48 protein-coding genes, 3 tRNA genes, 3 rRNA genes and 1 pseudogene (2 of these 55 only partly in view) are annotated in these 57,671 nt (G+C 49.5%); 41 read left to right on the top strand and 14 right to left on the bottom strand.

What is annotated here, in order from left to right:
* The 3 genes from NYR52_RS10465 to NYR52_RS10455 all read left to right on the top strand — a co-directional run.
* Positions 1 to 823, top strand: partial view of a patatin-like phospholipase family protein gene (locus NYR52_RS10465; protein ID WP_132222144.1) — the 3' portion only. The gene continues 44 nt to the left of window position 1, outside the view; only the last 823 of its 867 coding nucleotides appear in the window; the start codon falls outside the window, past its left edge; the stop codon is at positions 821 to 823.
* 162 nt (positions 824 to 985) lie between these two features.
* Positions 986 to 1,675, top strand: coding sequence for a protein kinase domain-containing protein (locus NYR52_RS10460; RefSeq protein WP_158283335.1), 690 nt, complete (start codon positions 986 to 988; stop codon positions 1,673 to 1,675).
* Between the two features lie 116 nt (positions 1,676 to 1,791).
* The gene (locus NYR52_RS10455; protein ID WP_132222140.1) at positions 1,792 to 3,150 is read left to right on the top strand and encodes an amino acid permease; all 1,359 of its coding nucleotides are present in this window, start codon (positions 1,792 to 1,794) and stop codon (positions 3,148 to 3,150) included.
* An 87-nt stretch (positions 3,151 to 3,237) separates the two neighbouring features.
* Here NYR52_RS10455 and NYR52_RS10450 read toward each other — a convergent pair whose 3' ends face one another.
* Positions 3,238 to 3,942, bottom strand: a complete 705-nt coding sequence (locus NYR52_RS10450; protein WP_259435599.1) for a creatininase family protein — start codon at positions 3,940 to 3,942, stop codon at positions 3,238 to 3,240.
* Positions 3,943 to 4,418: 476 nt separating this feature from the next.
* Between NYR52_RS10450 and hemE the strand changes: the two genes are divergently transcribed.
* From hemE to hemY, 3 genes are read left to right on the top strand one after another with little or no spacing between them, the layout of a single operon-like run.
* The gene (gene hemE / locus NYR52_RS10445) at positions 4,419 to 5,471 is read left to right on the top strand and encodes a uroporphyrinogen decarboxylase (RefSeq protein WP_132222136.1); all 1,053 of its coding nucleotides are present in this window, start codon (positions 4,419 to 4,421) and stop codon (positions 5,469 to 5,471) included.
* Positions 5,468 to 6,409, top strand: coding sequence for a ferrochelatase (hemH, locus tag NYR52_RS10440; RefSeq protein WP_132222134.1), 942 nt, complete (start codon positions 5,468 to 5,470; stop codon positions 6,407 to 6,409). Before hemE ends, hemH begins: the two co-directional genes overlap by 4 nt.
* Before the next feature lie 6 nt (positions 6,410 to 6,415).
* Complete coding sequence (gene hemY, locus NYR52_RS10435; protein ID WP_259435598.1) at positions 6,416 to 7,861, top strand: protoporphyrinogen oxidase; 1,446 nt, start codon at positions 6,416 to 6,418, stop codon at positions 7,859 to 7,861.
* A gap of 109 nt (positions 7,862 to 7,970) precedes the next feature.
* On the opposite strand, the gene treR is transcribed toward hemY, so the two are convergent.
* From treR to NYR52_RS10415, 4 genes are all read right to left on the bottom strand, one after another.
* Positions 7,971 to 8,681, bottom strand: coding sequence for a trehalose operon repressor (gene treR, locus NYR52_RS10430; protein WP_132222131.1), 711 nt, complete (start codon positions 8,679 to 8,681; stop codon positions 7,971 to 7,973).
* Between the two features lie 12 nt (positions 8,682 to 8,693).
* The gene (gene treC / locus NYR52_RS10425) at positions 8,694 to 10,367 is read right to left on the bottom strand and encodes an alpha,alpha-phosphotrehalase (RefSeq protein ID WP_132222129.1); all 1,674 of its coding nucleotides are present in this window, start codon (positions 10,365 to 10,367) and stop codon (positions 8,694 to 8,696) included.
* Between the two features lie 13 nt (positions 10,368 to 10,380).
* Positions 10,381 to 11,967: a PTS transporter subunit EIIC gene (locus NYR52_RS10420; RefSeq protein WP_259435597.1), complete on the bottom strand. Its 1,587-nt coding sequence runs from the start codon at positions 11,965 to 11,967 to the stop codon at positions 10,381 to 10,383.
* Between the two features lie 518 nt (positions 11,968 to 12,485).
* Complete coding sequence (locus tag NYR52_RS10415; protein WP_132222125.1) at positions 12,486 to 12,953, bottom strand: MarR family winged helix-turn-helix transcriptional regulator; 468 nt, start codon at positions 12,951 to 12,953, stop codon at positions 12,486 to 12,488.
* 41 nt (positions 12,954 to 12,994) lie between these two features.
* On the opposite strand from NYR52_RS10415, the gene NYR52_RS10410 reads away from it, so the two are divergent.
* The 3 genes from NYR52_RS10410 to NYR52_RS10400 all read left to right on the top strand — a co-directional run bounded on the left by NYR52_RS10410 (position 12,995) and on the right by NYR52_RS10400 (position 14,318).
* Entirely contained in the window at positions 12,995 to 13,306 is a 312-nt protein-coding gene (locus tag NYR52_RS10410; protein WP_259435596.1) for a hypothetical protein, read from the top strand.
* Positions 13,307 to 13,342: 36 nt separating this feature from the next.
* The gene (locus NYR52_RS10405; protein WP_259435595.1) at positions 13,343 to 13,468 is read left to right on the top strand and encodes a hypothetical protein; all 126 of its coding nucleotides are present in this window, start codon (positions 13,343 to 13,345) and stop codon (positions 13,466 to 13,468) included.
* A 655-nt stretch (positions 13,469 to 14,123) separates the two neighbouring features.
* Positions 14,124 to 14,318 (top strand): hypothetical protein, encoded by a 195-nt coding sequence (locus NYR52_RS10400; protein ID WP_259435594.1) that lies wholly within the window; start codon positions 14,124 to 14,126, stop codon positions 14,316 to 14,318.
* A 111-nt stretch (positions 14,319 to 14,429) separates the two neighbouring features.
* Here NYR52_RS10400 and NYR52_RS10395 read toward each other — a convergent pair whose 3' ends face one another.
* The gene (locus NYR52_RS10395; RefSeq protein WP_259435593.1) at positions 14,430 to 14,993 is read right to left on the bottom strand and encodes a YkoP family protein; all 564 of its coding nucleotides are present in this window, start codon (positions 14,991 to 14,993) and stop codon (positions 14,430 to 14,432) included.
* A gap of 329 nt (positions 14,994 to 15,322) precedes the next feature.
* On the opposite strand from NYR52_RS10395, the gene NYR52_RS10390 reads away from it, so the two are divergent.
* Entirely contained in the window at positions 15,323 to 15,931 is a 609-nt protein-coding gene (locus tag NYR52_RS10390; RefSeq protein WP_259436753.1) for a trimeric intracellular cation channel family protein, read from the top strand.
* 350 nt (positions 15,932 to 16,281) lie between these two features.
* Positions 16,282 to 17,289, top strand: coding sequence for a hypothetical protein (locus NYR52_RS10385; RefSeq protein WP_259435592.1), 1,008 nt, complete (start codon positions 16,282 to 16,284; stop codon positions 17,287 to 17,289).
* 134 nt (positions 17,290 to 17,423) lie between these two features.
* Here the strand turns inward: NYR52_RS10385 and NYR52_RS10380 are convergent, their stop codons facing one another.
* On the bottom strand, positions 17,424 to 18,362 hold the full coding sequence (locus tag NYR52_RS10380; protein WP_132222115.1) for a TolB family protein: 939 nt from the start codon (positions 18,360 to 18,362) through the stop codon (positions 17,424 to 17,426).
* 253 nt (positions 18,363 to 18,615) lie between these two features.
* Here NYR52_RS10380 and NYR52_RS10375 point away from each other — a divergent pair, with 253 nt between their 5' ends.
* On the top strand, positions 18,616 to 20,133 hold the full coding sequence (locus NYR52_RS10375; protein WP_375163145.1) for a coproporphyrinogen III oxidase: 1,518 nt from the start codon (positions 18,616 to 18,618) through the stop codon (positions 20,131 to 20,133).
* 48 nt (positions 20,134 to 20,181) lie between these two features.
* Here the strand turns inward: NYR52_RS10375 and NYR52_RS10370 are convergent, their stop codons facing one another.
* From NYR52_RS10370 to NYR52_RS10355, 4 genes are all read right to left on the bottom strand, one after another.
* Positions 20,182 to 24,249: a WIAG-tail domain gene (locus NYR52_RS10370; protein WP_259435591.1), complete on the bottom strand. Its 4,068-nt coding sequence runs from the start codon at positions 24,247 to 24,249 to the stop codon at positions 20,182 to 20,184.
* A gap of 158 nt (positions 24,250 to 24,407) precedes the next feature.
* Positions 24,408 to 24,620 carry a hypothetical protein gene (locus NYR52_RS10365; RefSeq protein WP_132222111.1) on the bottom strand — a complete coding sequence of 71 codons (213 nt, stop codon included), beginning with the start codon at positions 24,618 to 24,620 and terminating at the stop codon, positions 24,408 to 24,410.
* 78 nt (positions 24,621 to 24,698) lie between these two features.
* Complete coding sequence (locus NYR52_RS10360) at positions 24,699 to 24,914, bottom strand: hypothetical protein (protein ID WP_054095706.1); 216 nt, start codon at positions 24,912 to 24,914, stop codon at positions 24,699 to 24,701.
* Positions 24,915 to 24,934: 20 nt separating this feature from the next.
* Positions 24,935 to 25,321, bottom strand: coding sequence for a hypothetical protein (locus tag NYR52_RS10355; RefSeq protein WP_259435590.1), 387 nt, complete (start codon positions 25,319 to 25,321; stop codon positions 24,935 to 24,937).
* 122 nt (positions 25,322 to 25,443) lie between these two features.
* Here NYR52_RS10355 and NYR52_RS10350 point away from each other — a divergent pair, with 122 nt between their 5' ends.
* Positions 25,444 to 25,578, top strand: a complete 135-nt coding sequence (locus NYR52_RS10350) for a hypothetical protein (protein ID WP_259435589.1) — start codon at positions 25,444 to 25,446, stop codon at positions 25,576 to 25,578.
* Positions 25,579 to 25,680: 102 nt separating this feature from the next.
* On the opposite strand, the gene NYR52_RS10345 is transcribed toward NYR52_RS10350, so the two are convergent.
* Entirely contained in the window at positions 25,681 to 25,905 is a 225-nt protein-coding gene (locus NYR52_RS10345) for a hypothetical protein (RefSeq protein WP_259435588.1), read from the bottom strand.
* Positions 25,906 to 26,128: 223 nt separating this feature from the next.
* Here NYR52_RS10345 and NYR52_RS10340 point away from each other — a divergent pair, with 223 nt between their 5' ends.
* Positions 26,129 to 27,676: a long-chain-fatty-acid--CoA ligase gene (locus tag NYR52_RS10340; protein WP_132222103.1), complete on the top strand. Its 1,548-nt coding sequence runs from the start codon at positions 26,129 to 26,131 to the stop codon at positions 27,674 to 27,676.
* A 202-nt stretch (positions 27,677 to 27,878) separates the two neighbouring features.
* Here the strand turns inward: NYR52_RS10340 and NYR52_RS10335 are convergent, their stop codons facing one another.
* Positions 27,879 to 28,301, bottom strand: coding sequence for a hypothetical protein (locus NYR52_RS10335; RefSeq protein ID WP_132222101.1), 423 nt, complete (start codon positions 28,299 to 28,301; stop codon positions 27,879 to 27,881).
* 307 nt (positions 28,302 to 28,608) lie between these two features.
* Between NYR52_RS10335 and NYR52_RS10330 the strand changes: the two genes are divergently transcribed.
* Positions 28,609 to 29,553, top strand: a complete 945-nt coding sequence (locus NYR52_RS10330) for a tyrosinase family protein (RefSeq protein WP_132222099.1) — start codon at positions 28,609 to 28,611, stop codon at positions 29,551 to 29,553.
* Positions 29,554 to 29,609: 56 nt separating this feature from the next.
* Here the strand turns inward: NYR52_RS10330 and NYR52_RS10325 are convergent, their stop codons facing one another.
* Positions 29,610 to 30,080, bottom strand: a complete 471-nt coding sequence (locus NYR52_RS10325; protein WP_259435587.1) for a cupredoxin domain-containing protein — start codon at positions 30,078 to 30,080, stop codon at positions 29,610 to 29,612.
* Positions 30,081 to 30,317: 237 nt separating this feature from the next.
* Between NYR52_RS10325 and NYR52_RS10320 the strand changes: the two genes are divergently transcribed.
* From NYR52_RS10320 to NYR52_RS10195, 26 genes and pseudogenes are all read left to right on the top strand, one after another.
* Complete coding sequence (locus tag NYR52_RS10320; protein WP_259435586.1) at positions 30,318 to 30,449, top strand: hypothetical protein; 132 nt, start codon at positions 30,318 to 30,320, stop codon at positions 30,447 to 30,449.
* A 251-nt stretch (positions 30,450 to 30,700) separates the two neighbouring features.
* Positions 30,701 to 31,861, top strand: a complete 1,161-nt coding sequence (sucC, locus tag NYR52_RS10315; protein WP_102993850.1) for an ADP-forming succinate--CoA ligase subunit beta — start codon at positions 30,701 to 30,703, stop codon at positions 31,859 to 31,861.
* A gap of 38 nt (positions 31,862 to 31,899) precedes the next feature.
* A complete protein-coding gene (gene sucD / locus NYR52_RS10310) occupies positions 31,900 to 32,805 on the top strand; it encodes a succinate--CoA ligase subunit alpha (protein WP_022736271.1) in 906 nt (301 codons plus the stop codon).
* A gap of 64 nt (positions 32,806 to 32,869) precedes the next feature.
* Entirely contained in the window at positions 32,870 to 33,961 is a 1,092-nt protein-coding gene (gene dprA / locus NYR52_RS10305; protein ID WP_132222095.1) for a DNA-processing protein DprA, read from the top strand.
* Positions 33,962 to 34,086: 125 nt separating this feature from the next.
* Positions 34,087 to 36,162, top strand: a complete 2,076-nt coding sequence (gene topA / locus NYR52_RS10300; RefSeq protein WP_132222093.1) for a type I DNA topoisomerase — start codon at positions 34,087 to 34,089, stop codon at positions 36,160 to 36,162.
* Positions 36,163 to 36,177: 15 nt separating this feature from the next.
* Positions 36,178 to 37,494: an FADH(2)-oxidizing methylenetetrahydrofolate--tRNA-(uracil(54)-C(5))-methyltransferase TrmFO gene (gene trmFO, locus NYR52_RS10295; RefSeq protein WP_132222091.1), complete on the top strand. Its 1,317-nt coding sequence runs from the start codon at positions 36,178 to 36,180 to the stop codon at positions 37,492 to 37,494.
* Between the two features lie 313 nt (positions 37,495 to 37,807).
* Positions 37,808 to 38,347 carry an ATP-dependent protease subunit HslV gene (gene hslV, locus NYR52_RS10290; RefSeq protein ID WP_132222089.1) on the top strand — a complete coding sequence of 180 codons (540 nt, stop codon included), beginning with the start codon at positions 37,808 to 37,810 and terminating at the stop codon, positions 38,345 to 38,347.
* Between the two features lies 1 nt (position 38,348).
* Positions 38,349 to 39,755, top strand: a complete 1,407-nt coding sequence (gene hslU, locus NYR52_RS10285) for an ATP-dependent protease ATPase subunit HslU (protein ID WP_211341922.1) — start codon at positions 38,349 to 38,351, stop codon at positions 39,753 to 39,755.
* A gap of 17 nt (positions 39,756 to 39,772) precedes the next feature.
* Positions 39,773 to 40,540, top strand: coding sequence for a GTP-sensing pleiotropic transcriptional regulator CodY (gene codY, locus NYR52_RS10280; protein ID WP_259435585.1), 768 nt, complete (start codon positions 39,773 to 39,775; stop codon positions 40,538 to 40,540).
* Between the two features lie 167 nt (positions 40,541 to 40,707).
* A complete protein-coding gene (rpsB, locus tag NYR52_RS10275; protein WP_022736264.1) occupies positions 40,708 to 41,415 on the top strand; it encodes a 30S ribosomal protein S2 in 708 nt (235 codons plus the stop codon).
* Positions 41,416 to 41,496: 81 nt separating this feature from the next.
* The gene (gene tsf / locus NYR52_RS10270; RefSeq protein ID WP_132222085.1) at positions 41,497 to 42,150 is read left to right on the top strand and encodes a translation elongation factor Ts; all 654 of its coding nucleotides are present in this window, start codon (positions 41,497 to 41,499) and stop codon (positions 42,148 to 42,150) included.
* A gap of 81 nt (positions 42,151 to 42,231) precedes the next feature.
* Positions 42,232 to 42,957, top strand: a complete 726-nt coding sequence (pyrH, locus tag NYR52_RS10265) for a UMP kinase (RefSeq protein WP_022736262.1) — start codon at positions 42,232 to 42,234, stop codon at positions 42,955 to 42,957.
* A gap of 2 nt (positions 42,958 to 42,959) precedes the next feature.
* Positions 42,960 to 43,514 (top strand): ribosome recycling factor, encoded by a 555-nt coding sequence (frr, locus tag NYR52_RS10260; RefSeq protein ID WP_022736261.1) that lies wholly within the window; start codon positions 42,960 to 42,962, stop codon positions 43,512 to 43,514.
* Between the two features lie 168 nt (positions 43,515 to 43,682).
* Positions 43,683 to 44,474, top strand: a complete 792-nt coding sequence (gene uppS / locus NYR52_RS10255; protein WP_132222081.1) for an undecaprenyl pyrophosphate synthase — start codon at positions 43,683 to 43,685, stop codon at positions 44,472 to 44,474.
* A gap of 18 nt (positions 44,475 to 44,492) precedes the next feature.
* On the top strand, positions 44,493 to 45,290 hold the full coding sequence (locus NYR52_RS10250) for a phosphatidate cytidylyltransferase (RefSeq protein ID WP_132222079.1): 798 nt from the start codon (positions 44,493 to 44,495) through the stop codon (positions 45,288 to 45,290).
* Positions 45,291 to 45,305: 15 nt separating this feature from the next.
* A complete protein-coding gene (locus NYR52_RS10245) occupies positions 45,306 to 46,463 on the top strand; it encodes a 1-deoxy-D-xylulose-5-phosphate reductoisomerase (protein ID WP_132222077.1) in 1,158 nt (385 codons plus the stop codon).
* A gap of 41 nt (positions 46,464 to 46,504) precedes the next feature.
* Positions 46,505 to 47,764: an RIP metalloprotease RseP gene (gene rseP, locus NYR52_RS10240; RefSeq protein ID WP_132222075.1), complete on the top strand. Its 1,260-nt coding sequence runs from the start codon at positions 46,505 to 46,507 to the stop codon at positions 47,762 to 47,764.
* A gap of 238 nt (positions 47,765 to 48,002) precedes the next feature.
* Positions 48,003 to 49,715, top strand: coding sequence for a proline--tRNA ligase (locus NYR52_RS10235; protein ID WP_259435584.1), 1,713 nt, complete (start codon positions 48,003 to 48,005; stop codon positions 49,713 to 49,715).
* An 864-nt stretch (positions 49,716 to 50,579) separates the two neighbouring features.
* Positions 50,580 to 53,617, top strand: a 23S ribosomal RNA gene (locus NYR52_RS10230).
* Between the two features lie 102 nt (positions 53,618 to 53,719).
* Positions 53,720 to 53,796: transfer RNA gene (locus NYR52_RS10225), tRNA-Arg, on the top strand.
* 6 nt (positions 53,797 to 53,802) lie between these two features.
* Positions 53,803 to 53,917: ribosomal RNA gene (gene rrf, locus NYR52_RS10220) — 5S ribosomal RNA — on the top strand.
* A 25-nt stretch (positions 53,918 to 53,942) separates the two neighbouring features.
* A tRNA-Met gene (locus NYR52_RS10215) sits at positions 53,943 to 54,019 on the top strand.
* A 5-nt stretch (positions 54,020 to 54,024) separates the two neighbouring features.
* Positions 54,025 to 54,098, top strand: a tRNA-Met gene (locus NYR52_RS10210).
* Positions 54,099 to 54,217: 119 nt separating this feature from the next.
* Positions 54,218 to 55,567, top strand: a pseudogene (locus NYR52_RS10205) (IS1182 family transposase); the annotation flags it as partial.
* A gap of 555 nt (positions 55,568 to 56,122) precedes the next feature.
* Positions 56,123 to 56,743 carry a DUF998 domain-containing protein gene (locus NYR52_RS10200; protein WP_158283431.1) on the top strand — a complete coding sequence of 207 codons (621 nt, stop codon included), beginning with the start codon at positions 56,123 to 56,125 and terminating at the stop codon, positions 56,741 to 56,743.
* Positions 56,744 to 57,476: 733 nt separating this feature from the next.
* Positions 57,477 to 57,671, top strand: a 16S ribosomal RNA gene (locus tag NYR52_RS10195); it runs 1,309 nt beyond the window's last position.

Raw genomic sequence — 57,671 nt, 5'->3', positions numbered from 1 at the left:
TTGTGCTCATGTCGGGGTGTTGAAAGCGTTGGAGGAGCATGGCATCCAAATTCATGCCTTGGCCGGGACGAGTTCGGGGGCGATGGTTGCAGCTTTGTATGGTTACGGATTGTCGGTGGATGAACTGACAGCCTTCGTGCCTGCCTTTACGCGCGATGTGCTCGACGTAGATTACAAATCGCTTATATTCAAACTGTTGCGTGGCGACTTTTCCCTCCCGGGTCTGTTTAAAGGGGAACGGCTTCACCAATTGATCGCCCACAAAACGAATCACGCGCATATGCGGGAGATGCGATTGCCAGTTGCCCTGGTGGCAGCCGATTTAAAATCAGGCAAAAAGGTGATCTTCACCTCTCACACCATGCGGCCACCTTGCCCTGATTCAGAAGTGGTGACGGACATTCCCATTGCTGTAGCTGTCCAGGCCAGTTGCTCCATCCCTTTGCTGTTTAAGCCAGTCGAATACGGCAACCGGGTGTTTATTGATGGAGGCGTGATTGACAACTGTCCGGTCTCAGCCTTGCATGCGATGGGAGCAGAGCGGGTTATCGCGATCAATATGGTCTCGGCCGCAGCGGTTGACACCCCTTTCCCGTCCTGCATATCGGTATTGAAGCGGGCAGTGAGCATCGGGTTGGCCCATCAAATCAAGCATGTGACCGGGCAAGCGGATCTGGTGTTGCAACCAGAAGCTAACGCTGTGGGCATGTTTGATTTTGACAAGGCGTTTCACTGTCTGCAATTGGGTTATGAGCATGCTTTGCGGCAAATGGGCCAGATCAAGCAGATATTGCAACCGCGCCTAGTGGACGATCCAGTGTGAAGAAAAGGCCTAACGGCTGCCAAGTGGCGGTGGAAGAGACTTGATTTCTGGTGCAATTACGTGAACGATTTGTTACATCACATCACAATGCGTTTCTCTCGTAAGTAGGCAGGGAAAGCGTACCATGGAGATAAAATGCGCAAGCTTGAAAGGGGACCCAAGATGGACCGACACGCGTTATCGATTGATCCAGCCGTTGTTGAACATCTCGGCGCAATGATTATGGCAGGGAACATGGACCAGCACCACCGCTTGTTGGGAGAAGGATTGAGCGGCAAGGTGTATGAATTTGAACAGTATGCGGTCAAAGTGTTCAAGACCGATCCCAGCGAGAAGGGGGATGCGGTGTTATTGGCTGAGCTACAAGAGCATCCCGCTTTTCCCACGCTCTACTATAAAGAGGATCAGTTTATGATTGTGGACAAGGTGAGTGGATATACATTGGGACAAGCCCTGAAAGCGGGCGAAAAATTGACCGAGCGGCAGTTTAGCCAGATTGAAGCAGCGATTGAACGGTGTTACGGCCAAGGGATCATAGCAGATGACTTGCACTTGAATAACATCATGATCGATCAGGATGGGCAAGTCAAAATCGTGGATGTGGGCCGTTTCTTCCACACCGATCACCCCGCCGCTCACAAAGGGGAATTGGCTGAAGACTTGGAAGCTCTAAAATATCACTGTGGATTGTTTGGATTTTTCTCATCATCGAATTGGAAACGGAAGCGCCGATACTATTCTTCTTCCGACTATCGTCGTCACCGACATCATCACAGCTACTCATCCTCACATCGTCGCCATTACTCTTCCTCCGACTGGCATATTCGGCGCCGCAAAAGGTATTCGTCCTAAGTTTGTGCTCCCACAAGGGGGCTTTTTTTATTGAGTGAGGAATTATTGTAAGTTAAAATGTTTGTTTAACGGCACGTTGTCCAAGGTGCCGAAAAAGAGAGAATAGGGTGGTTTAGTTGAGTGGGAGCAGAGTTCAGGCTGGCCGGAACGAGGATATTCTCAGACGGGAATTGACAGGCCGGCAATTGATGATGATCGGGTTGGGAAGCGCTATCGGCACGGGTTTGTTCATGGGATCGAGTTTGTCGATTCATTATGCGGGGCCGGCAGTGATTCTCAGCTATCTGGGCACCGCGTTGATCGTGGTGATGATGGTTTATTGTCTGGCGAACATGTCCATGGTTCACCCCACCGCAGGTTCGTTCGGAGTTCACGCTGAGCTGGTGTTGGGGCCATGGTTTGGCTATCTTGTTCGATATACGTATTGGGCAGCCAACGCCATCACCATCGGCGGGGAAGCTACCGCCGTAGGCCTTTATATGAAGATGTGGTTTCCTGGCGTGCCGACATGGATTTGGGTTGTAGTCTTTGCACTTATCATATTCATGGTCAACGCCATGTCTGTGAAAAGCTTCGGCTTGTTCGAATATTGGTTTTCCACTATTAAGGTGTTGGCGATCATTGGCTTTATCATTCTCGGGGGCAGTCTCATTTTGGGCGACCCGACACAGAGCTTGAGCCATTTGCGGGCACAGGGAGGCTTTATGCCTCATGGATGGTCCGGAGTCTGGATGGGGATCGTGATGGCTACGTTCAGTTTCATGGGAACGGAGATTGTGGCCGTAACTGCGGGTGAGGCCAAACATCCCAAACAAGTGTTGAAGCAATCGATGAAATGGATGGTCATTCGCCTCATTCTCTTCTATGTTTTGGCAATGGCGGTGATGTTGGCAGTGGTGCCATGGAATCAAGTGGGAGGGGATGCGGTCGATCAGAGTCCGTTTGTCAAGGTGCTCGCCCTTTTGGAGATTCCGTATGCGGCGGGGATAATGAATTTCATCATCCTGACGGCAGCGTTGTCCACCATGAACGCCAATCTTTACGCTTGTTCGCGTATGATGTTTTCCTTAGCGCAAAGCGGCTTTGCGCCGCGCGCATGGGGGAAGGTCACTAAGCGAGGGGTTCCCCTGCAAGCGTTGCTCGTCTCTTCGTTTGGTTTGGGAATTGCGGTGTTACTCAATATGCTGACGCCAACCGCGTACAGCACGATGTTTGGTATTTCGATTTTTGGTGGCATTTTCACGTGGCTCATCATCTTTGTAACTTATTTTTGCTACCGGCGGCAGGCGGAAGACAAGCTGTCATTGATCTCTTTGTTTGGGGCGGGCGCGCTGGTGTCCATCTTGCTGACCATGTTGTTAGATGAGATGTGGATGTACGCGATTATCACCGGTTTGGTGTGGGTGACTTTGTTGAGTGTAGCCTATGGATTGATGAACATCAGAAAAAGGAAACAGGAACAAGCGCCTTCTTAAAGGAGGCGCTTGTTTGTATGTTTCGGGGTTGGCTAGAGTGTGTCTGAAACCTTCTGCATCGCACTTATGTAGATGCTAGCCTTCTTGTCAGCTCAAGGACATGAACTCTTCCACGGTATGGGAAATTTCGCGCACCAAAGCGTCCAGAAGTGCTTTGCCCTTTGTCGAGGTGGCCCGGGAAGGGAATCCGATTGTTCCCGTTGGGGTAAACGCCTTCATCCCTACTACTTCTAATAACGGTCGCCGAGGCCTATCCACGTCGATCAATTTGTCCGTTTTGACCACGCCGTTGGCAAACAAGTGCATAAGCAGGGATGTTTCTGCCTCGCCAGCGTGCATGTCTTGGCTCAGGCTGACAGAGATGCCTGCCTGTTGGTAAGAGCGCTCCCAATGTAAGCGCGTGGGGGCTAGCATGACCCGATGACCGTGCGCATTCAATTCCTGCGCGATATTGTGGAGGAGGGCATTGCCGCCGTGTCCATTGACTATCACGCAGCGCGGGATACCGGACTGTTCCAGTGAGTGAATGACATCCTGCACAATCGCGGTGATGGTGGTCACCCGCAGGGAAACCGAGCCGGGAAACCCGCTGTGTTCAAATGAGGCTGAATAAGGGAGGGCTGGTACCACATAAGCGGGGGCGAACCGTTCCGCCAACCGTTGTGCAACGATGGCGGCGATAATCGTATCGGTGTGAATCGGTAGATGGGTGCCGTGCTGTTCTGTGGAACCGATTGGAAAAAAAGCCAGCTCCATATTGACACATTCATCCCAAGAAGGGAACGGATTCATATGATCACCTGCGCTCTCACAAGATTTGTACTTGCATTGTATCACACTCGGGAAAAGCAGGTGGCTGTAGGTGTAAGCCTTTTCTTTCGTCCTGCCATCGTTGCCTGTTGCCGTATAGGAAGAGAATTTGTCACGGAATTGAGATATTGACATCTCCTATCAGGAACTATACATTTGATTTAAACGCATGTTTAGTAATAATGTGTCATAAGCCGCATTGAAACGGCATTCCAATCACATTCCTCAACTTCACGGGAGGGCTGGCCGGACTCTTGTCTGTGCAGAGTACTTGTTGTGCATCAGGGTTTCGTATGCACAAACAAAGCATTTGGAGTATGTTATGTGAAATTTATCACATGTGACTGGGCGTAACTGTAAAATAAACCCCTTTTATGACAAGATCTGGTTTTACCATTGGAACTGCTGTGGCAAACTGTTTACCAACGAAGGATGAGAAGAGAAAAGAGGTTTATCCAATGAAATCTTCATTCAATGATACGTTTTTGCGGGCTTGCCGCAAGGAACCGACCCCGTATGTTCCGGTCTGGTATATGAGGCAGGCGGGGCGTTATCAGCCGGAGTATCGGAAAATCAGGGAGAAATACAGCTTTTTTGAAATGAATTACATACCTGAAGTGTGCGCGGAAGTAACGAAGTTGCCCGTTGATCAATTGGGCGTGGATGCAGCCATTTTGTTTGCTGACATTGTCACCCCGTTGAAACCGATTGGTGTTGATGTTGAGATCCGATCCGGTATCGGTCCGGTCATTGCCAATCCGATTCGCAACACAGCCGACGTTCGCCGCTTGGGAGAATTGGATCCGGTTTCAGACATTCCTTTTATCACGGATGCTGTGAAAATCCTGGCCAATGAGCTTAACGTCCCCCTGATCGGATTTGCGGGAGCGCCGTTTACCCTGGCCAGTTACATGATTGAAGGCGGCCCATCAAAGAACTATTACAAAACGAAAGCGATGATGTTCACCGCGCCAGAGACATGGGCGTTGCTGATGGAGAAGTTGGCCGATATGACCATCACATACCTGCGTGCGCAAATTGCGGCAGGAGCCAAAGCGGTTCAGGTATTTGACTCCTGGGTCGGGGCTGTGAGCGAAGCCGACTACCGCGAATTCATTTTCCCGACGATGCACCGGATATTCTCCAGCCTCAAAGATACTGGCGTGCCGCTTATCTACTTTGGCGTGGGCACCGGTCATTTGTTGCGAGTGTTTAATGAGTTGCCGGTAGATGTGCTTGGCTTGGACTGGCGCGTCACCATCACTCAGGCGCGAACCGAATACGGAGTGGACAAGGCACTGCAAGGGAATCTGGAGCCGGCCTTGCTTTTGGCTCCATGGGAGACACTGGAGAAAAAGGCCAAACAAGTGTTGGACGAAGGCACGGAACAGCCCGGTTACATCTTTAACCTGGGGCATGGCATCTTCCCGCAATGCAGTGTGGAAACGATGCAGAAATTGACGGCATTGGTGCACAGCTATTCACGCAAAAACGGGGAGATGATCGTGTGAAACGGAAAAAAATCGGAGTGCTCCTGATGGCTTATGGCACACCGCGGAGCAAGTCGGAGATTGAACCGTACTATACGCATATCCGCAGGGGAAAAAAGCCACCTCAAGCCTTGTTGGATGAACTGACTGAGCGGTATGAAGCGGTTGGCGAGATCAATCAATTCGCCAAAATCACTGAAGCGCAAGTGGAGAAAGTCGTCGCTGATCTAAACCAGCGTTTTCCGGAAGTGGAGTTTCACGGTTATCTGGGTCTGAAACACATTTCTCCGTTTATTGAAGAGGCGGTGGAGCAGATGGCCCACGACGGGATTGAAGAAGCCATCAGCTTGGTGTTGGCGCCGCATTATTCCACCTACAGTGTGAAAAGCTACAACAGTCGGGCCGCAGACAAGGCAGAAGCGCTTGGAATCAAGCTTCATAGCATTGACAGTTGGCATGATGATCCCGCATACGTGGAGTACTGGGCAGATCAGTTGCGGGAGCTGTTCGCTTCGATGCCGGCAGAAGAAAAAGAACGTTCTGTGGTGATTTTTTCGGCACATAGTTTGCCGGAGAAAATCTTGGCCCTGGGTGATCCATATCCCCGCCAATTGCAGGAAACGGCGAAATTGATCGCTGAGCGGGTGGACATCCCTCACTACCGGATGGGGTGGCAAAGCGCGGGACGTACACCAGAGCCTTGGCTGGGCCCTGATGTGCAGGATTTGACACGCGAGTTGCACGACAAGGAAGGCTTTACTTCCTTCATCTATTGTCCTATCGGATTTGTGGCCGAGCACCTTGAAGTGTTGTATGACAATGACATTGAGTGCAAAGCGGTGACTGACGAGTTGGGAGCGAACTATTACCGGCCGCCGATGCCTAACGCCCGACCGGAATTCATCGCTTGTTTGAGCGGAATTTTGAGCAAGGAACTCATTCGCAAAGGAGCCATCTGAGAAGCCATGAGTCGACCAAAGCATCATGTCGCCATCGTGGGGGGCGGCATCACCGGCTTAACCGTTGCTTATTACTTGCATCGGGAAATAGAAGCGAAGCGGCTGCCAATGAAATTTACGCTGATTGAGTCTAGTTCCCGATTAGGTGGGAAAATTGACACCTTAAGGCGTGACGGCTATGTCATCGAAAAAGGCCCGGACTCCTTTTTGGAGCGGAAACGCCACGCCACCCAGCTGGTCATGGATCTAGGATTGGAAGACGAATTGGTCAACAATGAAACGGGACAGGCTTTTATCTATCATGAACGCGATTTGCACCCCATTCCTGAAGGATCTGTCATGGGGATGCCAACGAAGATCGAGCCATTTCTGCAATCGGGCTTATTGTCCGTGTCAGGCAAGGCGCGGGCCTTGGAAGATTTGCTTCTGCCCCCGGAAGAGATGGCCGGTGACCTGTCTGTCGGCGACTTTTTCCGCCGGCGTTTCGGTGATGAGATGGTGGACCGGGTAATTGAACCTTTGATCTCCGGCGTGTACGGAAATCCGATCGACCATCTCAGTTTGTTGGCTACTTTTCCGCAGTATCATCGGCTCCTGATGGAGCACGGGAGCCTGATTAAAGCGATGCGCAACACCCGTCCGCCCCGCACCTCCAAAAGAAAAAAGGGCATGTTTCAAACGCTCCGGAGCGGGCTTGGTACGCTTGTCGAACGAATTGAGGCCTCCCTGCCGGCTGCTTGTGTGCGAAAGAACACGGAAATCATCCACTTCACTAAGCTGGATGAGGGATATCGGTTGGCATTGAGCGATGGGGGTACCATCGAGGCCAGCCACGTGGTGTTCACTACACCACATCCGGTAACGCGGCGCCTGTTGCGCCCTTATCTTGACTTGCCACCGATTGACATGTCTGAACCTACCTCGGTGGCCACTGTTGCGCTCGCTTTTCCCAAAGAACAAGTGCGCGTCTCTGTTCAAGGCACCGGCTTTATCGTGCCCCGTCAGGCGGACTTGTCCATTACGGCCTGCACTTGGCTTCACCAAAAATGGCCCCATACCACGCCGGAAGGGAAAGCCTTGCTCCGCTGTTTTGTCGGCCGGCCCCAAACCGACGAGATCGTCCAGCGCTCCGATGAGGAAATCATCCAAACGGTGCTTGCTGATTTGCGTCGGATTCGGGCGATGGATATCAGCGGGGAACCGGAGTTTACATTTGTCCACCGCTTTACGGCGTCCCGGCCCCCGTATGAAGTGGGACACCCGTATTGGGTGGAGCGCACCATGGGCCAAGTGCGAGGAGTGTTACCCAATGTCTTGCTGTCTGGTTCTTTCTACAGAGGCGTCGGCTTGCCGGATTGCATTCAGCAAGGAAAAGAGGTTGTCGCTGAGCTCGTCGATGGTATCGTCCCATCGGAAGCGACTGACTGTCAGACATTTATTTCGCTATATTAGATCGGCAGGGAAAGCTTTTGCTTTGCGCTGGCTTTGCCGAAAGAAAGCCTCCTCTTTAAGCGGATCAAAAAACCCCCGCATCCCAATTGTTTTGGGATACGGGGGTTTTTTATGCCCGCCGCGCAAAGTCGACAAAGCGAAATTTGTCGGGGCGGTGGCGGGATTCGGAATACTGGAACAAGGTGTTATCCTCCAAGTGCACATAGTTGCGCACGACGGCGATCATGGGGTATTCCTTGTGATCGAGCCAGGCTTGGTCTTCTTCTGTAATGCTCTCAATGGTGATAAATTTTTTGGCGAAGCTGATGCCCACCGTCAGCGTTTGATCCAGGTATTCATAGATGGAGTCTTCGCAAATCTCCACGGTAAGCGGTGGGATAAAGCTTCGAAAATAGTCTTTGTCGAGGATGATTTTCTCCCCATCGATCTCGCGCACCCGAATCACTTCCCAGACCTCTTCGGTGCGAGAAATGTTTAATTGCGTGGCGATATAAGGGGACGGCCTGCCCCGTTTGAGTGAAATCACTTTGGTTGTTGCTTTTTTCCGCATTCGTTTAGTCAGTTCTTTAAAGCTGACCAGTCCGGAAACGGGGAAATTAAATTTGTTGACATGTAGGACAAAAGAGCCTTTGCCTTTGATTTTATGGATATATCCATGTTGCGAGAGGAGGTGTAGGGCCTTGCGCACCGTTTCCCGCGAGGTGCTGTACTGCACGGCCAACTCGTTTTCTGACGGGAGTTTGCTGTCGGGCGGCAAGGAGCCCTGTTCGATTTGATTGACCAAATCATGATAGATTGAAAGATAAATGTTATCCAACACAGGCTCTTCCTCTCAATTGGCAGTGAGTCGATAAACAATTGATTCATATGGTCGCAAAGGCAATTGTTCACCAAAGGCGGCGGAATCTGGATAGTTGGAGAGCAGAATTTCTCTCTTCCATCCTTGGACAGAAGCGAGCACCTTCTCCGGCACGGTGTAAGAATGGGCTCGCCCGCCGAACAGATTGACCACGAACAGCTTTTCATTATCACCATGGCGCAAGTACGCGTAGACTTCAGGATGGTCGATGTCGACGCATTCATATGTGCCGGTGGTGACAATGTCCAATTCTTTGCGCAAACGAATCAATTTCTTGTAATGATAAAAGATCGAATCGGGGTCTGCAAGCGCCTGTTCGGCATTGATTTCCTGGTAGTTGGGGGCGACCTTGATCCATGGTGTCCCTGTCGTGAAACCAGCATGTTCCGTCGCGTTCCATTGCATGGGCGTGCGGGAATTGTCTCGTGATTTCTGGCGAATGATTTTTAACACTTCCGCTTCGGAATAGCCCCGCTCCCGCAGAATGGAAACCATGTTGTGTGTTTCCACATCGCGATAATCTGTGAAAGAAGTGAAATCAGGATTCGTCATTCCCAATTCCTCCCCCTGGTAGATGAAGGGGGTACCTTGCATCAGATGGAGTGCGGTAGCCAACATTTTGGCTGAGGTTACACGATGGGTTTGATCATCGCCATAACGAGAGACGATACGCGGTTGATCATGGTTACACCAGAACAGGGCGTTCCAACCGCCGCCTTTGGCCATGCTCGTTTGCCAATCCGCTAAAATCCGCTTCAAAGCGAGAAAGTCCATCTCACCAACCGCCCATTTCTCACCACCCGGATAATCTACTTTCAAGTGATGGAAGTTGAAAGTCATATTTAGTTCGCCGTTGTCCGGATGGGTATAACGGATGCAATGGGGGATGGATGTGGAAGACATTTCCCCCACAGTCATCATGTCGTAGTGGGTAAACACTTCCCGGTTCATCTCCGCGAGATACTCGTGAATCCGGGGCCCATCAGTGTAAAAGCGGCGCCCATCACCTGGGGGGACAGAGCCGTCGTCATCCGGGAAACGTTGATCTTTGGACAACAGGTTGATGACGTCAAGCCGAAAGCCGTCCACGCCTTTGTCCAACCACCATTTCATCATTTTGTGGATGCGGCGGCGCAACTCCGGGTTTTCCCAATTGAGGTCAGCCTGCGTCACATCAAACAGGTGCAAATAATATTGCCCAGTTGCATGGTCAAGCTCCCAAGCGGAGCCCCCAAATTTGGATTGCCAATTGTTGGGTTGGTCGCGCCAGATGTAGAAGTCCCGGTAAGGGTTGTCCAATGAAGCACGAGCCTCTTGGAACCATGGATGTGCAGTGGAAGTGTGGTTAACTACCATGTCCAAGATGATTTTCATATCGCGGGCGTGAGCCTCTGCCAACAATGCTTCAAAATCATCCATGGTTCCCAGATCCTCATGGATCTGATAATAATCGCTGATGTCGTAGCCGTTGTCCCGCAAAGGCGAGCGGTAAATAGGATTCAACCATATCACATCGACGCCAAGGTTTTTCAGATAATCTAGCTTTTCCATGACGCCACGCAGGTCGCCCACACCATCGCCAGTGGAGTCTTTGAAACTGCGGGGGTAAATTTGGTAGACAACGGCTTTACGCCACCATTCGTTCATGATATCACCTGTTTCATTGCATGATTTCTTCGATTTCTGCTTTGATGATGGAAGATTTCGTACCGAAGACGGCTTGAATGCCATCGTTCACCTTCAGCACACCCGATGCGCCCAACCGTTTCAACGCTTCCTCGTCCACTTTGGAGAGATCGTGGACACCGACGCGCAACCGGGTGATGCAGGCATCTAATTGACGGATATTCTCTTGTCCACCCAAAGCGGCGAGAATCTGGGAAGCGCGTGAGCTTTCAGCCTCGGCGTTGGGTTGTTCAATATAAGATGCCGTCTGTTGTTTGGCACGATAGTCCTCTTTAGTGTACAGCTTGGTTTCTTCCCCGTCATCTTCCCGACCGGGCGTTTTCAAGTCCCACTTCAGAATGAGCCATTTGAACACAAAGTAATAAATGACTGCAAACACGATACCCAGCCCGATGGTGACCAGCCAAGCGTTAGAGTGATTTGGCAGGCTGTTGAACAGGATAAAGTCGATCAGACCAGAACCGCCCGCAAAGCCAGCGTGCATGCCAAGCGCATTCATGAGGCCGAACGCCAGCGCAGTCAATACGGTGTGTGCGGCATACAGGACGGGTGCGACAAACAGGAAGGTAAATTCCAGCGGTTCGGTGATGCCGGTCAACAGAGCGGTGATGGCAGCCGCAACCAAAAGTGACTTGGCTTTGCCTTTTTTCTCTGTCTTGGAGACATGGTACATGGCCAAGGCTGCTGCAGGCAAACCAAACATGACGGGAATGAATTTACCAGCAATATAAGTACCGCCGGTGATAGGAATGCTACCATCTTTCAATTTGTCGATCACTTGAGCGATGTACACGTTTTGATCCCCAACGACGCGGGCGCCGTCCAAGGTGGTGTAAGCGCCGCCGATGTCCGTGAACAGCAAGGGAGTGTTGTAAATGTGGTGGAGCCCAAATGGAATCAAGAGTTTTTCCAGCCCCCCGTACAGACCGACGACCAACGGATTGGTGTGGTTGGCGATGAAGTCACCTGTTGCCAACACCCCAAGACTGATTTGCGGCCAAGCGAAGAACAAAATGACAGCGGTTACAATTCCGCCGAAAGAAGCAACGATGGGTACCAACCGTTCACCGCTGAAAAGGGAGATGGCGTCAGGCAGTTGCACCTTATGAAAGCGGTTGTATAAATAAGCAGTCAAAAACCCGATTAAGATGCCACCAAACACCCCGGTTTGCAAGGTGGGGATGCCCAATTCGGTGCCCAGCATCCGTTCATTCAGCTTGACGCCTGTGATATCGATCAACGCCCCGATGGTGGTGTGCATGATGAAAAAGGCGATAAGTGCAGAAAAGCCAGCCATGCCGCGATTGGTCCAAGTGATAGCGATGGCAATCGCAAACAGAACGGGCAAATTGTTAAAGACCGCTTGTCCGGCGCGTTGCATCAGTTCTCCGACAACTTGCCAAGCATCGCCTGCCAAGAAGGGGAGAAGTTGTTGCACATTGGGATTGAGGATGACGCCGCCCAGTCCCATCAAGATCGAGACAAGGGGGAGGATAAGCACGACAGCCATCATTGCGCGGCCGATCCGTTGGAAGAAATCAAAAGAAAGTGTGCGCTGCATGCAGGATTCGCCTCCTGTGGTTTAAGATTTTTTACGTGCTTGTCGCATCCTTTCGCATTGGAAAAGGAGGCGAGTTAATTAAGATTGCCCTTTTAGGCGCATGGGGCATGAAAAAGGGTCTTACACCATGGTACGGCAGCGAGAATCTGGAGAACGTTTTGAATAATTGGACGATCGCTCGTTTGCCGGAGGTGTATAGATAGGCTTGGTAAGGTGACAACATGTTCTGGAGCTTTGGCTCCTTCAGAGGTTGCCTCCAAGCTGCAACCTGTATATACAGGTTGATTTCATTTTAGACCTGTATATACAAGCATGTCAATATGAAATAAAAAGGATGACAGCACGATGGGTCGGTTAAGTGACATGATACCCTCTTTGAACGGGTATACAAAGGTAAAGGAACAGGCGGCGGACTCAGTGCTGATCTGTTCCTTCTATACATTGGTGAAAGCCCCCTGCGACGCCTGTGCAGTGGTCGCAGGGAGGGGGTTCCTTCAGCACCAAACTTCGGCACAGGGTTAATCCGTCTCTTGCCGGTGTGCCGCTTGCAGATGGACGACCAGTTCAGCTAACAAGTTGATGAGTTGCTGGCTGTTTTCCTCGCCCATGGTGGAGAGGGCGATGGCGATGGGATTTTGTTCGATATGCTGATGCATGTGCTGAATCAATCGCTGGCCTTTGTCGGTGGTTTCGACATGCTTTTTGCGCCGATCTTGTTTGTCAGGCACCCGTCTTACCAATTGGTGGCGTTCCAATGTGTCTATGATGGGGATGAGAGTGGGAGGCTCGATGGAAAAGACTTCCCCTAAGCGTTTGACGGTGAGCGGTTGCTTGCTGAGCTGTACCAATACGCCAAATTGGCGTGCCGTGATGGGAACATCATGGCGCATCAACTGCCGTTCTAGAAGATCTTTGCTCAGGCGGATAAGAGTGGAAAGATTTGTGCGAAACGATTCTGTCATGGTGACTAGTTTTTCTTTATCCAAACGTTAACACTTCCTTCGTCTGATTTTGGCAGGCGGGATAAATGGCAAAAGGGCAAAAAGGGGTGCCGGCCGTTCGCCTCTTTATTTTAACCGATTCAGGGGAAGAAGGGACGGCTGGCAATGATGTGGAGGCACTGGTGGAAAAAAGATCGGACAAGGGGGAATTTTTGTTACAACGCGCAGGAAACAAAGAGAGATTTTCTGTTTCTTATTTACAGATTTTTTTGTCTTTTGATAAAATGAAATTAATTACTAACGGAGCCAGTTTGCCGCTGGTTGTCCCTGTTTGGGAGAGTCAGCGGTTAAAATCACAAGCAAAAAGGGAAAAGAACTCATTCTATATTATAAAATGACATTGCATCATGCCGGATAAGAAGGGAGGCAGGGGGATGGAGAGAAATTTTTGGGGCAGAGACAACGAGAAATGCCCGCGTTGCGGTTCAAAGATGGTGTCACAAACGGAAAATGACGAATATTTGTGCGATGATTGCGGATACCGCTGGGTAGAGGATTGATGAGTGAACCAAGCTTCTCCTTAGGATTGCGTCGGGAGAAGCTTTTTTTTGTGCATTGAATTTGCATAAATTTTATGCATGTGGGGAACAAGAGTGTGGTATAGTGGAGTGTAGTTTACTTATTTTCTTTTATTAGAAAGTGTGGTCGCTATTAAGAAACAACAAGGTCAAGTCGATTTAGATCGAATCGAGGAAAAAAGTAAGAACCCTATGGTAAAAAAATATGGGATTACTTGGACTTTGTATAAGTGTGAGACATGTAAATTCCTTGAGCCAACTGAAAAAAGCTACCGATGCAACTTCCAACCGGGACGCCATTACCCGACTTGGGATGCTTGTGGGCTATATCGACCACAACCGCAGGAGCCTACCGAATGAGGTGGGCTCCTGCGGAGTTGGCACATCCGGCAATATAAGAGTGAATTTTCTGTATTTAAACAGCGTGTATTTGCGCGATAAACCGATCGCTGACAGCTCACCTAAACGGGAAACCGGAAGGGGATAACAGCATGCTGTAGAAGCCATAAGTTGGTTTGTCACCAAACCACGACTGAATGGGGAGGCAAAATGCTGTGAACGAGGATGAAGGCTAGACTGCTTGAATGACAGCCCGAGCGGGTCATCATCCCCCTGACGCTTAAGGGATGCATTAGTATTGGAAGTGTTTCGTATGCTGTTGGAAGCGATCTATGAGCGGCATTTTTTCGCTTTCTTCCCATGGATTCCGTCACCACGGAAGTTGCCACACCTCACTGCTGCAAATATAAAGAGAGTTTACGAAAGCCGACTGGCTCATCGAGATGACTTTTACTTTAAGATGGATCCGGGGAACCGCACCTATAGCGTTTGAGAGCAAATCGCAGAAGCTGTTTCAAATGCTGTCCGCAATCAGGCTGAGAAAATCATCGTGGAACAACGGGATGATGAATTAAAAAAGCCCCCTGCGCGACGAGGGGGCTTGTCACAAGTGAAAGCGATTAAGTTTTTCTTTGGAGATGTACACGCGTTTGGGGACAAGTTTGGCGTTTCTTTTGAACAGCTCCGAGCAACCGTAGGGGTGGCTCAGCAAAAAAACAACGCGTGCGCTCACCGCTTTGAAGAGGCGATGAATCAGATGCTGAATGTCGGCCACTTCAAATCCCAACCGATGGGCTCCGCGATAGAGGAATGTGGTTCCCAACACCACTTGGATCTGGGCGGCTTTGGGGTGCTGGTTGATGTATCGGGTTAATTGAGGGAGGGATGCACGGACGTTTTTGGTCAGAATAGCGGCCCAGCTCATCGGGTGGCGCGGCGATTGCCTGAGCAGTTGGGCAAGGTAGGCGTTGTGAAAGTGCAGTTGGACGTACCAATCTCCGGCTTTGAGTGTATATCCGTCTGATGTGGTGATTTCCTCGCCCCGGTAGCGTTTGATAACGACACGAAAGATATTACGTTTCCTTTTGTCTACATAATGGAGTCGGGAAGTCAAATAATACACACGGTCCCAGATCATCCATAAAGCAAGGAGGAGTCGATGGAGCATGGGATCACCTGTTTTCGAAAGTGAGAAAGATTTTAACCATCTTCTGGATGAGATATAATGAAGGGCCCATAAAACAAGGCTTTTATTGAGCAAACGTTTTTCCCGCTGGCATACAGCAGGTTAAAATAATGGGTTGGTTGAAACACAATCTTCACCTATTTTAACCCACGGCGGGTGCAAATATTTTTAAACGGGATAACCTTTTCCAGTCTTAATCAGTATTGAGCGTTTTTTTTGCAGAAATATAATGATTCCCTATTCCCACTTTCCCACAGCCAAGCTATAATGAGTGAGGTTTGTTGGAATGGGAAGGAGGATCCATCTTGTCAGTGTCATGGGAGATTTTAAACGTGGTAGGCATTTCCGCTTTTGCGATCAGTGGTGCCATCATCGCAATGGAAGAAAAGTATGACCTATTTGGTGCATATGTCTTAGGTCTGGTTACTGCATTTGGGGGTGGCGTCATCCGCAATGCATTGATTGGTTTGCCGACGGATGTGCTGTGGAAGCAAGAATTGATGATCTATGTGGCGTTGATTGCTATCACGCTGGTATTGTTTTGTCCCGCAAAGTGGTTTCAATACTGCAAAAAATGGCTTAATTTCTTTGACGCGATCGGGTTGGCCGCTTTTTCAGTCCAAGGAGCTTTGTATGCTTCGGATAAAGGATTGCCGTTGGTCGCGGTGATTTTCGCTGCGGTGATGACCGGGATTGGCGGAGGCATGATCCGCGATTTGCTGGCTGGTAGAAAACCGCTCGTTTTACAAAAAGAGATCTACGCGTTATGGTCTGTTATTACCGGGGGCGTCATTGGTCTTCATTGGTTGGAAGATGGTTGGCAATTGTTGGCGTTGTGCGTGTTAGTGGTTGCCTTGCGCATGGTTTCAGCCATTTACGGGTGGCACTTGCCCCGGATTGTCCAAAGAAAAATGGGTTAGTTGGTCGGATGTGCCAACTGACTCATTTTTTGTTTTATCGGGGTTTTGTCCGCTATCCCGTCTCTTTTTATAAGGGCTTGTCCAAGCCGAAGAAAAAGATCGGTTGATTTGGTAGGAATTTCAAATGGTTATGTGTAATTATTCTGAGTATGTGATTGGAAGAATTAATGTAAAAAATTGTAAGTATATGAAAGGGGGTGACGGAAATCGTCAATTGGAGGCGACGAGATGCAAAGGTGGAGCAAACGTGAAACAAGGAATGCTTCTATGTTGATAGAGTCTTGGCGATACATAATGTGAAGTTTTCCCTTCTTAATCGAAGAACCCAGTTTATAAGGAGAGTGGTGAAAGTGATTAAGAACAAAGCCATGGAGTCGGAGAGCAACCAATCATCGCCTGAAGTCAAAGCTTCAAACAACCCTTCGGGCGGTTCCACCATTCAGATTCGCACCGTGGTGAGGCGCATCACGGAAACGATGGCCAAAGAAGCGAAAGCGGAGCGACATCATGATGATACGCTAGTGAAAAGGGTGTCGGGGAAAACGGGGACTGTAGAAACGGTGGAGAGCCAACGCTTGTCGAAACCAGTTCACGCAAAAGAAAAGATTTCGACCGTATCAAAAAAAGGGCAGAGAGAAAGCCGCGTAACAGGTTCTGTGGTAACCCTCCCGCCTGAAACGTATCGGCGGGTTTCTCCCCAAAGGAATGCAAGACCTTTATTGTCATGGAAAGTGGTCGGGCTCGTTGCTGGATGTTTGTTGTTGATTGGTGTTGGCGTGTATGCCGTTCATACGGTCGGAGCGGACTCTGCACCGGTGAAGCCAAAGGATGAGCAAGACACACGGCATTTCTTTGTTACGGGAGACGATTCCTTGTCCAAAGGGAAATGGATCAGCTGGAAATGGAAACAAAATCCCGCATACACAAATCCGGCAAGTGAATTGCCTGCGCCACCCGCGGATAAACAAGTGTCCAGTTTGGCTGTGGCCAATCGCGGCGCGCAATCCGATAGCCCTGTTGTTAATCCGCATGATCGAAGGGTGCAAGATGAAGATTGGATTCAGCGTCCTCAACAACGGCCTCCTGCCCGTGGGTCGGAACCGCAAGCGCCTGATCCTACCCAACCTCATGAGGATAATAAGAAGGTAATCGATTTGCCGCCTGTGCTAAAACCGGAAAATCAGAACAATCAGAGCGACAGAGAAGCGGAACCAAAAGTGCCGCAGCAAAAGGAACAAAAAAAGCCTCCCAAAGAGGGTCGGGATCACGGAGGATTGTTTGATGTCATTGACGGGTTGTTTGACTTCGTGTTCCATATGGGTACGGTATTGGGTGATGGTGTAAAAGCAGATGGTTGATGTGCAAAGTGGCGAAAATTAAATCTAATTGACAGAATAATATGTGTTTTTGGTATGCCTTGGGAGAACCCAAGGCTATTTCATTTGAGAGAAAAACCAAAGAAAAAGCCCTTGTGAACAAGGGCTTAGAGGGATTAGTTCAAAAAGAAATCGGTGATTTTTTGTAATGTCGATGGGGTATCTGCTTTGGTTGATTCTGATACACTTTGCCATGCGGACGGTGTAGCGAAGGGGATCGGAATCCGCATTACCTTGTTGCTATCGCCGCTAAGTGTGGTCATGTAAAAATAACTGTCTTGCCGCTTTTCTTTCTCATTGACCGTATAGAGGATTTTGCGGCCATCTTCAGACCAAATTGCACTGGTTACCGCCTTGTTGTTGTCTACGGTAATGTTTTTGGGTTGGCTGCCGTCCGCATTCATCACATATGCGTCCGATTGCCCTGCTTTGGTTGAACCATACAAAATTTTGCGACCGTCTGGAGAGAAATGAGGACTGTATTCCGAAGTTTCGCTGCCTCCCAATCCGGTCAGTTGCTTCAAATTGCTACCATCGGCATGCATGGAATAGATATGGGTGAAACCGGACTGGTCAGAAGAATGGAAGACGATCTTGGTACCGTCCGGGGACCAATCGGGTTCAGCATGGCGCACTCCTTCAGTGACGTGGGTGAGAGCTTTGACTTTTTTGCTGGCTACGTCCACGAGATACAGGTTGCCATCGCTTTTGGCAAACACGATTTTCTTGCCGTCCGGGGACCAGCGCGGAGATGTGTCATAATTAGGAAAATAGCTGTTAGTCAGACGCACTTGGTTTTTGCCGTCGGCATCAGCGATGTGCAAGCTGTCGTTTTTGACAAATGCCAATTTGGTTCCGTCAGGGGACAAGTCGGCGAAAGTTCCCGACGTCACTTTCCGCATGGAGAGTGAATCAGGGTCATACCGGTATATGGTTTGGCTGTTGAGCGGGCCGCCGTTGAAATAGATGGATTTGGTGGTTTGGGCAGCATGGGCGGGAACAAGCAAGGACGCGGTGACAAGTGCCGCGCTAATCAAGCCGAGCGTTTTTTTCATGAGGATTCCTCCTTTCAGTGAGATGGTTATAGATTCTATTATATCTGATTTGACTGAAATCAACTATTTTCTATTGAAATAGACATATATTTTTCATAGGGGGGATTTACCATGTCACATACTGGATAAACCTTACAATCGGGTCTTTTTTCGTCCTTGACAAACCAACGATTGATTGATTTAAGAAAGCGAATCGGCTAGACTGGACAAAGGAATCGCACACATAAAAGGGGGAACGTGTGTTTCACACGGCATGATGATGAGAACGTTTTGGATTCAAGGGCTCGATAAAGCCTTTTATCGTGATATAGAGTTGATTGCACAGTTATTTTTTGAAGAAGTGTCGTTAGTAGAGAATGAAGCAGATGCACAAATGCAACTGCATTTCACCGTGCATGAAAGCAATCCGGTGCATGCCCGGGCCCTTATGCGGGACGTGGCGAGCGGAGAGACTTGGCAAGCAGAACACCGGCGCGATGTGAACGGGGCCTTGGAGGGGAAGGCGTACCGCAAAAAGGTGAAACAAGCGGTCAACTATGTCTTGTTGCAAGTATTGGAAGAAGCCACAGGAGTGCGGCAACCGTGGGGAATCCTAACAGGCGTAAGGCCCACCAAGCTGTTGCATTCGATGTTGCTTGACGGGTTGAGCGTGGAGCGAGCAGTGAACGTGTTGCAGACCGATTATTTGATCCATCAGGAGAAAACAGACATCTTGACGGAGATCGTTGCCCGTCAGCTGACCGTCTTGCCTGACCTGTATGAATTGGACAAAGAAGTGAGTTTGTATATTGGCATTCCTTTTTGCCCAACCAAATGCGCGTATTGTACGTTCCCGGCTTATGCCATTCAAGGGCGTAACGGTTCGGTAGAAGGATTTTTGCAGGGTTTGCATGAAGAAATTGCGCAAATAGGTGCCTGGCTGGAAAAACGGGGCTTGCCAGTGACGACCATTTACTTCGGTGGTGGAACGCCGACTTCGATCACTGCGAAGCAGATGGATGAATTGTTCATGGCGCTAAAGCGGTCGGTTCCCTCCTTTGACCAGGTTCGAGAACTGACTGTTGAAGCAGGGCGGCCCGACACCCTTAATCCGGAGAAATTGGACTTGATGAAGCGGTGGAATGTGGATCGGATCAGTATTAATCCGCAAAGTTTTAAAGAAGAAACCTTGAAGCTGATCGGCCGCCACCATACAGTAAAAGAAACACTGGAAAAGTACCAGTTGGCGCGTGAGATGGGCTTGACCAACATCAACATGGATTTGATTATCGGTTTGCCCAATGAGGGATTGGACAACTTTCAGGAGACGCTAGATATGATGGCCGAGTTGCGTCCTGAATCGTTGACAGTGCATACCCTCTCGTTTAAACGTGGTTCAGTCATGACCCAAAACAAAGAGAAATATCGTGTCGCCGACCGGGATGAAACAGGGGAAATGGTGCGGATGGCACGAGATTGGGCTGCAGGAATGGGCTATGTTCCTTATTATCTGTACCGGCAAAAAAACATTCTCGGCAATCAGGAGAATGTGGGTTACGCTTTTCCTGGTTTGGAAAGCTTGTACAACATCATTATCATGGAAGAGCGCCAAACCATTATCGGGCTTGGTTGCGGGGCAGTGAGCAAGTTGGTGTCGCCAGGGGATGGTAAAATCAAGCGATTGCCCAACCCTAAGGAGCCCAAAGCCTATATTGACACGTATCAACGCCATATCGAGGAAAAATTGAAACTGTTGGATGAAACATATGGGTTTGCGCTGAATAAAGGATGAAACGACGAAACACCCCGTGTGCAGGTTGGTGCACGGGGTGTTTTGCATTCACTCTCTATCGACATTTGCCGGCTCCTGTGCTTCATCGCCATGAACGAATTCTTCCGTGCTTTTCACTTCAACATAGTCGTTGGATTCATGATTAGCATGGGCGGCTGAGCAGGCGAGCGGCTCCACTGATGCATCCATATCGGTCAAGTTTTCCTCTTTGGATAAGGTTTCTGCTACGGTCAAGGTTTCCGCTTCGGTCAAGGGTTTTGCTTCAGTTAAAACTTCTGCTCCGGCCAAGGTTTCCTCGGTTTCCTCATCGGCTGAGGTCTTCTCCTCGATTGAAATGTCTGCTTCGGCCAAAGGTGTCGGTGCGGTCGGGTGCTCTGTTTCCTGCTGGATATCCGCCTCTGTGGCCGTCTCTTTCTCTATGGGAAGCACGATGTTAACTTCGGCTTCTTGATTCAGTTGCTCGACTTCCGCCTCCTCGGCGCTTTTGATTGGGAATTGCAATGGTGACATGGCTTGATCCAATTGTGAAGCGATCCAGAAGAACGTTCCGCTGATCGCTTGTGGTTCTTCCCTCATCCGTTGGATGCGGATGGTAAACTCCTGCTCATCACAGTGGTGCAGAGAGGCGAAACAGCCGGGATGATTCGTCATCGCGACCACGATGTAGGCGCCCATAGGTTGAGCCACTGAAACGGTGACGAACGTATGATCAGCATGCGCTGGAAGCTGGAAGGCGGCAATTCCGGATGTTTGTACAGGTTGTTGTCCAGCTAGGAGTGGTTGGAAATTCAACTTCTCCAATCCGATGGAGCCATCAGCCAGTTTTTCCCCAGTGATGGCGCGATCCACTATTTTGTCTTCGGTGATGGAGAAGTCCTTGATTTTGTCTTCCGTCACGGCAAAGTCCTTGATTTTATCTTCTGTAATGGTCAAATCCTTGATCTTGTCGGTTGTGACCGCTTGCGAACCGATTTTATCTTCCGTGACCGCTAGATCAACGATTTTGTCAGTAGTAATCGCTTGATCTTGTAACTTTACCGTGGTGATGGCGCCATCTTTGATTTTTTCAGTGGATACTGCTTGATCCTGCAACTTTTCCGTTGTGATTGCCGCATCTTTGATTTTTTCGGTAGCCACCGCTTGATGGCGAATTTTGTCTTCTGTCACTGCGAAATCTCTGATTTTGTCTTCTGTCACTGCCAAATCTCTGATTTTTTCTTTTGTTATGGCTTGGTCTCTGATTTTGTCCTTGGTGATGGTTTGATCTTTGATTTTGTCTTTGGATACAGCCTGGTCTCCAATTTTTTCTTCGGTCACGGCTTTTTCTGCCAAATGTTCGGCGAAGATCAGTCCGGGGACCAGATGGGGGGATTGGATGCTCTGTTTTTGGATGTGCTCGGTGCTAATACTTGCAGCTGTCAGATGCTCGGTTTGGATAGCCTGTTCAGCCAGATGGGCAGAGTGGATTTGCGATGGTGCGATATGGTCGGCCAATACGACCGATTCACCCAGATGTTGGGATTGAATTGCTTGTTGGGACAGATGTTCAGATGCGATACATTCTTTCTGCAGATGATGGCCGTGAATTTGCTCATCAGCCAGATGAGAGGAGTGGATGCATTGTTCTGACAGGTGTTCGGCGTAGATGGCGTTGGGAGAGATTTTGTCGCCGGTTACTGCCCCTTGGCCAAGGTGATCCGTCAACACGGCCCCTTGCGCGAGATGCGCGGCGTGAATTTGTTGTTCTTCGATATGGGGAGACAACACCGATGCCGGCTTGATGTGTTCGCTTTGCACAGCGTGCGGTGCAATTTTCCCTGCTGTGACGGCTTGATCGTGCAAATGCCCGGTTTCGATTTGTTCCTTTTGCAGATGGGACCCATTAATCGCTTCAGGAGTCAAGTGTTCCTCGTAAATGGATTGTGGCGCGATTTTTTCTCCAGTGACGGCTTCATCGTGCAAATGCTCGGTTTCGATCTGCTTCGTTTGAAGATGGGAACCTCTGATTGCTCGAGGAGCAACATGTTCCCCGTAGATGGATTGCGGCGCAATTTTTCTTGCAGTGACCGCTTCATCGCGCAAATGTCCGGTCTCGATCTGATTCGCTTGGAGATGTGTACCGCTGATCGCTTGGGAGGTCAGATGTTCTCCGTGGATGGACTGTGGCGCAATTTTTTTCGCAGTAACTGCTTGCTCGCGCAAATGCTCAGTATCGATCTGATCCGCTTGGAGATGGGAACCACTGATCACTCGAGGAGCCAAATGTTCCTCACGAATGGACTGCGGTGCGATTTTATTTGCAGTAACTGCTTGCTCGCGCAAATGCCCCGTTTCGATCTGGTCCGCTTGGAGATGGGAACCGTTGATTGCTTGGGGAGTTAAATGTTCTCCATAGATGGATTGTGGTGCGATTTTCTCCGCAGTGACGGCGTTGGCCTTAATGTGTTGTTCTCCGATCTGACCGTTTAGGATATGGGAGCTGCGCACGATTTGTTCCGATAGATGTTCTGACCGTATCGCTTGCGGCGCAATGTTGGTTGCAGTCACGGAAAATTCGGCCAGATGTTCGTTGCTCACCGAATCAGGGGCAAGATGATCGCCAGTGACAGCTTGTGGTGCGATATGCTGGCTTTCCACTGCCGCATCGGCCAATTTGCGGGCGGTGACGGATTCGTTCATCAGGTGTTCTGTTTTGATTTGATCATGATCGATGTGTTGGCTGAGAATCACTTTATCATCCAGATGTGAGCTGTTAATGTTTCGCGAGGCGATTTTGTTAGCTGTGATCGCATGGTCAGCCAGTTTGTTTGTTGAAATGCAATAATCGATGATTTTTTCTGCGGAGATCGATTCGGGTGCCAATTTGGCCGTTGTAATAGAATGGTCAACCAGCTTGGAACCAGAGATGGAATTGTTGGCAATGTGTTGTTCGCTGATGCTCGCATCTTTGATGTGTGTTTTGCCGATGCATTGCTCTTGAATGTGCCCTTCTCCGATGATGTTTGGAGCCAAATGCTTGGACTGGATGGCTTGCTCTTGAATAGAAGCGGAGCGGATGCTGCCGGGCGCGATCTTGTTCCCGGTGACGGCATGTTCAGCGATGTGTTCTTCTTTGATCACATGGGGGGACAAATGAATGCCTTCGATGATATGATGTTGCAAATGATGGCTGTGAATAGATGCGGCGGCCAGTTTTTCTTCCGTGATCATGTGGTCTTGCAGATGCCGGGATTCAATTGCCCGATCGACCAGATGGCGGCCATGGATGGCGGAGGAGATGATTTTTTCGCTGGTAATGGATTCATTGGCCAATTTGTCTTTGGTGATGGCCCCTTTTTGGACCTTGTCGGCGGAAACCGAGTCATCAGCCAGCTTGGCACTGTTGATGATGCCATTTGCCAAATGGTTGGTGTGGATCGAACCGTTTTTTATTTTATTGCCGCATATCGCTTGATCAGCTAAGTGCTCGTTTTGGATGTGGCCGATCGCCAAATGTTTGCCAAGGACGGAATGGTCTTTCAATTTGGTTTCGCCGATGCTGCGATCAGACAATTTGCTTCCGGGAATCTCATTTTCCCTGATGTGTTTGGCAAGAATCGTTTCCCTTTTGATTTTGTCGCTGCCGATAATGTCATCATCCAGGTGGTATTCTTTGATCGTTTTTTTGGCGATTTTGGCCGATGTCACCGCTTCAGCGGCCAGTTTGGGCTCTGTTACCGCTTCGTGGTCCAGATGTTCTGCCCGGATGGCGCCGTTTTTGATTTTTTTCCCGTCCAGCGATTGATTGGCGATTTTCTCAGCGGTGACCGCCCCGTCGGTCAAGTCGTCGGTATAGATGAACGCTTCATTGATTCCGTGGGGGTTCCGGGCTTTTCTCACTTCAGATACCGTTTTGGCAGGGGGCGTTTCGGTATCGGTTTGGCTTACCGCCGGTTCGTTTGACGGGGGTGCCTCCGATGGCGCGGGTTGGTTATGTGAAGCGGTATAGGTCCATTTTTTCTTGAAATTAGGTGTTTCATTGTCAAGTAGCCACAGCTCATCCAGAACCCTTTCATCCGCTAACGGATCTTTTTTCGTTTTCTTTTTAGATGACGGAATGATCTTTTTCTTCTTCAATTTTCTAACCCCTTTCCCTAGGCCATTGCAACTTTGATAGGTATATTCACTAACCTTGTGAATGGAGCATGTCATCCTGTATTTTGATAAAAGGTAAGGAAAAGGGAGGTGATTCGCCCAGTCGGCGTCAAACAAAAAAAGGGGCGCGTTTGCCCCTGTTACAGCACGGTGGAGACGGAGTTTTCGGAGCTTCTGTTGAATGCTTGCGCATCACCCAAGTTGATCGGTACTTGGATGTTGACGTTGGCGAGGCCCGCGCTTTGCGCGCCTGTGCGTGCCACGTTGCTCACCCGTGCTCTGGTGCTGCTGACTGCGCGACGGCGTCTTTTCGGTTGAATAAACACCACACAGTGTTTTTTTGGGCAACCCATTCGGATTCACCTCCTTTCAGTTGGATGGGGGAATTGGATATGTACGGGGGGAGGAGTTCCCCCCTATGCTGAATGACGTTACAGCAAGTTGGAGACGGAGTTTCCGGAGCTTCTGTTGAATGCTTGCGCATCTCCCAGGTTGATCGGCACTTGAACGTTCAGGTTGATCAATCCGGCGCTTTGTGCACCCGTGCGCGCCACGTTGTTCACCCTTGCTCTTGCGCCACCCACAGCGCGACGACGTCTGTGTTTTTTAATGACGATCAGACAGTTCTTTTTTCTGCAGCAACCCATTGTCTTTCACTCCTTTTTAATTATTTTTGTTCAGGATTTGAATCATTTTGCCCTTGCGGCGGGGTCGGAATTTGCTTTTCGATGATATTCACCAGGTTGGGGGCAACTTGTTGCAGAATGGAAGCGGCTGCACCATTAACTGCCCCACCGCCGGTGATTAAGCCAATCAGCTGTTCGAGGATACCCAGCAAGCTGCCGACGACGCCAGTCAGGATGCCAGTCGCGCCTGTGACGACACCTGCCACCGCGGTGATAGCTTGAACGGGAAGCCCGAGAATGAACGTGATCAAGTCAGAAATTTGTTGTGCTTTTAATTGTTGCGCTGCTGGGAGTTTGCTGTTTGCTTCTTCGATTAAGGAACGGATCGCCTCCAATTGTTCCGGGGTGTAGGAATGGTTGCTCATCATGTTTCACCTCCTTTCAAGGCTGAGAAACGTGATTGGGGATGAGTTAGAGGGCATTGGTTGTTGAGTTTTGATCGCTGTTGTTTAAGGTGGTTGCATCGCCGGTGTTGACAGGAACCTGAACAATGATGTTGATTAGTCCGCTTACCGCCCCGATGTTGGCTGAGTTGTTTACATTGCTGGAGGTAGAAGTTGCTGGCCGGGACAGTTTACGCCGTCGTCGGCGACGCCGGCGGGTTTCAAAGGGAAGTGCGCCGTAATGCAGGAGAAACCATCGACAACGCCTGCAAAGCAAGGGTCTTTTGCGTTTTTTGCGGCGGCAGCTTGAAACGTAGACTAGCTTGTAGACTTCCATCGCTCTTTCACTCCTTTCTCTTTGTTGATTTCAACTTCTCCTTTCGCAGTGCTTGCTTCACTGCATCTTTTGTACCGGGTTTTATGATTTCCGCCAAAGCCATCAATTGTTGTAACTTAGCGGGAACTTTGTCATTTTCCAAACTGTTGAGCAACAGATCGTAAACTTTTAATTTAATCATTTTCTCCAGACCGACGGTGACCTGATCCAAGGTTTTCTTATCTGATGTCAATTGCTGGCACCTCCCTGATGGCTATGCTATCAATTTCTAATGTTAATACAATATATTCTTTGTTTACGGAATGGTGATTGAGTTTTGAAAAATAGTTTACTATCTTGATAGCGTGATGTTTGGCAGAAATAAACTTAGAAGCAGAAGGTAAAAAGTAAAATTATTAGAATATTGTGATATAATTTAATCAGGACATACGTTTAAGCGAGATGGAGGTGTGCAGATGATTTTAACCAAAGGATTGCTTCGTTCTGCACAAAACTTTTCTGATCGATTGGCGGTTGTGGACGGCAAAGTCGCCCACACCTATCGTGCGTTTTCTGATAGAGTCAGCCGGTTGCAGCAAGCATTGAAGCAAGAAGGAATCGAGAAAGGGGATCGGGTGGCGATTCTCATGTTCAATGATTTTCGTTATCTAGAATTATTTTATGCGGTCACTGCGATCGGAGCGATAGCCGTTCCGCTCAATTATCGGTTGACGGCAGCGGAAATTGTTGAGCAGTTGCGCGATTCCAGTCCGAAAGCTCTCTTTTTTCATCAGGAATTCTCTCCCATCGTTGCCGGGATGGTGATGCGTGTCCTGTCAGTGCGTTTGTTTGTGAGAGTTGAAGGAGAGCGAAAGGAAGAGAAGATCGGGTTTATGATCGATTATGAAGAGTTGCTGCGGCCGTATTCCCCTCAGCCCCTCGCTTATGGTGAAGTGATAGAAGATGATGTGGCGGGAATCTTTTACACAGGGGGCACGACCGGGCGATCCAAAGGGGTGATGCTGACGCATCGCAATTTGGTGAGCAACGCTTACCATGCGGCGCTCACGTTTCGCTTTGACCGCTTTACCCGTTATGTCCACGCGGCGCCTATGTTCCATCTCGCTGACGGAGCTTGCACGTTTGCTTTAACTTTGGTCGGAGGAACACACCATATCCTTCGTACTTTTCAGCCTGATCTGTTCTTAGATTGGGTGGAGCAGGCTCAGCCGACTTCGGCGTTACTGGTTCCTACCATGGTCAACCGCCTGATCAATCACCCAGATGTGGAAAAGCGCAATTGCTCTTCGTTGCGACAATTGATCTATGGCGGTTCGGCAATGCCGGTGGAAGTGTTGAAGAAAGCGCGGGAAGTGTGGCCGCATCTTTCATTCACGCATGCATACGGAATGTCGGAAGCCGCACCAGTGGTGACGGCATTGCCGCCGGAAGATCATCAGGTGGAGGAACGTCTTGCTTCATGTGGGCAAGTTGTAACGGGAGTAGAGGCAAAAATCATCAATGACCACGGTGGCGAAGTTGGAGTGGGAGAAGTCGGGGAGTTAATTGTGCGCGGGCCCAATGTGATGAAAGGGTATTGGAACAGACCGGAAGAAACGGCTCTTGTGCTGAGGGATGGTTGGTATCATACAGGAGATATGGTTTATCGGGATGAACAGCATTACCTCTATGTCGTCGACCGTAAAAAGGATATGATCGTAACCGGTGGGGAGAATGTTTACTCAATAGAGGTAGAGCAGGTGCTTTACCAGCATCCGGCCGTGTTGGAAGTGGCGGTGATCGGGGTACCCGACCCCGATTGGGTGGAAGCGGTGAAGGCGTTGGTGGTCAAACGTGCGGACCAGGAAGTGGATGAGCAGACATTGTTGGATTTCTGCCGCGAGCGGTTGGCTGGTTTCAAAGTGCCCAAAAGCTTGACGTTCGTCGAAGAGTTGCCCAAGAGTGCAGCGGGGAAAATATTAAAACGCCTTTTGCGGGAGCAGTATAGCCAACCGGCTGACTGAACCTGACGGCGGATCGCACAGCCTACTCGGCCATGCGATCCATTTTTTATTACAAATTCGTTGTCTCCGGTGTATATGTATTAAGTTCAGTTCGTGGAGAGAGCGGCAGAAAAATTCCGGTTAATCCTCATCACGCATGAAGCAAATGATCTGCCCCTTTCACCAGACATACCCTGGATCTCACGCATCTTCTTGTCAAAAGTTACGCTTGGGCGAACGAGTCGGGATATTCCTCCATGAATGCTTGGATGATACGGGGGTATTCATCGTCATCGATTTCCTCGATCTGTTCATCCCGCACCTCAAAAAAGTAAACATCGGATTGCGGCCGTTCCGGATGGACATACATGGCCATCAACCGTCCGCCATAATCAAGGGTCGCCGCCAGGATGGCGAGAAAGGCTTCTTCATCGGTTTCCAAGCGCTGAAAAAAAATCGGTTCCACTTCTTGTAGAACCATTTCGGCATAGGTGTCGCCTGGATATCGCAAAACCAGAGAGGACTCGGTTTCGTCATCGACAATGTATAAATCTCGTTTGTGTTCCTTTTTCCACAGAAGCAAGAGGTGCTTTACATGGCGATGAATGAACACATATTGGTGCGGTGTTTGAAAGCGGATATTCATACGCGTTCCTCCATGGAGAAATTCTTGTTGGGAAACTCGGCTTGATGGACCGGGGGTTGGAACCGAACCTGTACCAACTGAGTCATTATGTGGAGATCTGTTCATAAATGGCAAGACATGATCTTCCTCCTTCATTACGATGGGTTTCAATCAATGCCATTATAGCAAAAGGGAACGGGTCGCCGCCGAATTATCTTTTACATAGACAAGTTTGTATAACAAACAAATAATCCCAGTAAGTGGAAATGCACTGTTTCGCCCAACTGCTCATACCATATGATAACGAAACTGAAGGATGGGATGAGCGATGACCACCATTCGCAAAAATGTAGCAGATATGAGCAAACAGGAAAAGCGCAGGTTTGTCCGGGCTTTGTTAATCTTAAAGCAAAAACCGGGCCGCATTTCCCCAAGATGGGGCCGGTATGATGATTATGTGTATATCCATTTGAAGTCGATGGAAAACATGACGGCTGTTTACCCGGGATGGGCACACAGCGGGCCGGCGTTTCTCCCATGGCACCGCTATTTGCTGTACCAGTTGGAAAAGGATTTACAAGAGATTGACCCATCTGTGAGCATTCCGTATTGGGATTGGACTGCACAACGACGCTTGGATGATCCGCGGGGGCCGTGGACGGACGATTTTATGGGAGGAACTGGAGACCCGCGGTTAAACTATCGCGTGACCACGGGGCCATTTGCTTATCCGCGGTGGAAGTTGATCTTGTTTGAATATGGTGAACCGCGGTTGCCTTATTTGCGTCGGCAATTGGGAGTGGGTTTGGGAGGGCGTTCGATTTCCCTTCCCACTGCCGCAGAAGTAAAGAGTTGCTTGCGTGAAACGCCATATTATGTTCCCCCGTGGCGAGCAAAGCTGAATTTGCTAAGACCTGATAGTCCAGCTGTCCGACCCAGCTTTTGCAACCGCTTGGAGGGATGGTACGGGAAAGGGAACATCCACAACATCGTCCATCGTTGGATCGGCGGGGCTGCGCGAGGGTCCATGGCCTGGATGAGTGCGCCCAATGATCCGATTTTTTGGTTGCATCACGCCATGATTGACCGTTTGTGGGCTATTTGGCAAGCAAACCATCCTAAAGAAAAATATCAACCGGCGGGGATGAATGGGGAGCGCGGGCCGCGCGGCCACAACCTGCATGATGCGATGGAGCCTTGGAAGTCCATGGGACGGAAAGTGACGCCGGCGATGGTGTTGGATATGGAGAAATTGGGGTATCGCTATCAATAGAGGAAAAAGCCAAAATGTCCACGCTCAACCGAGCGCGACATTTTGGCTTTTTGTGGTTAAGATGGCACGACAGTAATGTAGCCGATCATCGGTCCTTCATGTTGCGCACTCAAATGGTCATGGCAAATGATTTCAAACGTGCCCACTTTGTCAGGGATGAACTCAACCGTGGTCACTTCCCCTTTGGCCACCTCGCTGTTCACCTGGAAAGAGGGGATAGAGAAATGATGCTTTTTCCCATGGAATCCATGGATGTGTAAGCGGATTTTATCCCCTTTGACCACCGTAATGAACCCGGGGTCAAACCGATACACTTCCACTTCTTTGCCACCGTGGTTGGCTTCGTGCTCCACCGTGAACACGTGAATATCACGCGTAACTTGCTTTGCATTGGCGCGGGCGGTTGATTTGCCCGAAGCCGGGGAATCCTGATAAAAAAGAAAATCGGGGCGAAACAAGGCGATGCCAAGGAGGATCAGCCCCCCTGCAATAGAAAGAACGAGCCAACGGGTTGATGTGCCCATCATTTTCACCTCACTATCCTGAGCCGGCACCCAGGGTTTCCTAATAATTCCTTCTTATGGATGATAATCCCTTTTTGTTCGGGGAAATAACACAGAGGCACGTTTCTGCCACTCGCAAATGTTGTGTTTTTTGCTATAATGACAGGTGGGATAAGCGGGAGGGACGACGCTCAATCTTCTTTCCCATTGTTCGAGATGTGCCCATTCTCTACATAGTGGAATGGTGAAGGAGGTTACGTCATGGAAAAGAAGTTCGTAGATACCAGCCACCAAGACAATGAATTTATTGATTTTATGGTTTCCGCCGGTGTCGCTACGGCTCTGTTTTTGGGAATTTTTGTTGTAGCGACCGCGGTGCAATTGATGATGTAATTTTGTTGAAAGAGGGGGTTTCTGGCTGGAAATCCTCTCTTTTTATGATGGGGTTGGAGCTGTCGTAATAGAGCGGCGGTTGGCAAAAAAACACGTGTGAGCTATACTTCAAGATGGGTTAAACGGGTGAAGTTTTTTCAGCCCGATTTCGGGATCACCTTTTTGTAAGGGGATTCAAGGAAATCTGGGTGCTGATACATAGAATGGAGACGCGTTTGCCCATGATTGACCATGGATTGGAGGATCCGGGAATGAACGTTCATGAGTATCAAGGAAAGCAAATCCTGAAAAAATATGGTGTTGTGGTTCCGAACGGCCATGTTGCTTTCTCTCCGGAAGAGGCAGTAGAAGCGGCAGAGCGCCTGGGTGGAGACCTGTGGGTGGTTAAAGCTCAAATCCATGCTGGTGGCCGGGGCAAAGCAGGCGGTGTCAAATTGGCGCGCAGCTTGGATGAAGTGAAAGCGCACGCTACGGAATTGATCGGTAAGAAACTGGTGACGCACCAAACCGGCCCAGAAGGGAAAGAAGTTAAGCGTCTGCTGATTGAAGAAGGTTTGCCGATTGAGAAGGAATACTATGTGGGCGTGGTAATTGACCGCTCCACCCACCGCGTCGTGATGATGGCGTCGGAAGAAGGTGGCACCGAAATTGAGGAAGTGGCTGAAAAAACCCCGGAAAAAATCTTCAAAGAAGTGATTGATCCGGCTGTAGGTATGATGCCGTTCCAAGCAACCCGCTTGGCTTATAGCATCAATATCCCCAAGGACAAAATCAAGCAAGCCGTTAAATTTATGCTCGCTCTGTACCAAGCATTCGTGGAGAATGATTGCTCCTTGGCGGAAATCAACCCGCTCATCACCACCACGGACGGCCGTGTGATGGCGCTTGACGCCAAATTGAATTTTGACTCCAATGCGCTCTTCCGCCACAAAGATATTTTGGAAATGCGCGACTTGGATGAGGAAGATCCAAAAGAGATTGAAGCGTCGAAATACGATCTCAGTTATATCGCGCTCGATGGCAACATCGGTTGCATGGTTAATGGTGCGGGCTTGGCCATGGCCACCATGGATATCATCAAACATGTCGGCGGCGAACCGGCCAACTTCTTGGATGTGGGCGGCGGCGCTACCGAAGATAAAGTGCGCGAAGCGTTTAAGATCATTTTGTCCGACCCCAATGTAAAAGGCATTTTCGTCAATATTTTCGGTGGAATTATGAAGTGCGACGTCATCGCTAACGGCGTAGTTGGCGCGGCGAAACAAATCGGCTTGGACCGCCCGTTGGTAGTCCGCTTGGAAGGCACCAATGTTGAATTGGGCAAGAAGATCTTGAATGAGTCCGGACTGGATATTGTGGCGGCTGACTCCATGGAAGACGGCGCGAAGAAAATTGTGGAATTGGTGAAATAAGGAAATATAGGGACGCCCGAGAAAGGTGGGTTTATAAAGTGAGCATTTTTGTGAACAAAGATACGAAAGTGATTACGCAAGGGATTACAGGAGCAACCGGCTTGTTCCATACCAAACAGGCGCTGGAGTACGGCACCAAAGTGGTGGGCGGGGTTACCCCGGGCAAAGGTGGCACCGAGGTTGAAGGCGTACCTGTATTCAACACGGTGAGAGAAGCAGTGGCGGCGACCGGAGCGAACGCTTCCGTTATTTACGTTCCGCCAGCGTTTGCTGCCGATTCGATCATGGAGGCCGTTGACGCTGAGTTGGATCTGGTTGTGTGCATCACAGAAGGGATTCCGGTTCTGGACATGGTGAAAGTGAAACGGTATATGGAAGGCAAGAAGACACGCCTCATCGGTCCGAACTGTCCAGGTGTTATCACCCCCGGCGAGTGCAAAATTGGGATTATGCCAGGATATATCCACCAACCAGGCCACGTGGGTATCGTTTCGCGCAGTGGAACGCTGACCTACGAAGCGGTTCACCAATTGTCCACCCGTGGTATCGGCCAGTCCACCGCTGTGGGCATCGGGGGCGACCCTGTCAATGGCACCGATTTCATCGATTGCTTGCGGGCCTTTGAAGCTGATCCAGAGACCAAAGCAGTTGTGATGATCGGGGAAATTGGTGGCACAGCTGAAGAGGAAGCAGCTGAATGGATTAAAGCGAACATGACCAAACCGGTTGTTGGTTTCATCGGCGGTCAAACCGCGCCTCCAGGAAAACGGATGGGCCATGCCGGCGCAATCATCTCTGGCGGCAAAGGTACCGCAGCCGAGAAAATCGCCACCCTGCAACGTTGCGGTGTGACGGTGGCACCGACTCCGTCCGTTATTGGCGAAACATTGGTGAACGTATTGAAAGAACGAGGGTTGTTAGACGCTTGCACCACAGGTAAATAACAACGATCCAAGGGAACCTCTCGCCGGGTTCCCTTATTTTTTTCCTGGAGGGGAAGTGACTTGTATGGAGAAACGTGAATGTTGTATCATACTGAGTCAAGTGGAAGGGATCGGTTGGCAGACGGTTGATCGGTTTATGCGGCTTGCAGGGGAACCAACGCACATCAGCGTCGGCGAGATGTTGAATATATTGCGGATGTTGGGCGTCGCCGAGCGGGTGGTCGACCGGGCCAAAGCCTGTGCCCATTCTCTGTCCCAGCAGGTAGAAGCATGGGCAGCGGACGGGATCGAAGTCATCACTCGCTTTGATGAGGCATATCCTTTGTACCTGACGGAAATCGCGCAACCACCGTGGGTATTATTTTGTAAGGGTGACCGTTCTTTGCTGGGGGAGCCGAGCGTGGCCGTGGTGGGAACTCGTAAGCCCACGCCTTACGGATTGCGGGTTACGCGTATGTTGGCGCAAGCGCTGGCCGAACAGGGGCTCGTCGTCACCAGCGGGATGGCCAATGGCATCGACGGGGAAGCACACCGCGCCGTGTTAAAATCAACAGGGCGGACGATTGCTGTGCTGGGGGCGGGCATTGATGTGATCTATCCCAAGAATCATCGGACGTTGTATCAAGAATTGACCAACCGGGGGCTTGTTGTTTCCGAAATGCCTCCAGGGACTCCACCGCACCCGGGTTTATTTCCGCGGCGCAACCGCATCATTAGCGGATTGTCCCTGGGCACGTTGGTAGTGGAAGCTGCGGAGCGGTCAGGATCGTTGATCACTGCCGATTTTAGCATGGAACAAGGGCGGGAAGTATTCGCTGTGCCCGGCCCCATCACAACAACGCAAAGCCAGGGGACACTAAAATTGATCCAACAGGGAGCCAAATGCGTGCGTTCGGTAGAAGATATATTGGAAGAAATTCCATTTGTGGCGTATAATCAAGCCGTTCAACAAGATACGGTCACCTCTTCGGATTTGACGGAAGCGGAACAGTGGTTGCTGGAGCGAGTGGCGCCTGATCGGCCCGTGTCGATTGACCGGATCATGAGCTTGTCGGGGACGAAGTGGGAATTTGGTCAGATTCATCAGTCCTTGCTAAGTTTGGAACTGAAGGGTATGATCGCCTCCATGCCGGGAGGGCAGTACATTCGCAAATAGCTGTGACCGATGCGTGATTCTTTTCTCAGTTGAATAATGAACATCAAATTTGGTATTGTTACAAATACGAGTGTAAAAAACATCCGTAGAATACATGGCGATACTGTTGAGGGGAGGGCCATCTTATGGCCGATTCGCTGGTTATTGTCGAATCGCCCGCGAAAGCCAAAACCATTAAAAAATACTTAGGGAGCAAATACATTGTCAAGGCTTCGATGGGGCATGTGCGCGACTTGCCAAAGAGCCAAATGGGAGTCAATGTGGAAGATAAATTCACACCCAAGTACATTACCGTTCGGGGAAAAGGGGATGTCTTGAAAGAGTTGCGCCAGGCCAAAAAGAAAGTGAAGCGCGTGTATCTGGCCGCCGACCCTGACCGCGAAGGGGAAGCGATTGCTTGGCATTTGGCGCATATTCTCGACGTGCCACTCGATCAGGAATGCCGCGTGGTGTTTAACGAAATTACCAAACAAGCGGTGAAGGACGCTTTTAAACATCCACGTAAGATCAACATGGATTTAGTCAATGCGCAACAGGCGCGTCGTATCTTGGATCGGCTCGTTGGCTACGGTATCAGCCCGATTTTGTGGAAAAAGGTGAAAAAAGGGTTGAGCGCGGGGCGCGTGCAATCCGTTGCGGTCAAGTTAATCATGGATCGCGAGTTGGAGATTCGGCAATTCGTCCCTGAAGAATATTGGACGGTTACGGCCGTCTTGGCTAGTGGCGAAGATGAGGTGGAAGCGAAATTCCACGGTTACCACAATAAGAAAACAGAATTGAAGAGTGCGGAAGAAGTAGATAAACTGCTTGCTGACATCAAAGGGAAGCGCTTTATCGTCGAGGAAATCAAGACGAGCGAACGCAAACGCAATCCTGCTCCCTCGTTTATCACTAGCACGTTGCAACAGGAAGCGGCGCGCAAATTGAACTTCCGTGCCCAAAAAACGATGGCCGTCGCACAACAGTTGTATGAAGGGATCGATCTCGGCAAAGAGGGAACAGTCGGATTGATCACATATATGCGTACCGACTCTACCCGCATCTCAGAGACGGCCCAGGCTGAAGCGAAAGCTTACATCGAACAGACTTATGGCAAAGAATATTTACCGGCGTCCCCACGCACGCACAAGAAAAAAGCAGGTGCGCAAGACGCCCATGAAGCGATCCGACCGACATCTGTCCTGCGAAAGCCGGCGGATATCAAAGAGTATTTGTCACGGGATCAGTTTCGACTGTACAAACTGATCTGGGAGCGGTTTGTTGCTTCACAGATGGCAACGGCGGTTTTTGATTCGGTTACGGCAGATATCCGCGCGGGAGACGCTTTGTTCCGAGCCACGGGGTCGAAGCTGAAGTTTGCCGGATTTATGAAAGTGTATGTGGAGGGCAATGACGAAAATAAAAAGGAAGAAGATCAGTTGTTGCCGCCGCTTACTGAGGGGCAAACCCTCAAACGGAAACGCATCGACCCCAAACAGCACTTTACCCAGCCGCCTCCGCGCTATTCCGAGGCGAGCTTGGTGAAAGAGCTGGAAGAGAAAGGAATCGGGCGGCCTAGTACCTATGCGCCCACGTTGGAAACGATCCAGAAGCGTGGATATGTGTTTTTGAAAGAGAAACGGTTTGTTCCCTCTGAGTTGGGGGAGATTGTGATCCAATTGATCGGAGAATTCTTCCCGGAGATTTTGGATGTGAAATTCACGGCGAATATGGAAGATGACTTGGATCAAGTGGAAGAGGGAAAAGCGGATTGGATTCAAGTCCTAGACCACTTTTACCAGCCGTTTCAAAAGCGGTTACAGACGGCTGAAAAAGAGATGGCAGAAGTAGAGCTGGAAGATGAGGTTTCCGATGAAGTATGTGAGAAATGCGGCAGTCCGATGGTGTACAAATTTGGCCGTTTCGGCAAGTTTTTGGCTTGCTCCGCGTTTCCGGAATGCCGCAATACCAAAGCCATCGTCAAGTCGACCGGAGTGACGTGCCCAGAATGCAAACAAGGTGAAGTGGTCGAACGCAAAAGCAAAAAACAACGAACCTTTTATGGTTGCAACCGATACCCCGACTGTGAATTCGTTTCATGGGATGCGCCGGTCGCGCGCCCTTGCCCCAAGTGCAAAGGGATGATGGTGGAGAAAAGAGGGAAAAAGGGAACGGTGATTCGTTGCACCTCATGTGACTACAACGAAGAAACGAAGGACTAAGGAGAGAAGATAACCATGACACAACCAGTTGTGACCGTCGTTGGTGCTGGCCTTGCCGGCAGTGAAGCCGCATGGCAGTTGGCAGAACGGGGTGTGCGCGTCAAGCTGTATGAAATGCGGCCTGTCAAAATGACGCCGGCCCACCGCGGAGGCCAGTTTGCTGAGTTGGTGTGCAGCAATTCTCTGCGCGCCGCTACCTTGACCAACGCAGTCGGTATTCTGAAGGAAGAGATGCGCCGCCTGGATTCCTTAATCATGCGCGCCGCGGATAAACATGCTGTTCCGGCGGGAGGGGCGCTGGCGGTTGACCGGGAAGGCTTTTCGCAAGAGATCACCGACACGCTTCACAATCATCCTCTTGTGGAAGTAGTAAATGAAGAGCTGGAAACCATTCCGGATGGGCCGGTGGTAATCGCGACCGGGCCACTGACGTCGGCGTCGCTGTCCGCACGGTTAAAGGAGCTGACAGGGGAAGAGTATCTGTATTTTTATGATGCCGCTGCTCCGATTGTAGAAAAAGAGAGCATCGACATGGAGAAAGTGTTTGTGGCGTCCCGCTATGACAAAGGGGAAGCAGCCTATTTGAATTGTCCGATGACCGAAGAGGAATTTGACCGCTTTTATGAAGCGCTTGTCTCGGCCGAGACAGCCCCGTTGAAGGAATTTGAAAAAGAGATATACTTCGAGGGATGCATGCCGATTGAGGTGTTGGCCAAGCGGGGTAAGAAAACACTGCTTTTCGGCACGATGAAACCGGTCGGATTGATCGATCCGCGAACGGGGAAACGGCCTTACGCCGTCGTCCAGTTGCGCCAGGACAACAGTGCGGGTACCTTGTTTAACATCGTCGGTTTCCAAACCCATTTGAAGTGGGGACCGCAGAAAGAAGTGATTCAATTAATCCCTGGTTTGGAAAATGCCGAGATTGTCCGGTATGGCGTCATGCACCGCAACACATTTATCAATTCCCCCAAACTGTTGAAGCCGACGTACCAATTCCGCGAACGTGAAGACTTGTTTTTTGCGGGACAGATGACGGGAGTGGAAGGGTATGTGGAATCGGCCGCCGCGGGGTTGATTGCGGGGATCAATGCCGCCCGGTTGGTACAAGGGCAGGAATTGACTGTACCGCCCAAAACGACGGCTATTGGCAGCTTGGCACACTATATTACCACAGCCGATCCCAAACATTTCCAACCGATGAATGCCAATTTTGGATTATTTGAGGAGTTGCCTGTGCGGATTCGGGGTAAAAAAGAACGTGCGGAAAAATATGCAGAGCGAGCGCTGGAAGAAATTGCAGTGTTTGCTCGCCAGGTGGCCGATTGCTGATCGACGGCCACTGAGGGTAGCAGAAGGAGCGCAAGATTCGACAGGATTGGGATGAGACCAATGACCTGTGGGTGAAAGAGAAAGCGGCTGGAAGCCTGTAAGCAAGTTGATTGCCAAACAAAAGGAGGAGAGCGGGCAACCTGAAGCTTAGCAGGAGTATGACACCTTCAGCTCTCAGGGAGAGGCCCGCCGCCTTTCGTGTCATCGACTGAAATCATAGATATGGGCTTGCCGTTATCTTACCCCTCCTTCAAGCTGGATTGGCGCACGGATTATGCTGAATCTGACGTACCAAAGAGGAGGAAATCACGATATGGGTCAATTCCACGCCACCACGATTTTTGCGGTGAGGCATAAAGGAGAGGCCGCCATTGCTGGAGACGGGCAAGTGACTTTTGGCAATCAAATGATCATGAAGCACGGTGCTAAAAAAGTGCGCCGTTTGTATAAAGGGCAAGTGTTGGCCGGATTTGCCGGCTCTGTTGCCGACGCCATCACCCTATTTGAGAAGTTTGAAGCCAAGCTGGAGGAGTTTCACGGCAATCTGGCCCGTGCCGCTGTCGAGCTGGCTAAAGAGTGGCGGACGGATAAAATGTTGCGCCAATTGGAGGCGATGATGATCGTACTGAACCGTGAGCAATTGCTTCTCATCTCGGGGACGGGGGAAGTGATCGAACCCGATGACGAAGTGTTGGCCATCGGATCAGGCGGGAGCTATGCATTGTCCGCCGGGAGGGCGTTAAAACGGTATGCTCCTGATCTGACAGCGCGGGAAATCGCATATGCCGCACTCAGCATTGCCAGTGAAGTGTGTGTCTTTACCAATGACCAAATCATTGTGGAGGAGATTTGACATGACGCTATTGAATCCCCAACAAAAATGGACTCCACGACAAATTGTGGCGGAATTGGATAAATACATCGTGGGCCAGGATAAAGCGAAACGGGCAGTGGCCATCGCGCTTCGTAACCGTTACCGTCGTTCGCTCTTGCCCGATGACCTGAAAGAGGAAGTGATGCCCAAAAACATTTTGATGATCGGTCCAACAGGTGTCGGGAAAACGGAGATTGCCCGCCGCTTGGCCAAGCTTGTTGGAGCGCCGTTCGTCAAATTGGAGGCGACCAAGTTCACCGAAGTGGGCTATGTAGGGCGCGACGTAGAATCAATGGTGCGCGATCTGGTTGAAACAGGTATTCGTATGGTAAAACAGGAGAAATTGGAAAGTGTAAAAGAGCAGGCGCGACAATTGGCGGATGAACGAATTGTCGAAATATTGGTACCGGAGAAAAAAGCGGCGTCTGCCTTTAAAAATCCATTGGAGCTACTTTTCCAGCAAAATAGCGGATCATCTAGCCAGGCGCAAGATCCCAGTGAGCAAGCGCGCATCCGCAGTGAGCGGCAACAGATGAGGGAGAAACTGGCAAGGGGTGAGTTGGAAGAACAGATCATCGAAATTGAGGTAGAAGAGCAAGCCCCCATGATGGATATGTTTCAAGGCATGGGCATCGACCAGATGGGCATGAACATGCAAGAGATGTTGGGGCAATTTATGCCTAAGAAAAAGAAGCGCCGCCGTTTGAAAGTGAAAGACGCGCGCGAAGTCTTGATTCAACAGGAAGGCCAGAAGCTGATCGACATGGACATGGTGACCCAAGACGCGATCGAGCGCGTTGAACAATCCGGCATCATCTTCCTTGACGAGATTGACAAAATCGCTGGCAAAGACCGGCACGGACCGGATGTTTCCCGAGAAGGGGTTCAGCGGGACATTCTGCCTATCGTAGAAGGCTCTACAGTGATGACCAAATACGGCCCGGTCAAAACCGACCATATCTTGTTCATTGCTGCCGGGGCTTTCCACGTGTCCAAACCTTCCGATCTCATTCCCGAATTGCAAGGACGGTTCCCTATTCGGGTTGAACTGGATGACTTGACCGCCGACGACTTTGTTCGCATTCTGACTGAGCCGAAAAGTGCTTTGATCAAACAATACACGGCTTTGTTAGAAACCGAAGGGATTCAGGTGACATTCACTCCTGAAGCCATTCAGGAATTGGCCCGCTTGGCCGCTGAAGTGAACCGTTCCACGGAAAACATCGGAGCGCGGCGGTTGCACACCATTCTGGAATGCCTCCTGGAAGAATTGTCGTTTGAGGCTCCTGAGATCAGAATGGGCGAAATTACGATCACGCCGCAATATGTCAAACAGCGCCTGCAGGATATTGCCGAGGATCGCGATTTGAGTCAATACATCTTATAGAGAGGAGAATGAGGGCGATGCATCTCCTGTCCAAGTCGAGGCGAATCAATCGCTTGTTGCAACAGGCAGAGGGACGGGCGGTCAGCTTTATGGAGATGTCCCGCATCATGAGCGAGGTGATCGCATGCAACATCTATGTGATCAGCCGCAAAGGGAAAATATTGGGATGTGGAAGTCCTGTGTCGGGAACCGGAGTAGAGCTTGAAAATATGAATGCGGGTGAAAAGATTACTGCCGAAATCAACGCCCAATTGCTCGGATTCTCAGAAACGAATGCCAATATTGAGTCGCTGGGCGAATTACATTTTGCCAACCCGGCGCCGCTTTCCCCTTATTTCACCATTGTTCCCATCCAAGGAGGGGGTGAGCGGCTGGGTACATTGTTGCTCGCGCGCCTGGGTAATCCGTTTGTCCATGATGATCTGGTGTTGGCGGAAGTGGCGGCGACTGTCGTCGGCATGGAGATTTTCCGCCAAAAAGCGGAGAAAGCGGCGGGAGACGCACGGTGCCGGGCCATGGTGCAATTGGCGATCGACTCTTTGTCCTTCAGCGAACTTGAGGCGGTCGAGGAGATTTTTGAAGAGATGGACGGCAAAGAAGGGTTGCTGGTCGCCAGCCGCATTGCGGATCGGGCCGGAATCACCCGCTCGGTTATCGTTAACGCCTTGCGGAAGCTGGAAAGTGCGGGTGTTATCGAATCCCGTTCACTGGGCATGAAAGGGACGCACATCAAGATTTTAAACGACCATCTATCGCCGGCATTGGAAAAACTACGCAGTTCTTAACAAATCGCGATTACAACTTGCGTAGCCGAATAGGGATATGGTATATTCTTGAATGGTGCGAACACACACGTCGAGGTAGCGGGCAGGTGGTGCCGGTTTGATCCCGGTTACTGTCCTCGATGACTTCGGCGGAGGATAAAAACCAAACTTAAGGAGGACTTACCCATATGGCAGTTGTATCCATGAAACAATTGTTGGAAGCCGGGGTACACTTCGGACACCAAACCCGTCGTTGGAACCCCAAAATGAGCAAGTACATCTTCACCGAACGTAACGGAATCTACATCATCGACCTGCAAAAAACCGTCAAAATGATGGAACAAGCGTACAACTTCGTACGCGAACTGTCTGCGAACGGCGGCAACGTCCTGTTCGTTGGTACCAAAAAACAAGCGCAAGAGGCAGTGAAAGAAGAAGCTGCGCGTTGCGATATGTTCTATGTGAACCACCGTTGGTTGGGTGGTACGCTCACCAACTTCCAAACCATCCGCAAACGCATCGAGCGCCTGCATGATTTGGAGCGTATGGAAGAAGACGGCACGTTTGATGTGCTTCCGAAAAAAGAAGTTATTCTTCTGAAGAAGGAGCAAGCCAAACTGGAGAAATTCTTGGGCGGCATCAAGCACATGAAAAAACTGCCTGACGCTCTCTTCGTGATCGACCCGCGCAAAGAGCGCATCGCGGTGGCCGAAGCTCGCAAGCTCAACATCCCAATCGTGGCGATTGTTGACACCAACTGCGATCCGGACGAAGTCGATTATGTCATCCCGGGTAACGATGATGCCATCCGTGCCGTTCGTCTGTTCACCGGCAAAATTGCTGATGCGATTTTGGAAGGTCGTCAAGGCGAGCAACAAAGCACAACTGCTTCTTAATGAGTGAAAGAGGGTGGCATGAAACAAATGCGTTTCTTGCCCACCCCTTTTTATACGCAAAAAACTTAAGGAGGACCTCACATGGCAATTACTGCTGCTATGGTAAAGGAACTGCGCGAAAAAACCGGCGCAGGCATGATGGATTGTAAAAAAGCACTCACCGAAACTGGTGGGGACATGAACAAAGCGATCGAGTACCTGCGTGAGAAAGGGATCGCCAAAGCTGAGAAAAAATCGGACCGCATTGCGGCTGAGGGGATTGTTGAATCCTACATACATGCTGGCGGACGGATCGGCGTGCTCGTTGAAGTAAACTGTGAGACCGATTTCGTTGCCAAAAACGAAGATTTCCGTCAATTCGTTAAAGATGTTGCGATGCAAATCGCTGCGATGAGCCCCAAATATGTTCGTCGTGAAGAAATCCCACAAGAAGAGATCGAAAAAGAGCGTGAAATCCTCAGACAACAAGCCCTGCAAGAAGGCAAACCGGCTAACATCGTCGACAAAATGGTGGAAGGCCGCCTGACCAAACACTTCAAAGAAATCTGCTTGGTTGACCAAGCATTCGTGAAAGACTCCGACAAAACGATTGACCAAGTAACCAAAGAATTGATCGCCAGAATTGGAGAAAACATCAACATTCGCCGTTTCGTCCGCTTCGAGATGGGTGAAGGTCTTGAAAAACGCCAAGACAACTTCGTAGAAGAAGTAATGGCTCAAGTGAAGAAAGACTAAGGCAGTTATATAGGGGAACACGGCCAATGTGTTCCCCTTTTTTTAAGACAAGTTGCATATTGGTTGGAACGGAGGAACGTCATGAGTACTCCCAAGTACAAACGGGTTGTCTTGAAGTTGAGCGGTGAAGCTTTGGCAGGAGGAATGGGCTACGGCATCGAATCTAATGTGATTCACTCTTTGGCCAAACAGATCAAAGAGGTTGTGGAACTTGGCGTGGAAGTGGCTGTCGTGGTTGGCGGCGGCAATATCTGGCGTGGGATTAAAGGGTCCGAGCGGGGCATTGACCGGGCCACGGCCGATTATATGGGGATGCTGGCTACAGTGATGAACTCCCTCGCATTGCAAGATGCGCTGGAGAGCATGGACGTCCCCACCCGTGTGCAATCTTCCATTGAAATGCGGCAAGTGGCCGAGCCTTACATCCGCCGGCGCGCAATTCGCCATCTGGAGAAAGGGCGTGTCGTGATTTTTGCAGCTGGAAACGGCAACCCATTCTTCTCTACAGACACGACCGCCGCGCTTCGAGCTGCCGAAATTGAGGCGGAAGTGATCTTGATGGCGAAAAACGGTGTGGACGGCGTCTACACAGCCGATCCCTCCAAAGATCCCAATGCGGAAAAATATGAATCGCTCACATACCTCGAGATCCTCAGCAAAGGGCTGAAGGTGATGGACTCCACTGCTTCCTCACTGTGCATGGACAACAATATTCCGCTGATTGTCTTCAACATCTCTGAAGAAGGCAATATTCGCCGCGTTCTATTAGGAGAACATATTGGAACATTGGTAAAGGGGAGCGTATAAGTATGAACCAGGTGAAAAACCAGGCGCAAGACAAAATGGACAAGGCCATCCAAGTGTTGAAGAAAGACTTGTTGACACTGCGTGCGGGACGGGCTAATCCTGCGATTCTGGATAAGGTGATGGTTGAATATTATGGTTCTGAGATGCCAATCAACCAAACCGCCAACATCTCGGCGCCGGACCCGCGCACGCTGTTGATCCAGCCTTGGGACAAATCCGTTCTGAACGAGATTGAGCGTGCGATCTTGAAATCGGAGTTGGGGTTGACCCCAACCAATGACGGGAGTGTCATTCGCATCACCATTCCGGCACTGACGGAAGAACGCCGGACTGAGTTGGTAAAAGTGGCGCGCAAAATGGGTGAAGAAGCGAAAATCGCCATCCGTAACGTTCGCCGGGATGCCAATGATGAGCTGAAAAAAATGGAGAAAAACGGAGACATTCCTGAAGACACTTCCCGTCGTGGCCAAGAAGAAATTCAAAAACTGACAGACCGTTTCATCAAAGAAGTGGACCAAGTGGTGGGAGATAAAGAGAAAGAAATCATGGAGATTTAACGTGGTTCAATAGAGCATGGTCTGGGTGGGAACCCCTTCGCTTTCGAGGGGGTTTTCTATCTACATTAGCCTTGCTTGTCTGGGGCGTGTCTGAACAAGTCAGACGGCCGGGGGCCGTTTTCATGACACGCCCTGGCGAGATGAGTTCTTGGTTCGGGGGAATGTTCTATGATCAAATCGTTGAAGCGCTTTGTAAGTGCAGAAAATCCAGATAAAGGCGCGAAAAGAACGAAAGAGGAACTGTTGGAATCCATCAAGTCTGCGCCCTTGCCGGAGCATGTTGCCATCATCACAGATGGAAACGGGCGATGGGCCAAAAAGCGCGGCCTTCCGCGTACAGCGGGCCATGCCCAAGGAATGAAGCGTGTGCGCGAAACCATTCGCGCCGCTGATGCGCTGGGAATCAAAGTGCTAACGTTCTATTCCTTTTCCACAGAGAATTGGAAACGTCCGCAAGACGAAGTGGAATACTTGATGAAATTGCCTATTGAATTTTTGAAGACCGACTTGAATGAATTGATCGAGCGTAACGTAAAAGTGCAAATGCTGGGCGAGAAAAGCAAAACTCCCTCGGCCACTCAGCAAGCCCTGTTGGCGTTTGAAGAGAAAACCAAAGATAATACGGGTCTTATCCTAAATTTTGCGATCAATTACGGTTCTCGGGATGAAATCCTTCAAGCCGTTCACCGGATTATAGATGACGTACAAAATGGTCATATTGATAAGGAACAAGTGAATGAACAATTGATGAGTCAATATTTGTTGACCAAGGGATTGCCTGATCCCGACTTAGTCATTCGCACCAGCGGGGAAATCCGCGTCAGCAATTTCTTGTTGTGGCAATTGGCGTATAGCGAACTGTTGTTTACGGATGTACTTTGGCCTGACTTTACCGATGAAATATTCTATGAAGCGATCGAAGACTTTCAAGGTCGTTCGCGTCGGTTTGGAGCGGTGTAATAGACAGGGGAATAGTATATGAAGGAACGTATCATTACAGGTGTATTAGGGGCTGTGGGATTCTTGCTCATCGCCTATGCAGGCGGCTGGCTGTATACGGGTATGATGTTTTTGTTGGCCGTTCTTTCGTTTTTGGAATATGCCAAAATGAATCGGACTCCCCTCACCAGCTTGCAAACGCTCATCGGTGTCGGGATTGTTGCGCTGTTGTTTTTAAGCGGCTTGATAAAAGAGCATATGCTGCCCACAGCGGCTTTCTTGCAGGACCCCGCCCCCATGATGTGTGGCCTTGCCCTTTACATGGTTCTGATCGTTCTGAGCCGAAATCGGTTTGATCTCTTTCAGATGGCTTATCTGTTTGTCGGTGCCATATATATAGGGTATGGGTTTTCCTACATGATGCAGACGATTTGGAAACCGGACGGTTTGACATGGTCGCTGTTGGCGATCTTGGTAACGTGGGCCAATGATTCAGGTGCGTATTTCATCGGCAAACGATGGGGCCAACGCAAATTGTGGCCGGACATCAGCCCCAATAAGACGATTGAAGGATCGCTCGGCGGAGTGCTGTTTGGACTGATAATGAGTCTGATCATCTGCATTGTGTCGGGATTGGGCAACATTATGTTTGCAATTGGAATCGGTTTGTTGATCACGATCGTGGGGCAAGTGGGCGATTTGGTGGAGTCCGCTTGGAAACGAAGTGTAGGCGTGAAGGATTCCGGCACCATATTGCCCGGACATGGCGGTGTGTTGGATCGTTTTGATAGTCTTATTTTCACGTTTATCATCTTGTATCTGTTTCAGGTGGTGTAAAGGGGAGGAATAAAGATGCCGGAGAAGATAGCGATTCTCGGCTCGACGGGCTCAATTGGGACGAGTACGTTGGATGTGGTTGCACAGCATCCAGAGGAATATCAAGTGGTTGCCCTGGCTGCCGGAACCAATGTCGATAAAATGATTGAGCAAGTAAAACAATTTCAACCATTGCTTGTCGCCATGAAAACGAAAGAGGCGGCTGAGCGAGTGGCACGGGAAATCCCATCCCACATCAACGTGTTGTGGGGCGAGAAAGGCATGCTAGAAGTGGCGGCACATCAGGATGCGACGGTTGTTTTGTCGGCGTTGGTGGGGAGTGCGGGGTTAAGGCCTACCTTGGCCGCCATTCGGGCGAAGAAGAAAGTGGCCTTAGCCAACAAAGAAACACTGGTGACGGCAGGTCATATCGTCACAGCCGAAGCCAAACGGAACGGTGTCCCCATTCTTCCCGTCGACAGCGAGCATTCCGCGATCTTTCAATGTTTGAACGGAGAACATTTTGAAGATGTTGTGCGGTTGTTGGTGACCGCCTCCGGTGGGTCCTTCCGGGATCGCACAAGGGAAGAGTTGAAAGACGTTACTGTGGAAATGGCGCTGAAACATCCGAACTGGGCCATGGGCGCCAAAGTCACCATCGATTCGGCAACGATGATGAACAAAGGCTTTGAAGTGATTGAAGCACACTGGTTATTTGATTTGCCATATGAGAAAATAGATGTAATTCTTCATCCTCAAAGCATTATTCATTCCTTGGTCGAATTTCGCGATGGGGCGGTCATGGCTCAGCTCGGCACACCGGATATGAAAGTGCCTATCCAATACGCGCTGTCCTATCCGCGCCGGTTGCCGCTGATGACAGAGCGGTTGGACTTGCTGAAGTTGGCTCGGCTCGATTTCCGCCCAGCTGATTTTAACCGGTATCCGTGTTTGCGGATGGCTTATGAAGCGGGTAAAGCTGGAGGAACCATGACGACCGTTTTAAATGCGGCCAATGAAGTTGCAGTCGCCGCCTTCCTCAAAGGAAACTGTTCCTTCTTGATGATCGAAGAAGTGTTGGAGCGAGCGCTAAATGCGCACACTCCGGTTTCCTGCCCATCGCTGGAAGAAATTGATGAAGCCGACATGTGGGCACGGCAATTTGCTTCCGACGTCATGCTGCACTCGGTGTAGATGGTTTGAGGCTGTTGATTACCGGATGGTGGTGAAAACCCATGCAACAAGTGATTGTGTTTATATTGGTGCTGAGTTTTTTGGTGTTTATCCATGAGTTGGGCCATTTTCTCTTCGCCAAGCGTGCAGGGATATTGGTCAGGGAGTTTGCGATCGGTTTTGGACCGAAGATTTTCGGTAAGATCCACGGGGAAACGTTGTATTCGATTCGGGCCTTGCCGTTGGGCGGCTTTGTGCGCATGGCTGGTGAAGATGCCGAGTTGGTGGAGTTGAAAACGGGCACGCTTGTTTATGCTACGCAGACGGCAGACAAGCTGGATCATGTCTACCTTTACGAGCCGCCGCAACAAGATCAAGCGGTCGTAATGGGTCGCGTGGTGGAGGCTGACTTGGAGAAGGAGCTTTACATCTTGCTCGAAGATCAAGATGGCCGCGAGCATCGCTATGCACTGCATCCCCAGGCGATGATTCATTACGATCAGAAAAATGTGATGCAGATCGCACCCTTGGATCGTCAGTTTGGTTCTAAAACGACTGGACAAAAGGCGATGGCCATTTTTGCCGGCCCCTTGTTCAACATTGTGTTGACGGTGATCCTCTTTACCGTGCTTACGATGATGTCTGGAATCGAAGATCGGTTGCCAGTGGATGAAGTAGTGGCCAATTCGCCTGCAGCCAAAGCCGGTATCCAGGCTGGGGATTTGATCACGGCGGTTGATGGCAAAGAAGTCCGGAATATGGATCAATTGCGGTATGCGTTGATCGAGTCCAAAGGCCAGGAAGTGAAGGTGACCGTCAAGCGCGGTGAGCAGGTGAAGGAATTCGGGGTCACCCCTCAAAAAAATGGGGAATTGTATCAAATTGGTGTGCAGTTTCTCCAAGATGAGATGAGACGGGATGCTTCGTTCGGGGAAGCGATCGGTGCAGGATTTACCAAGACGTATGATTGGACGGTTATGATCGTGGACAGCCTTGGCAAATTGGTGACAGGCCAAATGTCTGTTGAAAGCCTCGGCGGTCCGGTCCAGATGGGTAATATCACCGGGAAGGCCGCTCAGAGCGGGATCGAACCTTTGATCCAGATCACCGCACTGTTGAGTTTAAACTTGGGGATTTTCAACCTGCTTCCTATTCCGGCCCTAGATGGCAGTCGGCTTGTTTTTATCGGTTTGGAGGCAATCCGTCGCCGGCCGATTGACCCCACGAAAGAAAGCATGGTGCATTTTGTCGGCTTTGCACTGTTGATGATGCTGATGATTTTCGTTACATACAACGACATCAGAAAGATCTTTTTTTCGTAGGTTTCAATTAAACCGAAGTTCATCTGATATGGGCTTCGGTTTTTCTCATGTCGTGAATTTGCATCCGATGCGTGCCAAGCCAATTAAGTGGGCTGTTGAAGTGTTGGGAAACGATGTACCTGATGCCATTTGTCATGTGTGAAGCGAAGGGGAAATAAAACATCGGCTTTTATCTCTTCGTGATTTTTTGTATGATTATGAGTGATGTAGCGTAATGGAAAAAGAGAGGGATTGTTGTATGCGGCAAAAAAATGCACTTATGCCGACTTTGCGTACGGTAAGTGAAGCGGAAATGGTCAGCCATCAATTGATGTTACGGGCGGGATATATCCGCCAATTGGCGGCGGGATTTTATACATATCTGCCATTGGGATATCGCGTCTTAAACAAAGTGTCGAACATCGTGCGGGAAGAGATGGATCGCATTGGAGCCCAAGAGTTGTTGCTCCCAGCACTCCATCCATCTGAACTGTGGCAAGAGACGGGTCGTTGGGACGCGTACGGCCCGGAACTGTTCAAAGTGAAAGACCGCCATGACCGGGAATTCGCGGCTGGGCCGACCCATGAAGAGGTGATTACCAATCTGTTGCGGGGAGAGATCAATTCCTACAAAAAACTGCCTATGTCCCTGTACCAGATCCAAACCAAATTCCGTGACGAAAAACGGCCTCGCTCCGGCCTGTTGCGCGGGCGTGAGTTTTTGATGAAAGACGCCTATTCTTTCCATGCTGATCGGGAGTCGCTTGACAAAACGTATGAAGACATGTACCAAGCTTACCAAAACATTTTCACCCGATTGGGTCTTGACTTCCGTGCGGTAGAAGCGGATGCAGGGGCAATTGGTGGGAAAGGCACCCATGAATTCATGGTCTTGTCTGATGCCGGTGAAGATACGATCGCGATGTGTGCTTCGTGTGACTACGCGGCTAATATTGAGATGGCGACCGTCGTTGGCGAAACGCAAGCAGAGGAGCGAGTGGCAGGCTCAGCTATTGAAAAGGTAGCCACCCCAGGAAAACGCTCGATTGAAGAAGTCGCGTCATTCTTGCAAGTGGGCCCGGAACGGTTGGTGAAAAGCTTGTTGTTCGTTGTTGACGGTGAACCTGTGCTGGTTCTGGTGCGCGGTGACCACGAAGTGAATGATGTGAAAGTGAAAAATCTGTTGGAAGGCACCGTGTGTGAATTGGCAGATGAGGAAACTGTTCGCCGAGTGGCTGGCGTTCCGAGCGGGTTTGTGGGGCCGGTCGGCTTGAAGGAACAGGTGAAGGTGCTGGCAGACCAAGCCGTCATGCAGTTGGGTAGCCTGATTGTGGGTGCCAATGAAGTAGACGCTCATCTGATGCACGTTCAGGTCGATCGTGACTTTACTGTCGATTTGGTGGGCGATCTGCGCAACATCCAAGAAGGTGACGTTTGCCCGCGTTGCGGCGGCGCGATCCATTTTAAGCGCGGAATTGAAGTGGGCCATGTCTTTAAACTAGGCACGCGCTACAGTGAAGCGATGAACGCCCGTTTCTTGGACGCAAATGGAAAGGAACAACCTTTCATCATGGGTTGCTATGGAATCGGTATTTCCCGTGTGGTGGCGTCTGTCATTGAACAGCACCATGACGAAAACGGCATTATCTGGCCGGTTGCGGTGGCACCGTTCACTGTTCACCTGATTGCCGTCAATATGAAGAATGAAGAACAGAGCAAGGTGGCCGAGAGCTTGTATGCGGAATTGAAGCAAGCGGGCATCGAAGTTCTGTTTGACGACCGTTTGGAGCGGGCAGGCGTGAAATTCAAAGATGCCGACCTGCTCGGCATTCCCGTCCGGATCACTGTGGGAGCCAAAGCGGGTGAGGGTCTCGTTGAGATCAAACTGCGCCGCTCGGGCGAGAGTAAGGAAGTGGCGGTTGCCGATCTGCTGAATGAATTGCCGGCTTGGATTAAGCGAGCTGACCAATAAGTTATGTGGAAGAACCCCCTTTCCCAAATCAATTTGGAGAAAGGGGTTTTTTGTTGTGTGTGATCCCATGTTATTAAAGAGGGTTTAAAGATAAATGGAATAATCATGTAGCAAAGACTGGTTGCTGACTATTTTTAGATCAAAAGCCGTTTTAACACCTATCTTCTCTACAAAGTAAGACTTGTCCATCAAATAAATACTTTCAAGCGCTATTCATAACTAACTCAAATGATTACATACATTTTTTTGTTCTATACATTCCTTTGGGTTGCTTTGTCATGGAAAATCTCCTGCTTTGATGTTTAACGTATGGTGTTGGCCGAGAAATGATGGATCATGCGGTGCAAATAGGAGTGTGCCGAGTGATACCTATCAAAATCGTTCCCCTCTGCATGAATGTGACATGTTTATTTATCATAAAAATTCAGCTTGAGGAGTAGGCATCAGCACGACGCATTTATCGGGGAAGATAGGAGCTTGTATCTGATTCCGTGAAAGCGTCCTTTTGGTGATTTGTTCGCTTCTTCGGCTCATCAGGTTTTTATATTAGAAAGAGATTTATTTATGTGCGTGATAGAATTGATAACAGCAAAGTGCTTGATAACACTGGCTTTTGAGAAGATGCGAGATCGCTGTGAAAAAGAAAGCTATATTTTTTCTAAAAAACTACTTGCAATGATTTTATAGGCGTGATATATTATTTCTTATCGCCGCGATGCGGTGATAACAAAGAGAGACGCACCTTGAAAATTAGATATGGAATAAAGCAACGAGGTTAAGAAGGAGATTCTTCTTAGATCGTCGATGTTGCAAATCACCGAGGAGATACCGAGCGGCATAGTGATGTGCCGGATAAACCTGGTAGGTTAAGCTACTAAGGGCACACGGTGGATGCCTTGGCGCTAGGGGCCGATGAAGGACGGGACGAACTCCGATAAGCTTCGGGGAGCTGTAAGTAAGCTTTGATCCGGAGATTTCCGAATGGGGCAACCCACCAGCTTGAAGAGCTGGTACCGCCACCTGAATCCATAGGGTGGTCGGGGGCAGACCAGGGGAACTGAAACATCTAAGTACCCTGAGGAAGAGAAAGCAAACGCGATTCCCTGAGTAGCGGCGAGCGAAACGGGAACAGCCCAAACCGATGGCACAAGGCCATCGGGGTTGTAGGACGTCTCACACGGAGTCACAAAGGGAGCGAATAGGTGAACTGGTCCTGGAAAGGCCGGCAATATAAGGTAACAGCCCTGTAACCGAAATTCGTTCCCCTCCGAGACGGATCCTGAGTACCGCGGGACACGTGAAACCCCGTGGGAAGCTGGGAGGACCACCTCCCAAGGCTAAATACTCCCTAGCGACCGATAGTGAACCAGTACCGTGAGGGAAAGGTGAAAAGCACCCCGGGAGGGGAGTGAAAGAGAACCTGAAACCGTGTGCTTACAACCAGTCGGAGTCCCCTTGAGGGATGACGGCGTGCCTTTTGTAGAATGAACCGGCGAGTAACGGTTGCGTGCAAGGTTAAGGTGAAAAGCTGGAGCCGCAGCGAAAGCGAGTCTGAACAGGGCGCTTGAGTACGTAGTCGTTGACCCGAAACCGGGTGATCTACCCATGTCCAGGATGAAGTTCCGGTAACACGGAATGGAGGTCCGAACCTGTTGGTGTTGAAAAACCATAGGATGAGGTGTGGGTAGGGGTGAAATGCCAATCGAACCCGGAGATAGCTGGTTCTCCCCGAAATAGCTTTAGGGCTAGCCCCGGATCAAGAGTCATGGAGGTAGAGCACTGATTGGGCTAGGGGCCCCCACAGGGTTACCGAACTCAGTTAAACTCCGAATGCCATCGACTCATATCCGGGAGTCAGACTGCGAGTGCTAAGATCCGTAGTCAAGAGGGAAACAGCCCAGACCACCAGCTAAGGTCCCCAAGTAATCGTTAAGTGGCAAAGGATGTGGAGTTGCCCAGACAACCAGGATGTTGGCTTAGAAGCAGCCACCATTCAAAGAGTGCGTAATAGCTCACTGGTCAAGTGACTCTGCGCCGAAAATGTAACGGGGCTAAACGATTCACCGAAGCTGTGGATGCCGCCACATTCACTCTGTCTTTCATGATCGTCGGCGAAGGACATTTGCCGAAAACATCTTTTCGGCTAAATGCCATAGCGAAACGATGTGTGGAAGCTGGAGTGAATGCGGTGGCATGGTAGGGGAGCGTTCCAAGCAGCAGCGAAGCTGCTTCGTGAGAAGTGGTGGAGCGCTTGGAAGTGAGAATGCCGGTATGAGTAGCGAAAAGAGGGGTGAGAATCCCCTCCACCGTAAGCCTAAGGTTTCCTGAGGAAGGTTCGTCCGCTCAGGGTTAGTCGGGACCTAAGCTGAGGCCGAAAGGCGTAGGCGATGGACAACAGGTTGATATTCCTGTACCACCTATTTTCGTTTGTACGATGGGGGGACGCAGGAGGGTAGGGAATCGCGCGACTGGAAGTGCGCGTCCAAGCAGTGAGGCCGAAAGGATAGGCAAATCCGTCCTTTCTACAGGCTGGGCTGTGATGGCGAGGGAAATTATCAGTACCGAAGTTCCTGATCTCACACTGCCAAGAAAAGCCTCTAGGAGAAAATAGGTGCCCGTACCGCAAACCGACACAGGTAGGCGAGGAGAGAATCCTAAGGTGCTCGGGAAAACTCTCGTTAAGGAACTCGGCAAAATGACCCCGTAACTTCGGGAGAAGGGGTGCCCCGGTAGGGTGAAAGCCCGAGGGGGCCGCAGTGAAGAGGTCCAGGCGACTGTTTAGCAAAAACACAGGTCTCTGCTAAGCCGCAAGGCGATGTATAGGGGCTGACGCCTGCCCGGTGCTGGAAGGTTAAGGGGAAGGGTTAGCGCAAGCGAAGCTCTGAACCGAAGCCCCAGTAAACGGCGGCCGTAACTATAACGGTCCTAAGGTAGCGAAATTCCTTGTCGGGTAAGTTCCGACCCGCACGAAAGGCGTAACGATCTGGACGCTGTCTCAACGAGAGACCCGGTGAAATTGTACTGCCAGTGAAGATGCTGGCTACCCGCGACAAGACGGAAAGACCCCGTGGAGCTTTACTGTAGCCTGATATTGAATCTAGGTACGACTTGTACAGGATAGGTGGGAGTCTGAGAAGCCGGAGCGCCAGCTTCGGTGGAGACGCCGGTGGGATACCACTCTGGTCGTATCGGGGTTCTAACTCGCCGCCGTCACCCGGCGGGAGGACCGTGTCAGGTGGGCAGTTTGACTGGGGCGGTCGCCTCCTAAAAAGTAACGGAGGCGCTCTAAGGTTCCCTCAGCGCGGTCGGAAATCGCGCTCCAGAGTGCAAAGGCAGAAGGGAGCTTGACTGCGAGACCTACAAGTCGAGCAGGGACGAAAGTCGGACTTAGTGATCCGGTGGTTCCGAGTGGAAGGGCCATCGCTCAACGGATAAAAGCTACCCCGGGGATAACAGGCTTATCTCCCCCAAGAGTCCACATCGACGGGGAGGTTTGGCACCTCGATGTCGGCTCATCGCATCCTGGGGCTGTAGTAGGTCCCAAGGGTTGGGCTGTTCGCCCATTAAAGCGGTACGCGAGCTGGGTTCAGAACGTCGTGAGACAGTTCGGTCCCTATCTGTCGTGGGCGTAGGAAATTTGAGAGGAGCTGTCCTTAGTACGAGAGGACCGGGATGGACGCACCTCTGGTGTACCAGTTGTTCCGCCAGGAGCACCGCTGGGTAGCCAAGTGCGGACGGGATAAGCGCTGAAAGCATCTAAGCGCGAAGCCCCCCTCAAGATGAGATTTCCCATTCCCCTGTGGAAGTAAGACCCCTTGCAGATGACGAGGTTGATCGGTCCGGGGTGTAAGCGCAGCAATGCGTTTAGCTGACGGATACGAATCGGTCGAGGGCTTATCCTACTTCATCTCTTCATCTTGCAACGCGCTTTATTCCATTCTAATTTTGAAGGTGTGGCAAGGTTTGCATCATATCTGAGCAACACCTGATTACAATGAAAACATGTGCCCTTAGCTCAGCTGGATAGAGCGTTTGACTACGGATCAAAAGGTCGGGAGTTCGAATCTTCCAGGGCACGCCAATATTGCCTGGTGATGATGGCGGAGGGGATCCACCCGTTCCCATACCGAACACGGAAGTTAAGCCCTCCAGCGCCGATGGTACTTGGGCTTAAGCCCTGGGAGAGTAGGTCGTTGCCAGGCATATCCCATCTTTTGATGGGAACGGCGCGGGGTGGAGCAGTCTGGTAGCTCGTCGGGCTCATAACCCGAAGGTCGCAGGTTCAAATCCTGTCCCCGCAACCAAATATGGCGGCGTAGCTCATTTGGCTAGAGCGTACGGTTCATACCCGTGAGGTCGGGGGTTCGAGGCCCTCCGCCGCTATTAATAAGATGATCAACCCCATTGGGGTTGATGAGGCTGCTGACAAACTGCCTTGAAAGGCAGGGTCAGCAGCCTTTTTTGTCGAATCAATAAAAAACACTCTATAAGGAGTTTTTTCTATGTTTAGAACAAACCCGAGTAAAGAACATCAACCAGAACTAGTTAACATAGAAGAATTAGTTCCACGAGATCACTTGTTACGGAAAATTAATGAAACGATCGACTTCTCCTTCATTGCTGAGAAATGTAAAGAATTATACTGCCAAGATAATGGGCGTCCATGTCTTGACCCAATTATGTTATTTAAAATGCTACTCATTGGATATTTGTTCGGCATTCGTTCCGAACGCCGACTCATTGAGGAGATTAAAGTTAACATCGCTTACCGTTGGTTTGTAGGGTTATCTCTAACCGACCCAGTCCCACATGCATCTACTTTCAGTCAAAACCGTCGAAGACGGTTCCAAAGCTCCACTATTTATCAGGAAATATTTGATGAAATTGTCATTCAGGCGATCCAACATGGATTTATTCAAGGAAAAGAGCTTTTTAGTGACTCCACTTTTCTTAAAGCCAATGCCAATAAAGGAAAGTTCAAAAAACAATTAGTTAAAGTTACTCCCAAAGGATATATGGATGATTTAGAACAAGCAATTGAGCAAGATCGAGAAGAGCACGGAAAGAAGCCTTTAAAAAAAAAGCCCATAAAGGTTGAAACGAAAGAAATTCGTGTAAGTACGACCGATCCAGATAGTGGTTATATGGTTCGAGATGGAAAACCCGAAGGCTTTTTCTATCTCGATCATCGTACTGTCGATGGTTTACATAACTTCATTACAGATGTATTTGTTACACCAGGAAATGTCCATGATTCAGTTCCTTATTTAGAAAGGTTAAATCGTCAGAAAAGCCGCTTCGGCTTTTCGGTGAAAGCTGTTGCTCTGGATTCTGGTTATTTAACTATGCCTATTTGTCGTGAATTGAGAGGACAAGGAATCTTTACGGTTATTGCACATCGGAGTTTTCGACCAGATAAAGACCTCTTTCCGAAATGGAGATTTAAGTATATTCCTGAGCAAGATGTATATCTTTGTCCAGCAAAGCATCAACTTACATATCGAACGACCAACCGTGAAGGATACAGACAGTACAAATCCAATCCCGAGATTTGTAAGCAATGTCCTTTTCTTAAGAATTGCACAAAGTCAAAGAACCACACAAAAATCCTAACACGTCATGTATGGGAAGATGCAAAAGAGTGGGTTAGACAAAATCGCTTGAGCCCACGTGGAAAAACTTTATATAAGCGTCGAAAAGAAACGATTGAACGTAGCTTCGCTGACGCGAAGGAACTTCATGGTCTTCGATACGCACGCTACAGGGGGCTTGCAAAAATTCAAGAGCAATGCCTCCTAACTGCTGTGGCTCAAAACATAAAAAAGTTGGCTATGCTGCTTTCGAGAGCAGGTAAGGGAGGTGGTTTTAAGTTTATATGGGTTGATATTCATCCATTAATTGTTTATATCCCTTTTATATACAAAAACCCTGCGATCAACAAAGTTGATTCGCAGGGTTTGTCAACATTCTCATCAACCCCATTGGGGTTGATCTTTTTTGTTTGCAAAGCTGTTTCAAAAGGGTATGTAAGTAACGGATTTTGAAAAAATCATTTGCATAGCTAATAGTTCTTTAAACTATATGAAGTTATATTCAATTTGTTGTAGCGAAACATGATGAGCAGGTGGTTTCGATAACATAAATGATTAACCGTTTGAAAGCAGATGTGAAATGGGGTTTTCTATAGAAAAGTACGACCGAACCAGCTTTTAAAAAGTTGGTTTACTTTTAATCCCTGTAACATGTTGAAGTTATAAGTTTGATCCTTAGATACAAAACAAGGACCTTTAGACAAAGCGGTCAGATGTTTAACAATATATTCTTGTGTTAAAATAGAGAAAGTTAAGTGATATAACAGTCAATTACAGTTATGACACTTATAATTTCAATAGCGGATGGAGATCAAAATGAACATAATAACTCTTTTATCTTACGTAAGTGGCTTGGCCGTTGTAGGTTACTTTATAATAATGCTATATCTTCATGTTAAATTCAAAAATTACAATCCGATTTATCATGCTGTAAGTGATTATGGTGTTGGCGAATCTAGGAAGTTACAAGTTTTATCAGGAGTATGTCACATCATATCGTCGCTGTTACTTGTCTTTGTTTTGTTATGTTGGGATAAAGATTTTCACTTTAAGACAGCTGCTATCATCATGTTAGGGATAAGAGCGCTGACGATTTTAGGGGTACTTGTTTTTCCCACTGACCTCGAAGGAGAAAAAAGGACCACAACAGGAAGGTTGCATTATTTGTCTGCAATCATTCAGTTTACAATGACTGCGACAATTATTTTTAATTTAACTCCAGTATTCGTTCAAATGGGTATAAGTTCAGCATATGCAACTACTTTGGTAATTCTCACTTGGATCACCAAAATATCTTTAATAGGTGTTATTTTAGGTATGTTTGTCTCGCCAATAAAAAAGATTTTTGGCTTAGTAGAGAGAGGCTTTTTGTTTTCCAGTGCACTTTATTTTTTGATTTTCAGCATCATGCTACCAACTCTCATTTCATTACATTAGACCAATCCCCCACTCTTTAAACAAGAGTGGGGGATTGGTCTAATCCCAAAATAAATGTTTGTTGTTTGAACTGAAAGAGTATTTATATCTTTTTATTGGATCGCATTGACTCTCCATATTGGTATTGCAATTGTTGCAAGGGACCTACCGATGAGAAGAACAAAAGCAATAACGCTTTTGGACAGCCAAAACGTTCTACTGTAATCATCAGTTTTGGGATCACACAATCCAGAACTTGAAGTGAGATAAGCAATGAGTAGTTAATATATATTTATCCTGAGCAGTCTGGTTGTCAAAAGGAGCAGTGATGTAATCCAAAACACCAATGAGCGCAAATACACCACCAAGAACAATATCAAAAATTGAGCATAGGTAATTTTCTGGGCAACATGGAGTTATGTTATATATTAAAAAAGGATTGATTTTATTGTGTGACCATGCTATGTTATTACATGTTGCTTTTATCACGTTATTTGATGACTTGAAATAACAAAAAAGCAGTTGACATTTATCGAGGGAAATGATAAGATATTTCTTGTCGCCGCGAAATGAGCGGTGCAAAATGATATGAAGTGTTCCTTGAAAACTAAAGAGTGACAACGTGACCTGTCAATTCGATGAAACACTAAACACTAAAGTGTTAAGTGTTTCACAACTCCGCGAGCTTTGCTCGGCGGAGTATCAACTTCGAGCATAGACTCAAACCTCAGTTTCACACGTTGGTGTGAAACCTTTAACGGAGAGTTTGATCCTGGCTCAGGATGAACGCTGGCGGCATGCCTAATACATGCAAGTCGTGCGGGGGTCTTCGGATCCTAGCGGCGAACGGGTGAGTAACACGTGGGCAACCTGCCCGTAAGACTGGGATAACTCCGGGAAACCGGTGCTAATACCAGATAATCTCTTTCTCCGCATGGAGAAAGAGTAA

The sequence above is a fragment of the Laceyella sacchari genome, from assembly GCF_024927925.1.
Lineage (GTDB): Bacteria > Bacillota > Bacilli > Thermoactinomycetales > Thermoactinomycetaceae > Laceyella > Laceyella sacchari.
This window is presented reverse-complemented; position numbering and strand designations above follow the sequence as displayed.

Excerpts from the sequence above, each read along its gene's own strand:
- NYR52_RS10460 (WP_158283335.1), top strand. The coding sequence starts at position 986 with ATGGACCGACACGCGTTATCGATTGATCCAGCCGTTGTTGAACATCTC.
- NYR52_RS10450 (WP_259435599.1), bottom strand. The coding sequence starts at position 3,942 with ATGAATCCGTTCCCTTCTTGGGATGAATGTGTCAATATGGAGCTGGCT.
- hemE (WP_132222136.1), top strand. The coding sequence starts at position 4,419 with ATGAAATCTTCATTCAATGATACGTTTTTGCGGGCTTGCCGCAAGGAA.
- hemY (WP_259435598.1), top strand. The coding sequence starts at position 6,416 with ATGAGTCGACCAAAGCATCATGTCGCCATCGTGGGGGGCGGCATCACC.
- treC (WP_132222129.1), bottom strand. The coding sequence starts at position 10,367 with ATGAACGAATGGTGGCGTAAAGCCGTTGTCTACCAAATTTACCCCCGC.
- NYR52_RS10420 (WP_259435597.1), bottom strand. The coding sequence starts at position 11,967 with ATGCAGCGCACACTTTCTTTTGATTTCTTCCAACGGATCGGCCGCGCA.
- NYR52_RS10410 (WP_259435596.1), top strand. The coding sequence starts at position 12,995 with ATGGCAAAAGGGCAAAAAGGGGTGCCGGCCGTTCGCCTCTTTATTTTA.
- NYR52_RS10405 (WP_259435595.1), top strand. The coding sequence starts at position 13,343 with ATGGAGAGAAATTTTTGGGGCAGAGACAACGAGAAATGCCCGCGTTGC.
- NYR52_RS10395 (WP_259435593.1), bottom strand. The coding sequence starts at position 14,993 with ATGCTCCATCGACTCCTCCTTGCTTTATGGATGATCTGGGACCGTGTG.
- NYR52_RS10380 (WP_132222115.1), bottom strand. The coding sequence starts at position 18,362 with ATGAAAAAAACGCTCGGCTTGATTAGCGCGGCACTTGTCACCGCGTCC.
- NYR52_RS10375 (WP_375163145.1), top strand. The coding sequence starts at position 18,616 with ATGATGATGAGAACGTTTTGGATTCAAGGGCTCGATAAAGCCTTTTAT.
- NYR52_RS10365 (WP_132222111.1), bottom strand. The coding sequence starts at position 24,620 with ATGGGTTGCCCAAAAAAACACTGTGTGGTGTTTATTCAACCGAAAAGA.
- NYR52_RS10360 (WP_054095706.1), bottom strand. The coding sequence starts at position 24,914 with ATGGGTTGCTGCAGAAAAAAGAACTGTCTGATCGTCATTAAAAAACAC.
- NYR52_RS10355 (WP_259435590.1), bottom strand. The coding sequence starts at position 25,321 with ATGATGAGCAACCATTCCTACACCCCGGAACAATTGGAGGCGATCCGT.
- NYR52_RS10350 (WP_259435589.1), top strand. The coding sequence starts at position 25,444 with ATGATGTTGATTAGTCCGCTTACCGCCCCGATGTTGGCTGAGTTGTTT.
- NYR52_RS10340 (WP_132222103.1), top strand. The coding sequence starts at position 26,129 with ATGATTTTAACCAAAGGATTGCTTCGTTCTGCACAAAACTTTTCTGAT.
- NYR52_RS10335 (WP_132222101.1), bottom strand. The coding sequence starts at position 28,301 with ATGAATATCCGCTTTCAAACACCGCACCAATATGTGTTCATTCATCGC.
- NYR52_RS10330 (WP_132222099.1), top strand. The coding sequence starts at position 28,609 with ATGACCACCATTCGCAAAAATGTAGCAGATATGAGCAAACAGGAAAAG.
- NYR52_RS10325 (WP_259435587.1), bottom strand. The coding sequence starts at position 30,080 with ATGATGGGCACATCAACCCGTTGGCTCGTTCTTTCTATTGCAGGGGGG.
- NYR52_RS10320 (WP_259435586.1), top strand. The coding sequence starts at position 30,318 with ATGGAAAAGAAGTTCGTAGATACCAGCCACCAAGACAATGAATTTATT.
- sucC (WP_102993850.1), top strand. The coding sequence starts at position 30,701 with ATGAACGTTCATGAGTATCAAGGAAAGCAAATCCTGAAAAAATATGGT.
- dprA (WP_132222095.1), top strand. The coding sequence starts at position 32,870 with ATGGAGAAACGTGAATGTTGTATCATACTGAGTCAAGTGGAAGGGATC.
- topA (WP_132222093.1), top strand. The coding sequence starts at position 34,087 with ATGGCCGATTCGCTGGTTATTGTCGAATCGCCCGCGAAAGCCAAAACC.
- trmFO (WP_132222091.1), top strand. The coding sequence starts at position 36,178 with ATGACACAACCAGTTGTGACCGTCGTTGGTGCTGGCCTTGCCGGCAGT.
- hslV (WP_132222089.1), top strand. The coding sequence starts at position 37,808 with ATGGGTCAATTCCACGCCACCACGATTTTTGCGGTGAGGCATAAAGGA.
- hslU (WP_211341922.1), top strand. The coding sequence starts at position 38,349 with ATGACGCTATTGAATCCCCAACAAAAATGGACTCCACGACAAATTGTG.
- codY (WP_259435585.1), top strand. The coding sequence starts at position 39,773 with ATGCATCTCCTGTCCAAGTCGAGGCGAATCAATCGCTTGTTGCAACAG.
- rpsB (WP_022736264.1), top strand. The coding sequence starts at position 40,708 with ATGGCAGTTGTATCCATGAAACAATTGTTGGAAGCCGGGGTACACTTC.
- tsf (WP_132222085.1), top strand. The coding sequence starts at position 41,497 with ATGGCAATTACTGCTGCTATGGTAAAGGAACTGCGCGAAAAAACCGGC.
- pyrH (WP_022736262.1), top strand. The coding sequence starts at position 42,232 with ATGAGTACTCCCAAGTACAAACGGGTTGTCTTGAAGTTGAGCGGTGAA.
- frr (WP_022736261.1), top strand. The coding sequence starts at position 42,960 with ATGAACCAGGTGAAAAACCAGGCGCAAGACAAAATGGACAAGGCCATC.
- uppS (WP_132222081.1), top strand. The coding sequence starts at position 43,683 with ATGATCAAATCGTTGAAGCGCTTTGTAAGTGCAGAAAATCCAGATAAA.
- NYR52_RS10250 (WP_132222079.1), top strand. The coding sequence starts at position 44,493 with ATGAAGGAACGTATCATTACAGGTGTATTAGGGGCTGTGGGATTCTTG.
- NYR52_RS10245 (WP_132222077.1), top strand. The coding sequence starts at position 45,306 with ATGCCGGAGAAGATAGCGATTCTCGGCTCGACGGGCTCAATTGGGACG.
- rseP (WP_132222075.1), top strand. The coding sequence starts at position 46,505 with ATGCAACAAGTGATTGTGTTTATATTGGTGCTGAGTTTTTTGGTGTTT.
- NYR52_RS10235 (WP_259435584.1), top strand. The coding sequence starts at position 48,003 with ATGCGGCAAAAAAATGCACTTATGCCGACTTTGCGTACGGTAAGTGAA.
- NYR52_RS10200 (WP_158283431.1), top strand. The coding sequence starts at position 56,123 with ATGAACATAATAACTCTTTTATCTTACGTAAGTGGCTTGGCCGTTGTA.